This window comes from Novosphingobium sp. PhB55 (assembly GCF_004368805.1).
Classification (GTDB): Bacteria; Pseudomonadota; Alphaproteobacteria; order Sphingomonadales; family Sphingomonadaceae; genus Novosphingobium.
Window position 1 is genome coordinate 518148 of sequence record NZ_SODQ01000002.1, and the last position, 57488, is coordinate 575635.

The 57488-nt window shown below is 65.9% G+C and carries 49 protein-coding genes (2 of these 49 cut by a window edge); 30 read left to right on the forward strand and 19 right to left on the reverse strand.

Annotation, left to right across the window (positions count from 1 at the left end; translation table 11 throughout):
- From EDF57_RS06580 to EDF57_RS06600, 5 genes are all read right to left on the reverse strand, one after another.
- Nucleotides 1-75, reverse strand: the beginning of a protein-coding gene (locus EDF57_RS06580) for a PRC-barrel domain containing protein (RefSeq protein ID WP_134093747.1). The gene continues 459 nt to the left of window position 1, outside the view; the window shows 75 of its 534 coding nt (coding positions 1-75); it begins with the start codon at nucleotides 73-75; the stop codon falls past the left edge of the window.
- 113 nt (nucleotides 76-188) lie between these two features.
- Nucleotides 189-491 (reverse strand): UBP-type zinc finger domain-containing protein, encoded by a 303-nt coding sequence (locus EDF57_RS06585; RefSeq protein ID WP_134093543.1) that lies wholly within the window; start codon nucleotides 489-491, stop codon nucleotides 189-191.
- A gap of 138 nt (nucleotides 492-629) precedes the next feature.
- Nucleotides 630-1856 carry a class I SAM-dependent methyltransferase gene (locus EDF57_RS06590; RefSeq protein ID WP_134093544.1) on the reverse strand — a complete coding sequence of 409 codons (1227 nt, stop codon included), beginning with the start codon at nucleotides 1854-1856 and terminating at the stop codon, nucleotides 630-632.
- A gap of 187 nt (nucleotides 1857-2043) precedes the next feature.
- Nucleotides 2044-3600 (reverse strand): arylsulfatase, encoded by a 1557-nt coding sequence (locus EDF57_RS06595; RefSeq protein WP_134093545.1) that lies wholly within the window; start codon nucleotides 3598-3600, stop codon nucleotides 2044-2046.
- A gap of 499 nt (nucleotides 3601-4099) precedes the next feature.
- Nucleotides 4100-4291 carry a hypothetical protein gene (locus tag EDF57_RS06600; RefSeq protein WP_134093546.1) on the reverse strand — a complete coding sequence of 64 codons (192 nt, stop codon included), beginning with the start codon at nucleotides 4289-4291 and terminating at the stop codon, nucleotides 4100-4102.
- Between the two features lie 42 nt (nucleotides 4292-4333).
- On the opposite strand from EDF57_RS06600, the gene EDF57_RS06605 reads away from it, so the two are divergent.
- Together EDF57_RS06605 and EDF57_RS06610 are read left to right on the forward strand one after the other, a co-directional pair.
- Complete coding sequence (locus EDF57_RS06605; protein WP_134093547.1) at nucleotides 4334-5236, forward strand: sulfotransferase; 903 nt, start codon at nucleotides 4334-4336, stop codon at nucleotides 5234-5236.
- A complete protein-coding gene (locus EDF57_RS06610) occupies nucleotides 5233-6531 on the forward strand; it encodes a polysaccharide pyruvyl transferase family protein (protein ID WP_134093548.1) in 1299 nt (432 codons plus the stop codon). Before EDF57_RS06605 ends, EDF57_RS06610 begins: the two co-directional genes overlap by 4 nt.
- A 134-nt stretch (nucleotides 6532-6665) precedes the next feature.
- Here the strand turns inward: EDF57_RS06610 and EDF57_RS06615 are convergent, their stop codons facing one another.
- Both EDF57_RS06615 and EDF57_RS06620 read right to left on the reverse strand, forming a co-directional pair.
- Nucleotides 6666-7838, reverse strand: a complete 1173-nt coding sequence (locus EDF57_RS06615; RefSeq protein WP_166675191.1) for an amidohydrolase family protein — start codon at nucleotides 7836-7838, stop codon at nucleotides 6666-6668.
- A 232-nt stretch (nucleotides 7839-8070) separates the two neighbouring features.
- On the reverse strand, nucleotides 8071-10182 hold the full coding sequence (locus EDF57_RS06620; RefSeq protein ID WP_243840921.1) for a TonB-dependent siderophore receptor: 2112 nt from the start codon (nucleotides 10180-10182) through the stop codon (nucleotides 8071-8073).
- Nucleotides 10183-10395: 213 nt separating this feature from the next.
- Between EDF57_RS06620 and EDF57_RS06625 the strand changes: the two genes are divergently transcribed.
- The 5 genes from EDF57_RS06625 to EDF57_RS06645 are packed head-to-tail and all read left to right on the forward strand — an operon-like array spanning nucleotide 10396 to nucleotide 17921.
- On the forward strand, nucleotides 10396-11382 hold the full coding sequence (locus EDF57_RS06625) for an efflux RND transporter periplasmic adaptor subunit (protein WP_134093550.1): 987 nt from the start codon (nucleotides 10396-10398) through the stop codon (nucleotides 11380-11382).
- A complete protein-coding gene (locus EDF57_RS06630) occupies nucleotides 11382-14486 on the forward strand; it encodes an efflux RND transporter permease subunit (RefSeq protein ID WP_134093551.1) in 3105 nt (1034 codons plus the stop codon). Before EDF57_RS06625 ends, EDF57_RS06630 begins: the two co-directional genes overlap by 1 nt.
- Nucleotides 14483-15868 carry an efflux transporter outer membrane subunit gene (locus EDF57_RS06635; protein WP_134093552.1) on the forward strand — a complete coding sequence of 462 codons (1386 nt, stop codon included), beginning with the start codon at nucleotides 14483-14485 and terminating at the stop codon, nucleotides 15866-15868. The genes EDF57_RS06630 and EDF57_RS06635 overlap by 4 nt, the downstream gene beginning before the upstream one ends.
- A gap of 8 nt (nucleotides 15869-15876) precedes the next feature.
- Nucleotides 15877-16551: a response regulator transcription factor gene (locus EDF57_RS06640; RefSeq protein ID WP_134093553.1), complete on the forward strand. Its 675-nt coding sequence runs from the start codon at nucleotides 15877-15879 to the stop codon at nucleotides 16549-16551.
- Nucleotides 16551-17921, forward strand: coding sequence for an ATP-binding protein (locus EDF57_RS06645; protein ID WP_134093554.1), 1371 nt, complete (start codon nucleotides 16551-16553; stop codon nucleotides 17919-17921). The genes EDF57_RS06640 and EDF57_RS06645 overlap by 1 nt, the downstream gene beginning before the upstream one ends.
- 7 nt (nucleotides 17922-17928) lie before the next feature.
- On the opposite strand, the gene EDF57_RS06650 is transcribed toward EDF57_RS06645, so the two are convergent.
- Nucleotides 17929-18936: an endonuclease/exonuclease/phosphatase family protein gene (locus tag EDF57_RS06650; RefSeq protein ID WP_134093555.1), complete on the reverse strand. Its 1008-nt coding sequence runs from the start codon at nucleotides 18934-18936 to the stop codon at nucleotides 17929-17931.
- A 158-nt stretch (nucleotides 18937-19094) separates the two neighbouring features.
- Here EDF57_RS06650 and EDF57_RS06655 point away from each other — a divergent pair, with 158 nt between their 5' ends.
- From EDF57_RS06655 to EDF57_RS06695, 9 genes are all read left to right on the forward strand, one after another.
- On the forward strand, nucleotides 19095-19817 hold the full coding sequence (locus EDF57_RS06655; protein WP_134093556.1) for a hypothetical protein: 723 nt from the start codon (nucleotides 19095-19097) through the stop codon (nucleotides 19815-19817).
- 88 nt (nucleotides 19818-19905) lie between these two features.
- Nucleotides 19906-20535: a sigma-70 family RNA polymerase sigma factor gene (locus EDF57_RS06660; RefSeq protein WP_134093557.1), complete on the forward strand. Its 630-nt coding sequence runs from the start codon at nucleotides 19906-19908 to the stop codon at nucleotides 20533-20535.
- Nucleotides 20519-21466 carry a FecR domain-containing protein gene (locus EDF57_RS06665; RefSeq protein ID WP_134093558.1) on the forward strand — a complete coding sequence of 316 codons (948 nt, stop codon included), beginning with the start codon at nucleotides 20519-20521 and terminating at the stop codon, nucleotides 21464-21466. Before EDF57_RS06660 ends, EDF57_RS06665 begins: the two co-directional genes overlap by 17 nt.
- A 49-nt stretch (nucleotides 21467-21515) precedes the next feature.
- On the forward strand, nucleotides 21516-23855 hold the full coding sequence (locus EDF57_RS06670) for a TonB-dependent receptor (RefSeq protein ID WP_243840922.1): 2340 nt from the start codon (nucleotides 21516-21518) through the stop codon (nucleotides 23853-23855).
- Nucleotides 23842-24588 (forward strand): polysaccharide deacetylase family protein, encoded by a 747-nt coding sequence (locus EDF57_RS06675; RefSeq protein WP_134093560.1) that lies wholly within the window; start codon nucleotides 23842-23844, stop codon nucleotides 24586-24588. Before EDF57_RS06670 ends, EDF57_RS06675 begins: the two co-directional genes overlap by 14 nt.
- Before the next feature lie 59 nt (nucleotides 24589-24647).
- Nucleotides 24648-25811, forward strand: a complete 1164-nt coding sequence (locus EDF57_RS06680; protein ID WP_166675192.1) for a glycosyltransferase — start codon at nucleotides 24648-24650, stop codon at nucleotides 25809-25811.
- 51 nt (nucleotides 25812-25862) lie between these two features.
- Entirely contained in the window at nucleotides 25863-26813 is a 951-nt protein-coding gene (locus EDF57_RS06685; protein ID WP_243840923.1) for a hypothetical protein, read from the forward strand.
- Between the two features lie 2 nt (nucleotides 26814-26815).
- Nucleotides 26816-27328: a DUF2141 domain-containing protein gene (locus tag EDF57_RS06690; RefSeq protein WP_134093750.1), complete on the forward strand. Its 513-nt coding sequence runs from the start codon at nucleotides 26816-26818 to the stop codon at nucleotides 27326-27328.
- Between the two features lie 13 nt (nucleotides 27329-27341).
- On the forward strand, nucleotides 27342-28496 hold the full coding sequence (locus EDF57_RS06695) for a glycosyltransferase (protein ID WP_134093562.1): 1155 nt from the start codon (nucleotides 27342-27344) through the stop codon (nucleotides 28494-28496).
- A gap of 36 nt (nucleotides 28497-28532) precedes the next feature.
- On the opposite strand, the gene EDF57_RS06700 is transcribed toward EDF57_RS06695, so the two are convergent.
- The 3 genes from EDF57_RS06700 to EDF57_RS06710 are packed head-to-tail and all read right to left on the reverse strand — an operon-like array spanning nucleotide 28533 to nucleotide 33948.
- A complete protein-coding gene (locus tag EDF57_RS06700; RefSeq protein ID WP_134093563.1) occupies nucleotides 28533-31586 on the reverse strand; it encodes an efflux RND transporter permease subunit in 3054 nt (1017 codons plus the stop codon).
- Nucleotides 31583-32620: an efflux RND transporter periplasmic adaptor subunit gene (locus EDF57_RS06705; RefSeq protein ID WP_134093564.1), complete on the reverse strand. Its 1038-nt coding sequence runs from the start codon at nucleotides 32618-32620 to the stop codon at nucleotides 31583-31585. Before EDF57_RS06705 ends, EDF57_RS06700 begins: the two co-directional genes overlap by 4 nt.
- Entirely contained in the window at nucleotides 32617-33948 is a 1332-nt protein-coding gene (locus EDF57_RS06710; RefSeq protein ID WP_134093565.1) for a TolC family protein, read from the reverse strand. The genes EDF57_RS06705 and EDF57_RS06710 overlap by 4 nt, the downstream gene beginning before the upstream one ends.
- Before the next feature lie 161 nt (nucleotides 33949-34109).
- Between EDF57_RS06710 and EDF57_RS06715 the strand changes: the two genes are divergently transcribed.
- Together EDF57_RS06715 and EDF57_RS06720 are read left to right on the forward strand one after the other, a co-directional pair.
- On the forward strand, nucleotides 34110-34784 hold the full coding sequence (locus EDF57_RS06715; protein WP_134093566.1) for a response regulator transcription factor: 675 nt from the start codon (nucleotides 34110-34112) through the stop codon (nucleotides 34782-34784).
- Nucleotides 34774-36156, forward strand: coding sequence for a HAMP domain-containing sensor histidine kinase (locus EDF57_RS06720; protein WP_134093567.1), 1383 nt, complete (start codon nucleotides 34774-34776; stop codon nucleotides 36154-36156). The genes EDF57_RS06715 and EDF57_RS06720 overlap by 11 nt, the downstream gene beginning before the upstream one ends.
- Nucleotides 36157-36243: 87 nt before the next feature.
- Here EDF57_RS06720 and EDF57_RS06725 read toward each other — a convergent pair whose 3' ends face one another.
- Entirely contained in the window at nucleotides 36244-38736 is a 2493-nt protein-coding gene (locus tag EDF57_RS06725; protein ID WP_243840924.1) for a TonB-dependent receptor, read from the reverse strand.
- 224 nt (nucleotides 38737-38960) lie between these two features.
- On the reverse strand, nucleotides 38961-39695 hold the full coding sequence (locus EDF57_RS06730) for a type IV toxin-antitoxin system AbiEi family antitoxin domain-containing protein (RefSeq protein ID WP_166675193.1): 735 nt from the start codon (nucleotides 39693-39695) through the stop codon (nucleotides 38961-38963).
- Nucleotides 39696-39920: 225 nt separating this feature from the next.
- Between EDF57_RS06730 and EDF57_RS06735 the strand changes: the two genes are divergently transcribed.
- Nucleotides 39921-41288, forward strand: a complete 1368-nt coding sequence (locus EDF57_RS06735; protein WP_134093569.1) for a HAMP domain-containing sensor histidine kinase — start codon at nucleotides 39921-39923, stop codon at nucleotides 41286-41288.
- Between the two features lie 12 nt (nucleotides 41289-41300).
- On the opposite strand, the gene EDF57_RS06740 is transcribed toward EDF57_RS06735, so the two are convergent.
- Complete coding sequence (locus EDF57_RS06740; protein WP_134093570.1) at nucleotides 41301-41960, reverse strand: response regulator transcription factor; 660 nt, start codon at nucleotides 41958-41960, stop codon at nucleotides 41301-41303.
- Nucleotides 41961-42026: 66 nt separating this feature from the next.
- A complete protein-coding gene (locus tag EDF57_RS06745; protein WP_166675194.1) occupies nucleotides 42027-44063 on the reverse strand; it encodes a TonB-dependent siderophore receptor in 2037 nt (678 codons plus the stop codon).
- A gap of 161 nt (nucleotides 44064-44224) precedes the next feature.
- Between EDF57_RS06745 and EDF57_RS06750 the strand changes: the two genes are divergently transcribed.
- From EDF57_RS06750 to EDF57_RS06775, 6 genes are all read left to right on the forward strand, one after another.
- On the forward strand, nucleotides 44225-44377 hold the full coding sequence (locus EDF57_RS06750) for a hypothetical protein (protein WP_166675175.1): 153 nt from the start codon (nucleotides 44225-44227) through the stop codon (nucleotides 44375-44377).
- A 424-nt stretch (nucleotides 44378-44801) separates the two neighbouring features.
- The gene (locus EDF57_RS06755; RefSeq protein ID WP_243840925.1) at nucleotides 44802-46310 is read left to right on the forward strand and encodes an alpha-L-arabinofuranosidase C-terminal domain-containing protein; all 1509 of its coding nucleotides are present in this window, start codon (nucleotides 44802-44804) and stop codon (nucleotides 46308-46310) included.
- 35 nt (nucleotides 46311-46345) lie between these two features.
- Nucleotides 46346-47473, forward strand: a complete 1128-nt coding sequence (locus EDF57_RS06760) for a glycoside hydrolase family 43 protein (RefSeq protein WP_134093574.1) — start codon at nucleotides 46346-46348, stop codon at nucleotides 47471-47473.
- Nucleotides 47473-48231, forward strand: a complete 759-nt coding sequence (locus EDF57_RS06765) for a TetR/AcrR family transcriptional regulator (protein WP_243840926.1) — start codon at nucleotides 47473-47475, stop codon at nucleotides 48229-48231. Before EDF57_RS06760 ends, EDF57_RS06765 begins: the two co-directional genes overlap by 1 nt.
- A gap of 62 nt (nucleotides 48232-48293) precedes the next feature.
- Nucleotides 48294-49265 carry a quinone oxidoreductase gene (locus EDF57_RS06770; protein ID WP_134093575.1) on the forward strand — a complete coding sequence of 324 codons (972 nt, stop codon included), beginning with the start codon at nucleotides 48294-48296 and terminating at the stop codon, nucleotides 49263-49265.
- 34 nt (nucleotides 49266-49299) lie between these two features.
- A complete protein-coding gene (locus tag EDF57_RS06775) occupies nucleotides 49300-50034 on the forward strand; it encodes an SDR family oxidoreductase (protein ID WP_134093576.1) in 735 nt (244 codons plus the stop codon).
- A 112-nt stretch (nucleotides 50035-50146) separates the two neighbouring features.
- Here the strand turns inward: EDF57_RS06775 and EDF57_RS06780 are convergent, their stop codons facing one another.
- Complete coding sequence (locus EDF57_RS06780) at nucleotides 50147-51040, reverse strand: LysR family transcriptional regulator (RefSeq protein WP_134093577.1); 894 nt, start codon at nucleotides 51038-51040, stop codon at nucleotides 50147-50149.
- A gap of 122 nt (nucleotides 51041-51162) precedes the next feature.
- On the opposite strand from EDF57_RS06780, the gene EDF57_RS06785 reads away from it, so the two are divergent.
- Genes EDF57_RS06785 through EDF57_RS06800 form a run of 4 tightly spaced genes read left to right on the forward strand, consistent with a single transcriptional unit; the run spans nucleotide 51163 to nucleotide 54311 of the window.
- Nucleotides 51163-51996 carry an SDR family oxidoreductase gene (locus EDF57_RS06785; RefSeq protein WP_134093578.1) on the forward strand — a complete coding sequence of 278 codons (834 nt, stop codon included), beginning with the start codon at nucleotides 51163-51165 and terminating at the stop codon, nucleotides 51994-51996.
- A gap of 48 nt (nucleotides 51997-52044) precedes the next feature.
- Nucleotides 52045-53034, forward strand: coding sequence for an aldo/keto reductase (locus tag EDF57_RS06790; protein ID WP_134093579.1), 990 nt, complete (start codon nucleotides 52045-52047; stop codon nucleotides 53032-53034).
- A gap of 16 nt (nucleotides 53035-53050) precedes the next feature.
- Complete coding sequence (locus EDF57_RS06795) at nucleotides 53051-54064, forward strand: aldo/keto reductase (protein WP_134093580.1); 1014 nt, start codon at nucleotides 53051-53053, stop codon at nucleotides 54062-54064.
- Between the two features lie 4 nt (nucleotides 54065-54068).
- Nucleotides 54069-54311, forward strand: coding sequence for a hypothetical protein (locus EDF57_RS06800; RefSeq protein WP_208324805.1), 243 nt, complete (start codon nucleotides 54069-54071; stop codon nucleotides 54309-54311).
- 60 nt (nucleotides 54312-54371) lie between these two features.
- On the opposite strand, the gene EDF57_RS06805 is transcribed toward EDF57_RS06800, so the two are convergent.
- From EDF57_RS06805 to EDF57_RS06815, 3 genes are read right to left on the reverse strand one after another with little or no spacing between them, the layout of a single operon-like run.
- Nucleotides 54372-54656 carry a GNAT family N-acetyltransferase gene (locus EDF57_RS06805; RefSeq protein ID WP_134093581.1) on the reverse strand — a complete coding sequence of 95 codons (285 nt, stop codon included), beginning with the start codon at nucleotides 54654-54656 and terminating at the stop codon, nucleotides 54372-54374.
- 45 nt (nucleotides 54657-54701) lie between these two features.
- Nucleotides 54702-55376, reverse strand: a complete 675-nt coding sequence (locus EDF57_RS06810; RefSeq protein WP_134093582.1) for an NAD(P)H-dependent oxidoreductase — start codon at nucleotides 55374-55376, stop codon at nucleotides 54702-54704.
- 3 nt (nucleotides 55377-55379) lie between these two features.
- Complete coding sequence (locus tag EDF57_RS06815) at nucleotides 55380-56849, reverse strand: PLP-dependent aminotransferase family protein (protein WP_134093583.1); 1470 nt, start codon at nucleotides 56847-56849, stop codon at nucleotides 55380-55382.
- Nucleotides 56850-57069: 220 nt separating this feature from the next.
- Here EDF57_RS06815 and EDF57_RS06820 point away from each other — a divergent pair, with 220 nt between their 5' ends.
- Nucleotides 57070-57488, forward strand: the 5' portion of a protein-coding gene (locus EDF57_RS06820; RefSeq protein WP_134093584.1) for a ferritin-like protein. The gene runs 847 nt beyond the window's last position; 419 of the gene's 1266 nt are visible here — the first part of the coding sequence; its start codon is at nucleotides 57070-57072; its stop codon lies off the right edge, out of view.

Here is a 57488-nt window from a genome sequence, read left to right on the forward strand (position 1 = left end):
GAGGGTAAACACGACAAAGCCCCATCCCGTCACGCGGGCGCCGAGGTTGGACGCGGTCATCATGGCCGCGATCATCGTTGCGGCGGGGGCGATCCAACCAGCGGCTTCTTCCAAGGAAGGGCTCCATCATGCAACGACCGGGAGACTGCTCAACGCCCCGCGGCCGCCTTGGTGCCTGCGTTCACGCCCTAGTAGTAGCGCGGAATCGGCCCCAGCTGCGGCGTCTGGTCGGGCAGGTCGATCATTTCCTCGTCGACGTAGCACCAGCCCCAGCCCTCGGGCGGGTCGTATCCCTCGATGATCGGATGGTGCGCCGCGTGGAAGTGCGCGGTGGCGTGGCGGTGCGGCGACTGGTCGCAGCAGCCGACGTGGCCGCAGCTGCGGCAGATGCGCAAGTGCAGCCAGGGGCTCCCGATCTTGAGGCATTCCTCGCAGCCGCGCGCGCTGGGCGTGACCTGATTGATGGTGCTGCTATGGGGGCACGATGTCATGATCTGTCTCCGTCGAGTTCAGCAATCTTCGCGTGGATAGGGGCTATGGCCGGGGACCGCCTGGTGAAGCCGCTCCGAACATCGGCTACCGTAATGGCGTCGATCCCCGCGCCCGGCAAGCGCGCTTTGGCGCCGTCGCTAGCTCCGCGCGGCAGAGGCGTCGACCGTGATCTGGTCGTAGGACCACAGGGCCTCGAAGAAGGCCCGGGCACGATCCTTTGCCGCGCCGCCTGCGATCTCGACGATCCGCCCGATCGTGCGTTCGCCATCGATGGCGTCCAGCATCGCCTTTTCAGCCGGGCCGATCGGCAGGATCAGGTCGTGGAACCAGTGATTGCGGTTGAACAGCATACCGACGGCCCCCGGCGGCAGGCGCTCGGCGACGCAGGCGGTGGATGGCAGGCGGATCGGGACGTAGTTCATCCAGCGCCCATCGTCGAACTGGACAGGGGCGTGGTCGGTCTCGTCATCCGCGCGGATGATGAGGCTATGGGTCGCCATCGCCCCGCGCCACAGTTCCATCGCCGCATATTGCGCGGCCGGATCCAGTGCGGCGATCTTCGCCGCATGCGGTGTTTGCGCCATCGCGCCGCACTGGGGCAGGTAGGGCGCCTGCCGGTACCAGCGGTTGAACGACAGGCCGCTCGCCGCAAGGGCCTCGAACAGCTGTAGTACGTCGTAGGCCCGGTCGCGCGGGTTGAGCAAGGCATCGGCCAGGGCATCGAGGTTTTCGAAATCCCGCGACTGGCCGAGGACCGACATCAGCGGATGCTGCGGGGGAAGGGCCTGGACCGCCGTGACCAACTCGGCGATCTCGCGCCTGGAGGTGCCGATCCCCAGCCGGCGGCAATAGTCCTGCAGCATGTAGATCCCGGTGCGGCCGTAAGGTGCGTAGACCATCAGGTAGATCACGCCGCCGGGCTTCAGCACCGCGCGCAGCGCACGCAGCCCGGCCTCGGGATCGAAGAGGTGGTGCAGGACACCGGTGCAGACGATCAGGTCGAACCGGTCCTGCATGCCGCCCACATCCTCTATGCCGCGCAGTTCGGTGGTGAGGTTGGTGAGATCGTATTGGCGCTGGAGCCGCGCGGTTTCCTTGAGGCTCGTGGCGCTGACATCGATCCCGGTGACGCGGGCCTGCGGGCGGCAGACTGCGTGCTTGGCGGCCTGGAAGGTGCCGCAGCCTGCGACGAGTATGTCGATATCGGCGCGATAGGGCCGGTCGGGCCAGAACAAGTGGAAATCGCCCCGCAGCCGGTTCGGCTCGCTCCACAGGGCGCGGGCGCGATCGAGATTTGCCACCGGCGGAGGATAGGGATGAGCGTTGTAGAAAGCGCGGATCGGATCGTCTGCTTCGCGGTTCAAATCGTCGCATCCTGCTGAAGAATAGACAGGCTAGGCCGAGGGCCGTCGGCAATCAAGCTCGGCAAGCGGGCAAGCGCGGGGCAAGCGCGGGGCCTGGCGGCGGCTGCGCGGAAGTCGCCCGGCGCGAGAAGGGGCCGGTTCCCGTGGATCCGGCCCCTTCGGTTACGCTGGTATCAGCCCGGCGCGATCAGTTGCTGCTGGCGCCCGGATTGTCGAGCATGGCCATCGCCTTTTCGAGCGCGACGTGCACGCTGAGCGAGTCGGCACCCTGGCGCGGGGGATAGGCCTTGATGCTCTTCATATGCTCAGCGATGTAGGGCGTTGCCGCGGTCGGCGCCCAGAGCTTCTTGGCGACGAACTTGCGACCGATGTAGCCCCATTCGTGGCTTTCCGGATCCATCTTCTCCAGGGGATCCATGCGCAAGTTGAAGATGTAGGGCACCGAAGGCCAGTACTTGGCATTCCACCAGCTGCCTTCCTTCTTGATGCCGATATGCATCTTCCAGTTGCCGACGCGCACTGCCGTCAGGTCGGTCTCGTCATAGTAGAAGTATGCGCCGCGCGCCGATTTGACGGTCTTGGCCTTCCACACGTCAAGCTGGTTGAACCCGTCGAGATGCACCTTGTAAGTGATCTCGCTGTCGCCGAGCTTGGTGCCGGTGAGGAGCTTTTCCTTGATGTCGGTCAGCCCGGCGGCCGCTGCCAGCGTGACGAAGACGTCTTCGTGACTTTGCAGGGCGTTGGACTTGCTGCCGGCGGGGATCTGGGCCGGCCAGCGCGCGATCATGGGCACGCGTACGCCGCCTTCCCAGGTGGTGCCCTTCTCGCCGCGGAACGGGGCATAGCCGCCGTCCGGCCACATCATCAGCTCGTTGCCGTTGTCCGTCGAGTAGATGACGATGGTGTCGTCGGCGAGGCCGTTGTCGTCGAGCCACTTGAGCAGGACGCCGATCTGCTCGTCATGCTCCAGCATCTTCGCGCGGACGACATCTTCCTCGGCGCGCCCTTCGTCGACGGCCTGCTGGATGTACTTGTTCTGCGGGTGCGACCAGATGTGGATCGCGGTGGTGTTGAACCAGCAGAAGAACGGGCCTTCCTTGTTGCGGTCGAGCCAGTCGATCGTGTGCCCAAGCACTTCGCCGTCGAACGTCTCCATCCGCTTGCGGGTCAGCGGGCCGGTATTCTCGATCTTCTGCTTGCCGCGCTTGCCGAAGATGCCGTCGTCGGTGTCATCGTCCTCTTCGGTCGCCCAGGCGTGGAACACGCCGCGCGGGCCATACTTCGCCTTGTATTCGGGATCCTTCTGGCCCGGATAGTCGAGCTCCTCCGGCTCTTCCTCGGCATTGAGGTGGTAGAGGTTCCCGAACCATTCGTCGAAGCCATGGACCGTGGGCAGGAATTCGTTGCGATCGCCCAGGTGGTTCTTGCCGAACTGGCCGGTCTTGTACCCGGCAACCTTCAGCACTTCCGCCAGAGTCGGATCCTCCTTCTGAAGGCCGCGCGGCGAACCCGGGATGCCGATCGTGGTCATGCCGGTGCGGACCGGCATCTGGCCGGTGATGAAAGCCGCGCGACCGGCGGTGCAGCTCGGCTGGCCATAATGATCGGTGAAGATCATGCCTTCCTTGGCGATACGATCGATGTTCGGCGTATCTCCCATCATGCCATGGGTATAGGCACCCACGTTCCACATACCGATGTCGTCACCCCAGATGACCAGGATGTTAGGCTTACCGTTGGGCATCGCATTCCTCCTTTGGCAGCGTTGCGCTCGCGGGGGAAAGTGGTAGTTGGGTGCAGCGTATTTGGTATCGGGGTTAACCCGCCATCGGTCTGGCAGATTCTACCAACGCCGTTCCGCAAAGGCCGGAACACACCCGGCGAGGCTTTTTCGTGGGCATGGCCGAAGCCTGCCGGGACAATGGGAGCCGGCAGCCCCGCCATTGTCGCGCACGGCGCTGCAAGCAGGGCCTGCTGAACGCCTATCCGGAGTAAGGGAGAACATCCGAAGCTCCGGCGCGGGTGTCTGACCTGCGGATTCCCGCGAAATGGTCTCCGGCTGGCCCTCCTGACACTGTCTGGCGAACAGGTCGCAAGGCAGAATCATCTTCCATGCGCGTGGCCCTGCTTGCGGAACAACCTTAACGGACGCATTGGGTCTAAGCCAAAAGAACATTTCTTGTTTCGACTGCGCTTCACCTATGTTTTCCAAACGCAATTTGGGAGTTGGTGTGCGCCGCGATTCAGCGATCTTCGGTAAATACATTCGGTGTGCCCGGCAGGACAATCGTGGCCGCTGCCATTATGCCGTGCGCGTCGGCACGGGCCGTTCCAACGCCGAGCGCGACATGGCCGATTGAAACCCCGAGGACAGTGCTTGCCGGAGCCAGCTCACGCAAGCCGGACCGCATTTGCGCGGTATCGTCGAGGTTCACCGCTCCCCGTACCAGCGCATCAACCGGAGGCGCCAGTATCCCATGCAGTTCGATAACATTGACTTCATCATTATCGGCGCCGCAAAATCGGCAACCACCTGGCTTCAGACACAGCTGCAGTCGGATCCGGCGGTTTACATGCCCGATCCGGAGTTGCACTATTTTTCCAGGGAATACGGCCGGGGAGAAGATTGGTATCTGTCGCAGTTCAGCGAGGAAGGGGCCGGCAGGATCGTCGGCGAGAAATCCAACTCCTACCTTTATGTGCCCGAAGCAGCGGCCCGCCTTCACCGCCACCTGCCGCATGTGAAACTGATCGTGCAGCTACGCAATCCGGTCGAGCGGGCCTATTCCGACTACTGCATGCTGTTCCGGCGCGGCGAGGTTGGGGGGGATATAGGAAACTACCTCGATCCCTCGCTGGGCGAGAATTTGCGGTTCCTGGTTGCCGGCAACTTTGCCTCGCATTTGCAGTCCTATATCGAGCTTTATGGGCGTGAGGCCCTTCTTACCCTCTTCTTCGAAGGTGTGGCGGGCGACCCGGAAACGCAGATGTCGCGGGTCCGGGCGCATCTGGGCTTGCCGCCGCGGCCCCTGGCACCGGGCGGGCAGGATAAAGTGAAGGACAAGACGGTGCCGGTCGTGCCCGCAGGATTGCGCAAGCGTCTTGCCTGGATGAAACCGATCGCCCGTCCCTTGCGAGGCACCACCGCATTCCGGACCGTTCGCAATCTTATCGCGCGAGAAACCCAGTATCCGCCGCTAACCGATGAGTTGCGAAAGCGTCTTAACGATTATTATGGTCCCTCGATCGAGGTATTAGAGCAGATGAGTGGCCAATCGCTCAGTCACTGGTACGGACCGGTGGGACGTTCGGAGCAGAACATGACTGGTGCCGACACGTTGAGACGGATCAATTATCAAGGGGCAGGGTCGGCAATATGAAGACGTTCATCATTACCGGCATCCAGATGAGAAACAAAGGCGCGCAGGCCATGTTTCTCTCCCTGAGCTATTCCTTGAAATCGATCTACGGCGAATGCGAGGTAATCGGTTTCGCGAACAAATACGACGATCCGGAACAGTATACCTTCCCGCTGCTGCCATACGACGATTTCACGCGCCCTGCTTTGAGATACGGTTTGTACAAGGTGCCGTTCCTGGTGCCGATAGCGACCGGCATCGTCGGATACCTCAGGAAAAGCGACAAGTGGCGCAACAAGATCACGGACATGAAGAAGGCCCTGCAAAGAGCGGATGCTATCTTCGATGCGAGTGGATACACGCTGGGCTCCGGGTGGCCCAAGCAAAGCGGGCGGATGTTGTTGGACACAATAAGGATCGCTCGCCGGTTCAACAAAAAGATCATCCTCATGCCGCAGAGCTTCGGTCCATTCGACTGGGGTGAGAAAGACGATTCCGACTTCATCGACGAGGTGAAGAAAGAACTGACCTACCCCCTGAAGATATATGCGCGCGAGTGCGAGGGGTATGAATGCCTGACGTCTCTTGGCCTGCAGAATGTCGAATTGTCGGCAGACATGGTGATAAGGGAAAAGATTTTCCCCAGCGCCAGCCAAATCTCCACCAGGCACAGAGACGTAAAAGAATATTATCCGGCGCCAAACTCCGTGGGCTTCATTATAAACAAGAACGTATTCAGGATCGGTGACGCTTCCGCGGTAATCGATCTCTATGCGAAAATGCTCCAGAGATTGCTCGAAAATGGCGAAAACGTCTACATTCTGAACACGTCCACCGCTGACACGGATCTGGTCAAGCAAGTCCTTGGCAAAGTGAGAAATAGCCAGAAGGTTCAGGTAATTTCCGGAGAGTTCTCAAGCCCGGAGCTGATCGACATCCTCGCGCGATTCAAATATGTCGTCGCGTCGCGCTATCACTCGGTGGTGTTCGCTTACAGAAGCGGTGTCCCTGCAGTCGTGCTCGGATGGGCCAGCAAATATACTGACCTTGCGGCACTCTTCCAGCAGCAAGACTACGTCTTCGACATAAGAAGCACCACTGCCGCGGAAATTCTGGATGGCGTCGACAAAATGGGCGCGAGTTACGTGGATGAGGCGAGACGCATAAGGGAGTGTCTGGTAGGCGTCCAAGCCACGTCCGTAGTGCAACAGGCCATAAGTGCCCTGGAGGAACAAGGCATATCGGCGACGGTCACGACCCATCACCAGGTCCCATCCTCACGCGGGAACGGGAAAGCTACCGCGATGACTGTGTGAGCGGTTCAAGGGACTTTGCAGTCGAAGGATAGTTGCCTGCCGTTCCTTTCGTGGTCTCCGGCGCGGCAGTTTTCTCGCGATAGCGCTCGCCGCGACCAGCGGCTCGTGCCGGCAGGTGGATGACGTGCACACCCTTACTCCATCGAGGACAGGATTTCCCCTGCGCGGATCGTCACGGCGACTTTTGCGAAGGCCGCCGTGTCCAGTGCAGGGTCGCCATCGAGCAAGACCATGTCGGCTGCCAATCCCCGCGCGATCCGGCCCCGCTCATGGGATTGACCGAAGCGCCGCGCCGGGGTGGTGGTGAGTGCCGCCAGCACATGGCGCCAGTCCATCGCCTGCGCCATCAGGCGATACTCCGCGCTTGGGTCGAACACGTCCATGAAGCCGGCGTCGGTGCCGAACAGGACCTCGCCGCCGCCCTCGCTCATTGCGCGGACCTGCTGGACGACCGTGGCGACAGGCGTGCTGTCTGCCGGATAGACTTCGAACAGCATCATCGTCGGCACCAGCGCGACATGGGCCGAGACCAAGTTGCGCACTTGCGCCGCATCCCAGGGACCCGCGATCGGCGTGGCGTGGGCGAGCACGTCGACGCCGTTCTCCACCGCCGCGTTCATGCCCTCGCGATTGGTGGGATGCGCGAAGACCGGCAGGCGATGGCGATGCGCTGCGGCCGTCAGCGCGCGGATCTGGTCTGCCGGCATGACCATGACGTCCTCGGCGCCCAGAATGGCGCCGGTGAACAGTTTCACGCCGTCCACACCCGCCTGCGCCTGCCGATCGAGCCGCGCTACGGCCTCTGGCGTCGAGCGTATCTCGGGCACCGCAATATGCTCCGCCTCATAGACCGGACGCGCGTAGACCGGCGTGCCGTTCTTCGGGAAGAAGGGATCACCTACCGTGAGTATCTGCGGCCCGGCAAACCGTCCTTCCCGGATCATGCGCCGTAGCGCGGTCGCACTGGCGGTGCTGGAAGTGAGATCGAACACCGTCGTGAAGCCCCAGCGCGTGAACATGTCACGCAGTTGCCCTGCAAGTTTCGCAGGGTCGGCCGCGTCCGGGTGAAGCAAGTCATGCGTCATCAGATGGACGTGGCTGTTCCAGAAACCCGCGACGAGCGTGCGTCCTGCACCCGGGATGGTCTTCATCCCCTGGGGCACCGATACTTGCGCGCGGGAGCCGACGGCGGCGATCCGGCCGTCGCGGACGATCACGACGCCATTTTCGAGAGCTTTTGCTTGGGGATCGGCATAGATCCGGGCGCCCACTACGGCGAAATCCTCTGCCAGAGCAGGCCCGGTCACGCACCATGCGGCAAGAAATGCCGCCACCATTGCCACGCTTTTCATTCTCGCCCCCCGTCGGCCGTCGCACCGCGGCCAGGAGACAACGAAAGCGCAATGCGCGGCGGAGTGCAAGTTGGCATTCATCCCGGGCCGATGAGCGCGCCGAGGCGCGGCGTTGCGGTCCGTCCGGAAAAACTTCGGAGGCGGGTTCTGCCAGAGCCCGGCCGCATGGGCCGGGCTCTGGCGGCGATCAAAGTGCGAAACGGACCGTGCCGAGGACCGTGCGCGGTGCGCCCGGAAGGTTGAGCAGCGGAGACGTGCCATGCCCGGAGACGATGTAGTTCTTGTCGAACAGGTTGTAGACGTTCATCTGCAACCGGGCCGGACCCACTTGCGTCCAGGCCATGGCGTCTGCGGTGAAGTAGTGCTCCAGCACGGTGGTGTTGGCAGGGTCGGCCCAGCGATTGCCGACGTAGTTGGCGCCCGCGCCGATGCCGAACTTCTCGCCGAAGCTCTTGGTGATGAAGGCATTGGCGGCGTTCTTCGGGGTCAGCGTGGCGCCCTTGTCCACGAAGAGGGGGTTGGCCGAGTCCGTCACTTGCGCGTCGAGGTAGGCGTAGCCCACGATGGCGCGGAAGCCCGAAGGCAGGTCGAGCGCACCGGATACCTCGATGCCGCGGGTGCGCTGGGTGCCGATGGGCACGACGACTTGCGGATTTGCCGGATCGCTGCCCTTGATCCCGGTACGGCGGAGAATGAACGCCGAGACCTGGATATTCAGCCGGCTGTCCAGCAGGGTATACTTGGCGCCGATTTCCTTGTTGGTGGTCTTCTCTGGCGCGATGTCGGTGTTGTTGGCCGCCAGCGCGAAAGTCTCTGCCGAAGGCTGGAAACTGGTGCTCCAGGACGCGTAATAGGACTGGATATCGTCCGGCTGGAACACCAGGCCCGCACGCGGGCTCCATTTCTTGTCGGTGCGCTGCAGCGGCTGCGCACGCGCCGGAATGATCAGGTCCGACTTCTGTCTGAACCAGTCATAGCGGACACCCACGAGCGCCTTGAAGCCCGCGCCCAGTTCGACGAAGTCCTGCGCATAAAGGCCGCGGGTGTCGAACGTGGAGACGGACTTGGCGCTCAGGGCCGTGAAATTGGCGTTGGACAGCGTCGGCAGAACCGGCGCCAGGATCGGCGTGACTGCGACGATGCGCGAAGCAATCGTGTCTGCGTCCTTCACCTGCCGCGCGATCTCCACGCCGTAGAGCATGGTGTGCTTCGTGCCGCCGAGTTCGAACTTGTGCGTCAGTTCCGACTGGTTCGACCAGCCATCCTCGTCGCGCAGGATGCCGCCGTGGGACAGCGTGACCGTGCCGGCCGCCGCATTGACCGCCGTGGTATTCGTGTTGTGGCGGTCCAGGGTATAGCGATAGTGACGGAAGCCGTTGCGGAACGACACCGCGTCCGAGAACCGATGCGCCAGCGTGACCGTCTGCGACAGGACTTCCGAACGGCTCACGTCCGTATCGCGGGCATTTGCGGCGCCGTAGTAGGTGGAGCGCGGAACGTCGACGACTTTGCCGTTGATGGCGGGAATGCCGAAATCGGTCAGGCGGCGGTCCTTGAGATAGTCGGCCTGGATCAGGATGGTGGTGTCCTTGCCTTCGCCGAGCAGCAGCGAGGGCGCCAGGGCCACGCGCTTCACGAACTGCTGGTCGCGGAAGCTGTCGCTGTCTTCCAGCGCGCCGGTGAGGCGGAAGCCGACGCCGGAGGTCGGATCGAACCGGCCGAGGTCGATCTCGCCGCGGGCCGTATCCTTGGAGCCGTAAGTCAGGGTGCCGGCCAGCACGTCGACATTCGGCTTCTTGGTGACGCGGTTGATCAGGCCGCCCGACGAGCCGCGCCCATAGAGCACTGCTGCCGGGCCCTTCACGACCTCGACGCGCTCGACATTGGACAAATCGCGGAAATAAAGGCCGTCGTCGCGGAAGCCATCGACGTATTGGTCGGCGATGGCGGTGAAGCCGCGGATCGTCACCTGGTCGCGCTGGCCATCGCCATGCGAGAACGAAACGCCGGGCACGTTCTTCAGGGCATCCTGCAAGGACAGCGCGCGCTGGTCGCGCAGGACTTCGGACGGCACGACCGCAACCGACTGGGGAAGATCCTTGAGCGGGATCGCGATCTTCGCAGCCCCGGATTCCTGCGCGACATAGCCCTCGTTCTCGCGAACGCCGGTCACGATGATCGAGCCTTCCGGCTCGCCGTCAGCGGCGGCGGCGGGCGCAGGGGCGATGGCCGGCAGGGCCATGGCGGAGGTAGCGAGAAAGCGCACGAAAGCGCCCTTCGAAGCGAAGAGTGAGCGCACCGACAATCTGAGAATCCCTCATGAAAATTTCTGCGACCGCGTATCAATAGCAGTGATGGGTTGCAACAAATTGTTACAACTCGTTACATTGGAGCAGGCAACCTGCGGATTTAACGCGCGGAAATGCCGCAATAATGGCTGGTCACGCGCTACATTGGGATTTGGTAAGGTTGCATCCAGCCTCTCCCAATCTCCACCGGCTAGGCCGGCCTCATGTATCGGTCTGCTCCCATCCTGCTCGTGCTGGTCCTCGCTGCGTGCCAGGATTCGCCTCGGAAATCCTCGTCGCCACCCGCCCATGCGGAGCTGATCGCTCATGAAAGCGAGCTGCTGAAGCTGACCCTGACGCCGCGGGCGCAACAGCGGCTTGGGCTTGTTGTCCAGCCGGCGGGCGGAGGCTCGGCGCGGCAGGTGCGGCAGGTAACCGGCGAAATCGTGGTTCCGCCCACCGCCGCCGGGGGCGTGCCGACCAATTCCTTGACCAATCTGGCTCAAGTGGGATCGCAGCAGGCCGTAGCCGACGGCGAGGTTGCGCGGACGGAAGCGCAGGCGCGACTTGCACGCATCGCCCTGACCCGCGCAGAAGCTCTCGTGCGTGAGGAAGCCGGCAGCATCCGCGCGCGGGACGAAGCGGCGGCGGCTCTTGCGGCCGCGCAGGCGGCGCTCGGCGCGGCGCGGCAGCAGCGGCGGCTGCTTGGCCCTTCGGTCGCGGCACTGGGCGACCAGTCGGTGCTCTGGGTGCGGGCTTCGGTCTTCGCCAGCGACGTGGGGGCCGTCGTGCGCGGAGCGGAGGCCATGGTGCGCCCGCTTGGCGTGCAGGGGCGCGAGCAGGCACGCGGTGTCCGGCCGGTGCAGGCGCCGCCCTCGGCAGACAGCGCGGCGGGAACCGTGGACCTCTATTACGCCCTGGGCAATCGCGACCGTCAGTTCCGGGTCGGCCAGCGCGTTGCCGTGGAGCTGCCGCTGGCGGGCCGGACTGCGGGCCTTTCGGTTCCCTCTTCCGCCATCGTTCGCGATATCTACGGCGGCGAATGGGTCTACCGAATGACCGGCAAGGACACTTTCGTGCGCCAGCGCATCGAGGTCGCTGCTGAAACCGGCGGACAGGCGCTGCTCGCGCGCGGTCTGGAGCCGGGCGCGCAAGTGGTGACGGTGGGTGCGGCCGAACTCTTCGGCACCGAGTTCGGGGCGGCGCACTGATGCTGGCAGGACTGGTCCGTTTCGCGCTCGCCCAGCGCGTCCTCGTGCTCGCGGTGGCGGCGCTTCTGGTGGTGCTCGGCATTCGCGCGGGGCGCGATGTCCCGCTCGATGTCTTCCCCGAATTCGCGCCGCCGATGGTCGAGATCCAGACCGAGGCGCCCGGCCTTTCCACCGAGGAAGTGGAAAGCCTCGTCACCGTTCCCATCGAGACTGCCGTCAATGGCGTGCCCGACCTGGCGACACTGCGTTCCAAGTCGGTGCTCGGCCTTTCGTCGGTGCAGATCCTGTTCGAGCGGGGCACCGATGTGATGCGCGCCCGGCAGATGGTGGGCGAACGCATTGCGCAAGTCCAGCCGCGCCTGCCGCTCGCCGCGCGCCAGCCGGTGCTGATGCCGCCGCTTTCCTCCACCAGCCGTGCCATGAAGATCGGGCTGACCTCCGGGAAGCTGGATCAGATGAAACTGTCCGAACTGGTGCGCTGGACGATCCGGCCCCGGCTCATGGCGGTGCCCGGCGTGGCCAACGTCGCGGTATGGGGCCAGCGTGACCGGCAGCTTCAGGTTCTCGTAGATCCCGACCGCCTGCGCGCCGCCGGCGTCACCCTTGCCGAAGTGCGCGCCGCTGCCGGAGACGCGGTGCTGGTGGGCGGCGGCGGCTTCGTCGACACGCCGAACCAGCGCATTGCGGTACAGCAGGCAGGCGTGGTGCAGGACGCTGCCGGGCTCGGCCAGGCCATCGTGCGCCAATCGGGCAGCGCGCCCATTCGCCTTTCGGACGTCGCTCGCGTGATCGACGGCCACGCTGCGCCGATCGGCAATGCCATCATCGATGACGTGCCCGGCATCATGCTGATCGTCGAGAAGCAGCCGACCGCCAACACCCTGGAACTGACCCGGGCCGTCGAAGCGGCACTGGGCGAACTCAAGCCCGGTCTCAAGGACGTGAAGGTCGACACCACGATCTTCCGCCCGGCCACGTTCATCGAACGCTCGATCGACAACCTGACGCGCGCCCTGCTGATCGGCTGCGGCCTGGTGGCGGCGGTGCTGTTCCTTTTCACCCGCGACTGGCGGCAGGCCATCATCAGCCTCACCGCGATCCCGCTCTCGCTGCTGGGCGCTGGCCTGGTCCTGCTGTGGAGCGGGGCGACGATCAATGTCATGGTGATCGCCGGTCTTGTGGTCGCGCTGGGCGAAGTGGTGGACGATGCCATCATCGACGTCGAGAACATCGCCCGGCGCCTGCGGCTGGAGCGTGAGGCCGCAAACCCGCGCTCCGCCTTTTCAGTCGTGCTGGCCGCCTCGCTGGAGGTCCGCTCGGCGGTGGTCTTCGCCTCGCTGATCGTCATGCTGGTGTTCCTGCCGATCTTCTTCCTCGGCGGCGTGGCGGGCACGTTCTTCCAGCCGCTCGCCATCGCCTATGTGCTTGCCATTGCCACCTCGCTGCTGGTGGCGCTCACCGTAACCCCGGCGCTCTGCCTGCTGCTCCTTCCCGGCGCACCGCTGACCGAGGAACGCGACACCCGCGTGGTGCGCTGGCTGAAGCGGCGCTACGCGGGCGCGCTGCCCCGGTTCGTCGTGCGGCCCCAGATGGCGATCGGCGTGGTGGCGGGCGGATTGCTGCTCTCCGGCCTGGGCTATGCGACGTTCAAGGACCAGTTCCTGCCCGATTTCCGCGAAACCGACTTCCTGATGCACTTCGTCGAGAAGCCGGGGACCTCTATCGAGGCGATGGACCGCATCACCATCCGCGCCTCGAAGGAACTGCGCGCGATCCCCGGCGTGCGCAACTTCGGCGCCCACATCGGCCGTGCCGAGCAGGCGGACGAAGTCGTCGGTCCCAATTTCACCGAGCTATGGATCAGCCTTGACGAAAAGGCCGACTATGATGCCTCCGTCGCCCGCATCAAGTCCGTGGTGGACGGCTATCCCGGCCTGTTCCGCGACGTGCTGACCTATCTGCGCGAACGCATCAAGGAAGTGCTGACCGGCGCGGGGGCCACCGTGGTCGTGCGCATCTACGGCCCCGAACAGGACGAGTTGCGCGCCGCCGGCCAGCGCGTCCGCGATGCGGTTTCCGGGATTGCGGGCGTGAGCGACCTCAAGCTGGAAAGCCAGGTTCTCGTTGCCCAGCTGCGCATCCGCCCGCGTCCCGAAGACCTCGCGCGGCTCGGCCTCACGGCGGGTGAGGTGCGCCGTCAGGCCCAGACGCTCGTGGCCCAGCAGAAAGTGGGCGAAATCTACCGCGAGCAGAAGGCGTTCGACGTGGCGCTCTGGGGTGAACCGGCGGTGCGCGGCAACATCTACGCCTTGCGCGACCTGATGATCCAGTCTCCCACCGGCGCGCCCGTGCGCCTCGCCGATATCGCCGATGTCGAGATCGTGCCCGCTCCCAACGAGGTGAAGCGCGAGAACGGCCAGCGCCGGCTCGACGTGACGCTCAATGTGTCCGGCGCCGATCTGGGCACCGTGGCGCGCGGCGTCGAGGCGGCGGTCGGCAAGGTTCCGTTCGCCACCGGCTATCACCCCGAAGTGCTGGGCGAATATGCCGCGCTCAGGGAGTCGCGCCAGCGCTTGTGGACCACCGGGGCGCTCTGCCTCGTGGGTGTGCTGCTGCTGGTGTGGATCGAGTTCCGCTCGCGCCGGATCACCACGCTGGTCGGGGTGAGCCTGCCCTTCGCGCTCGTCGGCGGCGTCGTTGCCGTGGCGCTGACGGGCGGGGTGCTGTCGCTCGGCTCGCTGGTCGGGTTCGTGACGGTAATCGGCATCGCCGCGCGCAACGGGATCATGCTGCTCTCGCATTATCGCCATCTGGAGCGGGAGGAAGGCATGGCCTTCGGCCGCGACCTCGTACTGCGCGGGGCGGAGGAGCGGCTGGTGCCGATCCTGATGACGGCGGCCTGCGCCGGGCTGGCACTGGTGCCGCTGATCGTGGCCGGCAATGCTCCGGGACACGAGATCGAGCATCCCATGGCGATCGTCATCCTGGGCGGTCTGATCTCCTCGACCGTGCTGAACCTGTTCCTGATGCCCGCACTCTACGCGCGCTACGGGGAGGAGAAACGCACGCCGCCGTCCGCCGAACCCACGGAGGTCTTGGCATGACCCTGCGCCTTTCGCGCTGGAGCGCGCCCTTGATCGCGCTCGCCGTCTCCGCCTGCATGAGCGTACCTACGCCGCCTGAGACGGTGGTGCCGCCCGCCGCTGGGGGGCCGTTCGCCGCGCTGCCGGTCGCCTCGATCGAGGCGGTACCGGACGACTGGTGGCGGCTCTACGACGATCCCCAACTCGACGCGCTGGTGGAGGCGAGCCTTGCCGCCAATGCGGACTTGCGAGTTGCCTACGCCAACCTCGATGGGGCCCGCGCCGCCCTGAAGCAGGCGCAGGCCGCGCGATTGCCGACGACCACGATCGAGAGCGCTCTGACGGTCGACGACCCCAGCAATCAGCCCAGCGCCGCCTCGGTCTCGGCCAGCGACTGGGACATCGGGGCGACTGCCAGTTGGGACATCGACTTGTTCGGGCGCCTGCGCGCCGGGGCATTGGCCGCCCGCGCCGATGCCGAGGCGCAGCAGGCCGCACTGGACGGCGTGCGCGTCGCAGTGGTGGCGGACACCGTGCAGGCCTATGTCGAGTTCTGCGCCGCCACGCGTGCCATGGCCGAGGCTCGGGCCGTCTCCGCCGCGCAGGATCGGTCGGTGGCTCTGGTGCGCGAGCAGTTTTCCGCCGGCGAAGTCTCGCCGCTGGAAGTGTCGCAAGTCGCCGCGCTTGCTGCCTCCACGCGCGCCGGGATCGCGCCGTTCGAGGCGGGGCGCTCGAATGCGCTCTACCGCATAGCCACGCTGCAGGGCCGCCCGCCTGCCGAGGCGCGCACGCTGCCGCTGACCTGCAAGGCCGCGCCGCGTCTCAAGGCTGCCGCGCCCGTGGGCGACGGCACCGCGCTGCTGCTGCGCCGCCCGGACGTGCGCGAGGCGGAGCGCAAGCTGGCCGCCGCCGCCGCCCGCATCGGGGTGGCGCGGGCCGAGTTCTACCCGAGGGTCAATCTCGGCGGAGCGCTTGGCCTGCTCGCGGGCGGGTTCGACGCCGCCGCCTCGCCGCTGATCAGCTGGGCCTTTCCCAACATCGCTCCGGCCCGCGCGAAGATGGCGCAGGCCCGCGCTTCCGAGCAGGCGGCGCTGGCCGGATGGGATGTGGCGATGCTGAAAGCGCTGCGCGAGGTCGAGACCGCGCTGGCGGCTTATGATGCCGAAGCCCGCCGCAACCGGGACTTGGGCGAGGCGGCCCTTCAAGCGCAGGCCTATGCCCGCCGTGCCACGGCACGCGTGCGCTACGGCGATGCGGCGGGCCTGCTCCAGGTCGACGCAGAGCGCACCGTTGCCGCCGCGCGCCTGGCCAAGGTCCAGAGCGATCTGGCCGTGGGGCAGGCGGAAGTCGCCCTGTTCCGCGCGCTCGGAGGCGGCTGGCGCACCGGTGCGCAGGCGCGCTAGGCTGGGCCATGCGAATCCTGATCGTCGAAGATGACGAAGAGACACGGCGCTTCATCGCCAAGGGCCTGGAAGAGGCGGGACATATCGTGGGTTGTGCGCGTGATGGCGCCGACGGCCTGTTCCACGCGACCGACGGCGCGTTCGATGTCATCGTCGTCGATCGCATGCTGCCGGGGCTGGACGGGCTGTCCCTGCTCAAGGCGCTGCGGGCCACCGGAAACGGCACGCCGGTGCTGATGCTGACCGCGCTCGGCGGGATCGCGGACCGGGTGGACGGGCTGGAAGCGGGGGCCGACGACTACCTGGTGAAGCCCTTCGCCTTTTCCGAGTTGAGCGCGCGCATCAATGCCCTGGGCCGCCGCCCGCAAGTGCGCGTCGATGCGAACCGGCTGATCGTGGGCGAGATCGTGCTCGACCTGGACCGCCGGACGGTGGAGCGCGGGGGGCGGCGCGTGACCCTGCAGCCGCGCGAGTTCACGCTGCTGGCCGAACTGATGCGCAACCCGCGCCGGGTCATGACGCGCACGATGCTGCTGGAACGCGTTTGGGACTTCGACTTCGATCCGAAGACCAACATCGTCGAGACGCACATGAGCCGTCTGCGCTCCAAGCTCAACGCCGGGTTCGACGGCGATGCGATCGAGACCGTGCGCGGCGCGGGCTACATGATGCGGGGCGGCTGATGCTGCGCAAGCCCAGAGTATGGCTGCGCCGGCTCTGGCGAACCACGACCGGGCTGGTGGCCATCGTCGGCATCGTCTTCGCGGCGGCCATCCTCGCGATCGGCGCAATATCCTATGAAGTGACGCACGAGGCGCTGGAGCAGCAGCTCGATCACCGCATTGCGGCGGAAACGGCGGGATTGCTGGCCGAGGCCCATCGCCATGGACTGCCCGCAATCGCCGGCGCCATCACCCGCCGCGAGGCTTCGCGGTCCACGGCGAGCCTGGAATACCTGCTGGTCGACCAGGCGGGCAGGCGTCTGGCCGGGAGCCTCCAGGCTGACGTTCCTGCCAAGCCGGGCTTCGAGGAGTTCCTCCATTATCGCAAGCCGGGGCAGGACGAGGTCGCCACCGCGCAGGCGCTCACCACGAAAGTCGCAGGCGGCACGCTGGTGGTCGCAGCCGACCGTTCGGGCCTGGACGAGATCGACCGGACGCTGGCGATCCTCTTTGCCGGGGCGCTGGCGGCAATGCTGGTGGTCGGCGCGCTGGCGGCCGGCATCATCGGCTGGCTGACTCAGCGCCGCCTCAGCCGTATCGACGCGACGGCGCAGGCGATCATCGGCGGAGACTTCACGCGCCGCGTCCCGCGCGATGGATCGGGAAGCGAGTTCGACCGGCTGGCCGGCACGCTCAATGCCATGCTCGACCGTATCGAGGGACTGATGGAGAGCCTGCGGCAGGTGTCCAGCGACGTCGCCCATGACTTGCGTACCCCGCTGACGCGGCTCTGCGGCAGCCTGGACCAGGCCGCCGGGGAGCACGACGAGGCCTTGCGTGCGGAGCGCCTCGACAGCGCCCGTGCGCAGGCGGCGGAACTTCTGGAAATATTCGCCGCCCTGCTGCGCATCGCCGAGATCGAGGGCATGAACGAGCGACTGCCCCGCCAGCGGCTGGACCTCACGGCGCTGCTGGAAAAGATGGCGGAGAGCTACAGGCCCGATTTCGAGGACAGCGGGCACATCCTGAAATGTTGGATCGCGCCGGACTTGTCGGTGCAGGGCGATCACCGGCTTTTGAGCCAGGTCGTGGCCAATCTGCTGGACAATGGCCTCAGTCACACCCCGCCGGGTACGACGGTGGAGCTTTACGCGCGCCCCACGGCAGGCGGCGTCTCGGTGGTCGTCGGGGACGATGGGCCGGGAGCCTCGCAGGCGGGTCGGGAGCGACTGTTCAATCGCTTTGCGCGCGGCGAGCAGGCGCGTTCCACGGCCGGGCATGGCCTGGGCCTCAGCATGGTCAAGGCGATCGCGGAGGCGCATGGCGGCTCGGTGTCGATCCTCGACGTACCGGGCTTCGCCGTGGAACTGCGGCTTCCGCGGAAATCCTGAGCCCGCCTCAGAGCGCGTAGTCGGCCACGTAGCCGAGATGGTCTGAAAGCCCGCTCCCGCCATTGCCGAGGCCGAAGGGGACGTCGAAGGCGCGCAGCGTCAGGCGGCCGTTGGCACCGGCGCGGAAGTATTGCTTGTCCTTGGCGCGGCCGAGGATCGCGGCACGGTCCGGCAGGGTCATGCCCGGCAGGCGGTGCGCAGCGGCAGCCAGGGTCGCCTCGCTGCCGCCCCCGACGATACCGCCGGCGGCGGTCTGGGCTGCGATCCGTGCCTTGTCATGCCCGGTGTTGAAGTCTCCGCCGAAGATCAGGTCGGTGCTGGAAGGGACATTGTCGCGGATGAAGCCGCGCAGGGCGGCAACCTGCCCGAGATAGGCCGCATTCGCCCGTGCGACACCCACGCCCGAGGCCTTGCGCGAGTTGAGGTGAGTGTCGGCAATGGCGATCGGGTCGTCGTGCCCGGGCACTTTCACCCAGGCGAGCAGCACGCCCTTGGCGGCAAGGCAGTCGAACCCGGCGCAGAGATCGGCGGGGAAGGCCATCTTGCGGGTCTGGACGATGGGGTAGTCGGACAGGATCACCAGTCCGCTGTCCACCCACTTGCCGATCCCTTCTCCCCTGAACCACGAGGCGTGCCCGGCAAAGTCGGTGTCGGAGACTTGCGAACCCACATCGGCGATCTGCGGCCCGATGGCGACATGGGTATAGCCGGCGCCCCGGGCTATGGCCTTGGCTTCGGGGATGAACGCCTCCTGCAGCAGCACGACATGGGGTTGGCGCCCGGCGATGCGCAGTTCGCCAAGGCGCTTGCCGATCTCCTCCAGCTTGTCGGCGCGGCCATAGGCGGCGGGGAAGGGCAGGCCCTTGACGTTGTAGGTCATGACCGAAAGTTCGTTTTCGGGAAGCGGCCGGGCGTCGCCGGGCACTTCGGACACCGCGGCAGGCGATGCGAGCGGCAGGTTAAGGGCCGCAATCCCGGCCAGGGCAGCAAGGGTCAACAAGCGCAGGCGCTTCACGCGAGATACTCCCACAGGTTCCGGCAATAGACGCCGCGGGCCCGCGTCACCCGCATGGCGAAAGTGCAGGGAAAATGCATGTGCGGTTCCTTTCGATCGGCGGAGTCTCATGGCTGTCCCGGCCTTTGCCCGGACGGCAACAGAGGGAAGCGGCGCGGATGCGCGGAACCAGAACCCTGAGTTTTATCTGCGTGCTGGCAGCGGCGGCGCCGCTGGGGGCCGAGACGCGGGCGATCAAGGTGCAGGGCGCCAATGCCGTGTCGCTGCTGCCCGGCCAGGTCCACTGGACCGCGCAGGACCGCGCGGCCGTCGACCGGGCAAAAGTGATCGACTTCTCCATGGACAAGGGCGATGCGGGCTGGAGCTTCGACTTTCTGTCGCTGCGCTCGCCCCGGCTCGGCGAAGACGCGTGCTGCGCCGCTGCGCGCCATTTCCATGGAGCGCAGGCCGGCATGGAGGCCTGGCATGCGCTGGGCGGCGGCGATGCGATCCGGCTGCGGGCCGATATGGGCAAGGCCAGTCGGCGCGCGTTTTCGGCCGTCGCCTTTCCGGCCAGGTCCAGGGCTGCTTATGCCGACGCGCACGTGACCTGGGACCACGGCGAGCGGCTGGCCATCTCTACCGGATGGTACCGGCAGGGCGGCTGGGGCCGGCGCCGCATGGACCTGGACGTGACGCGCCTGGGTAATGGCGAGGCTGCCGCCGCCAGCGGCTTGCGCGCGGCCGTGCAGCTTGCGGTTGGCGGTTCCGCCCGGTCGGCGCGATCCTGGATGATGCTGGAAGTCCGCGAAGGCAGCCGCGCGGCGTGCCTCGGCACTTGCAGCGGCGGAACGATGCGCCACGCCAGCGAAGCCGGCCTCACTTTCAATTCGTCGTTCTGAGGAGAAAACCATGACTCCATCGGCGCGATCTCGTAATGATCCGATCCAACTGGGAAGGGAGACTGCATTTGCGGAGGGAGGACGAGCGATGACGTCCCAGGGCCAGGAAGTGCCCGCCGATGCGGGTTTGCGCCAGCTATGCCTGGCGCTCCGCCCCGAACTGCGCCGCTTCCTGCTGGCGCGGCGCTTGAACGAGGCGGATGCCGAAGACCTTCTGCAGGACCTGTTCCTGCGCGTGCAAACCAGCGCGACCGGTCCGGTGCGCTCGCCCAGGGCCTATCTCTACCAGATGCTGAACAACATGGCGCATACCCGCCGCCGCACCGAAGCGCGGCAGCAGGCGCGCGATGCGGACTGGCTGGATGCGCCGGCAAGAACGGGGGCGAGAAAGGGGACGGGAACGGGGTCTGGATCGTCCGGCGCCGAGACGGAAATGCCCGATCTGGCGCCCGACCCCGAAACGACGCTGCTGGCGCGCGACCATCTGGCGCGGGTGGAGGCGCGGCTCGGCCAACTGCCCGAACGGACCGCCCATGTCTTCCGGCAGTACCGGATCGAAGGCGTTTCCCAGAAGCTGATCGCCCGGGATCTGGGCATAAGCCTCAGCGCGGTCGAAAAACATCTCCAGAGGGCATACAGTGCGGTGCTCGACATACGCAGCCGGCTGGATGCGGACGTGGCAGGCCAGACAGGAGGCACCGATGCAAGGGCTCGCTGAGAACACCATGCGCGAGGAAGCGATCGCCTGGCATCTGAAGCTGAACGACGGTTCGGACGCGGACTGGGACGGCTTCGCCAGCTGGCTCGAACGCGATCCCCGCCACAACGACATCTATGAAGCGGTCTGCGATGCCGATCTGGCGCTCGAACCCGCGGTGGCGATCGCCCGCGTGGAGCCCGCGGAAGCGGAAACGGAATCCCTGGCGGAAGTCTTCGAGGTGCATCGTCCGCGCCGCTGGATGTGGCCGGCCGTGGCCGCCTCCGTGGCTTTCGCGGCGCTCGGCAGCTGGGCGGTGATCGGCAGCCTCGGAAGCGCCTATACCGTGCAGACCGCACCGGGCGAGACGCGGACATTCGCGCTGTCTGACGGCACAAGGATCGTGCTCAACGGCGCCACCGAGATCGTACTCGACAAGTCCGATCCGCGCGTGGCCCAGCTCAAGACCGGGGAGGCGCAGTTCACGGTGCATCATGACGCCGCGCGTCCCTTCACGCTGACCGTGGGCGATCAGCGCATCGTCGACGTGGGAACCTTGTTCAACGTGCGCAGCGGCAAGGGCGCGCTGCGCGTCGAAGTGGCGGAAGGCGCGGTGCGGTTCGAGGACGGCATGACCTGGCTCCGGCTCAATGCCGGGGATACGCTGGAGGCGGCGGGCGGGCGTATCGTCGAAGGCGCGAAGCCGGTCGGGGAGATCGGCGGCTGGACGCGGGGCCGGCTGGTCTACCGCGATGTTTCGCTGGTGGACGTGGCGGCGGACATCACGCGGGCCAGGGGCATGTCGATAGAGATCGGTCCCGAGCTTGCGGATCGTCGTTTTTCCGGTGTCATTCAGCTTGATGGGGGCGATGCGGCCCTGCAAAAGCGCATGGAAACCCTGCTGGACGTGAAGGTGACGGCAACTGCCGATGGTTGGTCGATTTCGCGTTGATGGCTTTGGGGGAACCTGTCTTGCAGCTGCGGCGGCCCTTGCCGCCCCGGTGCCTGTGCCGGTCTATGCCCAGGCGCGCGCCGTACAGGCCTTTGCGGTTCCATCGGGACGGTTGTCCGATGCGCTGATCGCGCTGTCGGAGCAGGCCGGAATCTCGATCGCGATTGGCGATCCGCGGCTCGATGCCTTGCCCACGCGCGGGGTCAGGGGACGCTACGAGGTGTCCGAGGCGCTGCGCCGGGTGCTGGAAGGCAGCGGCTACGGATTCGTCTTCGTGAATGCGCGGACCGTGCGGTTGGTGAGACAGGCGCCGGTTCGGCCGCGCCGGTCTGGCGCGGCATCTTCGCCGCCTCTGCGTTCGCCTTCGCGGCCGACACCCCCGCTGGAAGGTTTCGGTCCCGACATCGTCGTCACCGCGACCAAGCAGCGTCTTGGCCTGCTGTCCTACCCGGCAAGCATCTCGGTGGTTCAGCCGGAGCGTAGCGAACTGGCGCGCGCGGGCGGGGAGGGCACCGGTTTCATCCTCGGCAAGTTGCCGCAGCTGTCCTCGACCAACCTCGGGCCGGGGCGTAACAAGGTGTTCATCCGCGGCATTGCCGACAGCAGTTTCAATGGCTCCAGCCAGGCCACGATCAGCCAGTACCTCGGCGAGACGCGCCTGATCTACAGCGCGCCCGACCCCGATCTTGCGCTGTACGACGTCGCGCAGGTGGAAGTGCTGGAAGGGCCGCAGGGCACGCTCTACGGCGCGGGCACGCTGGGCGGGATCATCCGCATCGTGCCCAATGCCCCCGATCCGAAAGCTTGGCGGGTCAATCTGTCGGGCGGGCTGCGCGCGACGCAGGACGGCGCCCCGGGCGGGGATGCCGTGGCCACCGTCAACCTGCCGCTCGTGGAAGGCAAGGTCGCGCTCAGGGCCGTGGTCTACCAGAGTATCGAGGGCGGCTACATCGACGACGCCGAGCGGGGCCTGAAGGACATCAACCGCAACAAGACCTCGGGCTTCCGGGCTGCCTTGCGCTGGCAGCCGGACCAGGCCTGGACGATCGACCTCTCGGCGCTGAGCCAGGACATAGGCTCGCGCGATGGGCAATATACCCTGCGCGGAGAACCCGACCTGATCCGCCGCTCCGCCATCGCCCAGCCGTTCGACAACGACTACCGCCTGGCCGACGTGACGCTGCGGCGCGACTGGGGCGATCTCCAGTTCCTGTCCTCGACCGGATATGCCGATCACTCGATCGATTCCACGTTCGATGCCACACGCTCCGGCGCCGGCAGTCCGGCCGAATTCACCGAGGAGATCAAGGTGCGCCTGCTCTCCCACGAAACCCGGCTCTCCGGGGAATGGGGCGGTTCCGGCACCTGGCTTGGCGGCGTGAGCCTGGTGCACAACGACGACCGCGTGGCGCGCAGGCTGGGCACCCCCGGCGCGCCCGATCTGCTGACCAGCCTTTCGAATACCACGCTCGACCTTGCCGCGTTCGGCGAGGCAGGCGTGCCGGTGATGCGCGATCTGGTGCTGACGGTGGGCGGGCGGCTGAGCTATGTGCGCCAGACCAGCCAGTTCACCGGGCAGATGGCCTCGGAGGACTATGAGCCGGCGCGGACCCAGAGACGTTTCCTGCCGTCCGCGGCGCTTTCGTGGACGGCGCGGCCGGGCCTGCTCGTTTACGGGCGTTTCCAGCAGGGCTATCGGCCCGGCGGACTTCAGGTATCCGGCTCCTCGAACTCGCAGTCGGCCGAGCGTTTCGGTGCGGACCGCATCAGCACGCTCGAAGGGGGGCTGCGTTTCGGCATGGACGAGGGATCGCGCCTGTCGGGCAGCATCGCGGCGTCGCTCGCGCAGTGGCGCGACGTTCAGGCAGACCTCGTGGGCCTGGACGGGCTGCCCTATATCGCCAACATCGGCTCGGGCCGGGTCCGCAACCTGGCATTCTCGCTGGCCTGGCATCCCCGCGACTTCCTTTCTTTCGAAGCGGCCGGGTTCCTCAATTCCAGCGACCTCTCGAAGCCGGCCCCCGACTTCGCCGATGCCACCGACCGCGACTTGCCCAACATCGCCGACGAGGGGTGGCGGCTGGCCGGCAAGTACGACCGGCAGATGGGCCGGGCTCGCCTGACGGTCGACGCCGCCGTGCGCTATGTCGGCCATTCGAAGCTGGCCATCCGCGCGCCTTTCGCGCTGGGGCAGGGGCGCTATTACGATGTCTCCACCGGCGCCCGCCTGGGCTTCGGCAAGTGGGGCATGTCGCTCGATCTCGACAATGTGCTGAACAACCGCGCCAACACATTTGCTTTCGGCAATCCCTTTACCGTTGCGGACGGCCTACAGCAGACTCCGATGCGCCCGCGCTCCATCAGGATCGGAATCGATGCCAGTTTCTGAAAGACGCCTGCTCGTCTCCATCCACGATGTCGCGCCCTGTTTCGAAAGCGAGGTCGACCGCCTGGCGGACCTGATCGATGCGCGGCTGGGACCGGCGCGCTATGCCATGCTGGTCGTGCCGGACCACTGGGGCCGCGCGCCGCTGGCGCAGGCACCGGCGTTCCAGGCGCGGCTCCGCGGCTGGGCGGAGCGAGGCGTGGAGATGTTCGTCCACGGCTGGTTCCACCGCGACGGTTCGCGGCATCAGGGCGCTGCCGGCTTCAAGGCGCGCCACATGACGGCCGGCGAAGGGGAGTTCCTCGGCCTCTCCCATGCCGATGCGCTGCAGCGGATGGCGGACGGCAAGGCGCTGATCGAGGATGTGATCGGCAGGCCCGCGGCGGGTTTCATCGCGCCGGCGTGGCTTTATGGACCCGGCGCCATGCAGGCGCTTGCCGAATGCGGGTTCCCGCTGGCGGAGGACCACTTCCGCGTCTGGCGGCCGGGTCATGAGGACAAGCCGCTGGCGAAAGGGCCGGTGGTGACCTGGGCATCGCGCAGCACGATGCGCACGGCATCCTCGCTGGCCTTCGCCGCTCTGGCCCGGCCCGCGCTCCAGCCGCTGAAGACCCTTCGGCTGGCGGTCCATCCCGGGGACGTGACCAAGCCCTCCATCGTCGGAAGCGTGGATGCCACGCTCCGCGCCTTTTCCCGCCGCCACGTTCCCGGCCGCTACGCCGACCTGATCGAATAAATCCTGTTTTACCGCACCGGGATGGTGCGGGTCTTGCCGGGGCGCGGAGTCCCATGGGCATGACAGTGCCCCTTCGGATCGCAATACCCATCCACAGCTTCGAACCCGGCGGTGTCGAGCGCGTGGCACTGGGCCTGGCTGAGCACTGGCAGCAGACCGGCCATCAGGTGATGATCGTGCTGGGACGGGACGAAGGGCTCGATCGCGGCCGGGCCTCGCCCAGCCTTGCCTACCGGATCCGTTCCAGCCGCGTGCCCACCGCGCGGTTCGAGACGCTCTGGATGATCTGGTGCTTCCTTCTGGCCCTTTCCCGCGAACGGGTGGACGTGATCTTCTGCCCGGGAAACACTTACGCGGTGGTCTGCTTCGCGATGTCGCTGCTGCTGGGTGAGCGCTGCCCGCCGATCGTCTGCAAGATCAGCAACGATCTGGTGCGGCGCGACACGTCGCCGCTGCACCGCGTGCTCTATCGCGGCTGGCTGCGCGCCCAGGGCATGGTCTTCGACCGCTTCGTGGCCCTGGCCGAGCCGATGCATGACGAGATCGTCGACCGGCTGGGCGTGGGCGCGCACCGGGTGGTGACGATCCACGATCCGGCCATGACCCGGCACCGCTTCGATGGCCTCGCCGCGATCCCGCGCCCTGGCAGGAGCCGCCATCGCTACCGGTTCCTGGCCCTGTCCCGGCTCGTTCCCCAAAAGAACCTCGAAGTCATGCTGCGCGCCTTTGCTGCCGGTTTTCGGCCGGGAGACGCGCTGACGATCGTGGGCGACGGGCCGGAACTGGCCCGCCTGCAAACGCTCGCGCGCCGTCTTGCCGTCGAGGATCGGGTTCACTTTCCGGGCCATGTCACAGACCCGGACCCCTATCTCCGCGACGCCGATTGCCTGCTCCTGTCCTCCGATTACGAAGGTGTTCCGGCGGCCGTGCTGGAGGCGATCGCGGCTGGCCTGCAGATCGTGGCGACCGATTGCTCCTCCAGCATGGACCTGCTTGCCGGGCAGGGCACGCGGGCGACTCTCGTGCCGGTGCGGGACATCGACGCGCTGGCACGGGCGATTGCCCAGGCCGATCGCCTGCCCCGGCCCGACCCCGCCCAGCGCCAGTATGCAGCCCGCTTTACCGTGGAGTCCGCCGCCGGTGCCTATGTCGCGGCGATGCGCCGGGCGATCGTCTCGGCGCGGCAGATCCGCATGCTGACGGGCGTTCCCACTCACCGATAGTCGCACTTTGCGCCTCCCGCACATCCCTCTTCATCCCTGAGGAAATACCCAGTGCCACAGCCGGCCTCCCTCCTGTCCGCGGCGCCGACCGGCGACCCCGGTTCCCCGCGCCCGATCGTCACGCTGCGCGCCCAGGATACCTTTTCCTGGAAACGCGGCACGTCGTTGGTGCCGGTGCTGTTCTCGATCCTGATCGCGCTGGGCGTGATCCTGGAACTGCGCGGCATGGATATGGCGAAGATCCTGGCCATGGTGCCGCGCGACGGCGGTTTCTGGTTCGTTTTCGCGGTGAGCTACCTGGCCGGCCCCGCGAGCGAATGGGTGATCTATCGCCGGCTCTGGCAGCTTCCCGTCGAGGGTTTCGCCGCGTTGCTGCGCAAGCTGGTCTGCAACGAATTGCTGCTGGGCTACCTTGGCGAGGCCTATTTCTACACTTGGGCACGGCGGCGCAGCGCCATGACGGCGGCACCTTTCGGGGCGATCAAGGACGTGTCGATCCTCTCGGCGATGGTCGGCAACGGGGTCACGCTGGTGCTGCTGGTCGCGCTGTGGCCCTTCGTCGGGTCCACGAGCATCGGGCTGGAGAACCGCACCGGGCTGCTTTCGCTTTCCGTGGTGCTCGCCACTTCGATCCTGGCGATGGCGTTCCGGCGCCGGATCTTTTCACTGGGGGCCGAGGTGCTGGGCTTCATCACCGTGATGCACCTGCTGCGCATCATCGTGACCACGATCCTCTCGGCGGTGCTCTGGCACATGGTCCTGCCGGGCGTTCCGGTGACCTGGTGGCTGCTGCTGGCCACGCTGCGACTGCTGATCTCCCGCCTGCCGTTCATCCCGAACAAGGACGTGGTCTTCGCCGGGGTGGCGGTCTTCACCCTTGGCCACGAGACGGACATCGCGGCGCTCATGACGATGATGGCCTCGGCGATCCTGCTGGTCCATCTGCTGCTGGGGCTGGGACTGGTGTTATACGACCTGGCGCGCCGGGTGGTCCGCCCGTGAGGATGGGCGCCGCCGTGATCCTGGCAGCACTGACGGCGGCCGCAGCGCCGATGCCTTCCTCGCCGGATCTCGGGAAGAAGGAAGGGCAGTGCCGAGCGGGCGAGCACGGCCCGGCGCTGCTGGTCAGCGTCGCGGGGCTGAAAGACCGCGAGGGGAACCTGAAGCTGGAGGTCTATCCCGCGACTGACGCGGACTTCCTGGCGGATGACAACCTCCTGCTGGCAGCGGGCAAAGTGTTCCGCCGGGTCGAAGTTCCCGTGCCCGGCGCCGGTCCCGTGGAACTGTGCATCCGCCTGCCGGGGCCGGGAACCTATGCCGCTTCCCTGCTTCACGACCGCGACGGCAACCGCAAGTTCGGCTGGAGGGTGGACGGCATCGGCTTCTCGTCCAACCCGAAGCTCGGCTGGAGCAAGCCCAAGGCCGCCAAGGTCGCCTTTGCGGCAGGGGCCGGGCTGACGCGGCTGTCGATCGTGATGAACTACCGCAGCGGCCTGGGTGTCGCGCCTCTCAGGTAAAGGACCGATTTCCTTGAAGATCGTCGACGTTTGCGCTTTCTACAGTCCCCGGGGCGGCGGTGTCCGCACTTATATCGAACAGAAACTGCGGATCGGCCCGCAGCTCGGCCATGAGATCGTCGTGATCGTTCCGGGCGAGACCCGTTCGGTCACCGAGCGCGGCCCCGGCGCACGGATCGTCACCCTGCCTTCACCCCGCTTTCCGCTTGACCGAAAGTACGGCTATTTCGCTGACGAACCGGCGCTGCACGATGCCTTGAGCGCCGAGCATCCCGATGTCGTCGAAGTCTCTTCGCCCTGGCGCAGCCCGGCGATGGTGGCCCGCTGGCGGGGTAGCGCGCGTCGCAGCCTGGTGATGCATGCCGATCCGCTTTCCGCTTATGCCTATCGGTGGTTCGCGCCGGTGCTGTCGCGGCCCTCGATCGATCGCAGCTTCGAACGCTACTGGGAACACCTGCGGTATCTGGGCGGGGCCTTCGACATGACGGTCTGCGCAAACCGGGATCTGGCCCGGCGGCTTGGGGAAGGTGGGGTGGCCGGGGTGCGCGTTCATCCGCTGGGCGTCGAAACCGGCGTATTTTCCCCCGCACACCGCGATTCCGGCCTGCGGGCCAGGCTGCTGAACCTCTGCGGGCTGGGCGCGGATGCTCTCCTGCTGGTGGCGGCGGGGCGCCTGGCCCCCGAAAAGCGCTGGCCGATGGTGATAAACGCCGTCGCCGCCGCCAGCCTGCACCGGCCCGTGGGCCTGGTCCTGCTGGGAGAAGGGCGCGAGAAGCGCGCGATCCGGGCGGCCATCGGCGGCAATCCGCACATCCGCCTGTTCGAGCCCGAGCGCGACCGTACCGCTTTCGCCGCTATCCTGGCGAGCGCCGATGCCGTGGTCCATGGCTGCGAGGCCGAAACCTTCTGCATGGTCGCGGCGGAAGCCAGGGCCAGCGGCACCTTCGTGATCGTTCCCGATGCCGGGGGCGCCGCCGACCACGCGCGCGGCGGCGCCGGACTGACGTACAAGGCGGGCAACATGTTCTCGCTCACCAACGCGATCCGGACTGTCGGCGCGGGGGCCGTCCATCGCCGGAACGCAGGCGATGTCGTGAGCAACGTGGAGCATTTCGAGCGTCTTTTCGCCGACTACGGCCACATGGTTCGCCGTTCGCGGGTAGCCTGAACGCCGGTTACGCAGTCCTCCCGATCCGTGTCGGGATCAGTCCCGCCGGGGAAGCGTGAGCCGGACCAGCACGGGCATCGCCAGCAGGACCAGCGGATACTGGAGCAGCAGGCCGGCGATGATCGCGATCGCCAGCGGCTGCTGGATGCCGGACCCTTGCCCGATCGCGAAAGCGAGCGGCAGCAGGGTGAGGATCGCGGCCAGCGTGGTCATGGTGATCGGGCGCAGGCGGTTGCGGCTGGCCTCCCGCGCCGCCTGTGCGGGCGGCATGCGGCGCGACAGTTCCTCGAACTCCGAGACGTAGAAGATCGCCATCTCCGTGCCGATGCCGATGATCATCGTCATGCCCATCAGCGCCGTGATGTTGAGGTCCACGCCTGCCAGCCACAAGGCGGTGAACACCGCCGTGGTGGAGAGCAGCGAGCAGCCGATGATGATGACGGGAAGCCAGAACCGGCGGTAGAGGACCAGCAGCAGCACCAGTTCCGCCACCAGCGCGGCGGCGAAGACCTTGATGAGGCCGGAGAAGGCGATCTGCTGCTGCTGGTAGAGACCGCCAAGCTCATAGCGCACGCCGGGGCTCAGGGTGCCGGGCCTGTCGAGCGCGGCCTGGACATCGCCCACGGCCGCGCCGATGCCCCGGCCCTGGATGCGGCCGGTGACGGCGATCATCGGTTCGAGGTTCTCGCGCCCGATCTGCGGCTGTCCGGTGACCGGCTGGATCGTCGCCACCCGCGCGAGCGGGAAGATGTGGCCGTCGGTAGCGCGGATCGGCAGCTGGGCGAGGCCGGTCTCGCTGATCGTCGTCGCATCCGGCAGGCGCACCCGCACGTCCACGGCCTTGTTCGGCTGTGCCAGAGTCGTCGCCACGGTGCCGGTCAGCGCGGTGGAGAGCTGCGTTTCCACATCGGCGGGGGCCACGCCCTCGATACCGGCACGAACCGGATCGACGTGGACGTCGAGCGCATCGCCGGCAAGCTGCACGCCGTCGTTCACTTCCACGACGCCGGAAACCTTGCCCACCAGAGCCGCGACTTTCTGGGCTTCGGCTTCCAGGATCGTCGGGTCGGAAGCATAGAGCTTCACTTCGATCGGCTGCGGCACGGCGGTCAGATCGCCGATCAGGTCCTCGACCAATTGCGCGACCTCGATCTGCACGCCGGGCACCTTGCGCGCGATATCGTCGGCAACGGCGGCGGCGATCTCTTCTGTCGGCCGGCTGTGATCGGGTTTGAGGCGCACGAAGTAATCGCCGTGGTAGCTCTGGCCGAGGTCGCCGCCCAGGCCGGTGCCGAGACGCCGGGAGAACGTGAGGACTTCGGGATTGGCATGCAGCATCGCGTCGATCTGGCCGATCTGGCGGCCGCTTTCGTCGAGCGAAGTCCCGGCGGCGGTGTAATAGTCCATGACGAAGCCGCCTTCGTCGACCTTGGGCATGAAGCCGGTGGGAACGTTGGAATATCCGATGTAGCCGATGGCGAGCAAGGGCACGGCGATTGCCGCGAGCAGCCACGGGCGGGCGGTCAGGCGGTCCAGCGTGCGGTCGTGGACGCGGGCGACGGTGCCTTCGCCCGGCCCGTCCGGGTGACTTTCACCGGGGTCGCGCCAGGTGTCGAAGTCGACCAGTCGGCGCACCAGGATCGGCACCACGAACGCGGTCATGGCCCAGGAGATCGCCAGCGCCGCGGCCATCGTCACCGAAAGGGCCTTGGAGAAGGCGCCGGTCACGCCGGTCAGGAAGGACAGTGGCAGGAAGACGATCAGGGTGGCCATGCTCGATCCGGTGAGCGGCGCCAGGAATTCGCGCGCGGCGGGCGTCACAGCCAGGTTCCCCGCGGGTTTTCCGTCCGGGCCGGTAGCCCCGGCACGGCGGGCGATGTGCTCGACCATGACGATGACGTCGTCGATCAGCAGGCCCACGGCGGCCGCGATGCCGCCCAGGGTCATGATGTTGAAGCTCATGCCGAGCATGCTCAGCACCAGCACGGTGGCGGCGAGCGTCGCCGGAACGACGATGACGGCAACCAGCGTCACGCGCCAGCTGCGCAGGAACCACAGCAGTACCAGCCCTGCCAGCACCAGGCCGATCAGCACCGCATCGCGGACGCTGGAGACCGACTGCGTGACGAGCTGGCTCTGGTCGTACCAGTTCACCAGCTTCACGCCCGGCGGCAGCTTGAGGCCCGCAAGCTTCTGTTCGACCTGCTGCGCGATCCTGACCGCGTTGCCGTCGGGCTGCTCGTAGATGTTGAAGAGCACGGCGGGCCGGCCGTCCTCGACGATGCGCTGCCACACCGGAACGGCGCCCTCCTGCACGGTCGCCACGTCGCGGACGCGCACCACGCCCGCACTCGCCGCCTTGACGACGATGTCGCCCACTTGCGCCGCGCTGGCGACGCTGCGATCGGCGATGACGAGCGACAGTCGCCCCCGATCCTGCACCTGACCCACCGCGCTCAGCACGTTGCCGTTGCGGATCGCTGCGGCAAGATCCGTCATCGACAGGCCGTAGCCGGCCAGGCGGTGCGCATCGGCGAGGACCTGCACTTCCGAGGTGTCGCCGCCCTGCACGCCGATGCGCGCGAGACCGGTGATCGAAGAGAGCAGCGGCGTGATCTGATACCGGGCAAAGTCCTGCAGGGCTGCCGGGTCCGCGCTGTCGGACACCAGCGCGTAGGAGATGATGGGGAATACCGTGGGATCCATCCGCCGCACGTCGTACTGCGTGCCGGAAGGAAGCGAGGGAAGGGTGCGGCCCACCGCCGTGTCGACCAGCAGGGTGCTGGCGATCATGTCGCGGCCCCAGCCGAAATCGACCGAGATCTGCGCCGAGCCGCGGCTCGTTTCCGAGCGCACGTTCTGCACGCCGGGGATGGCGCGGATGGCTTCTTCGACCGGACGCGTGACGGTCAGGGCGGTCTGGTCTGCCGGGCGGCTTCCGGAATCGAGGTCGACGACCACGCGGGGGAACGAGACTTGCGGAAACAGCCCGATCGACAGCGACAGGGCCGCAACGATCCCGGCAAGCGCCATCGCCAGCGCGACGAGGATGATGGCGCGCGACTGGGTGCGCAGCAGTTTCTCGATCATCGGTTGTTCCGGCGCACGGCGTCGCCATCGCTGATCTGGTAGGCGCCCTCGACGATCACGGGCTTGCCGCTATCGAGCGCGCCCTGGACCACGTCGCCTTCATCGGACGCGAGCGTGATCTGCACCGGCACCGCCTTGGCCTTGCCGCCCGCGATCTGGAAAACACGCGCGGGCCCGCCCGCCGTGACGACTGCCTTGTGCGGCACGACCCAGCCATGGACTGCGCCGGTCTCTATCGCGACCTGCATGGACTCGCCGGGCAGCAGACTGCCAGCGGGAAAGCCGAGGTCGACATCGACGAGCCGGCTTACCGGGTTCAGCGCGCTGTCTACGCGGACGACCTTGCCGCGCACCGGACCTCCGCCCGAGAGGCGCCTGAGACTGGCGGCCTGCCCTGCCGCGATGCCTGCGCGCTGGGCCGGGTCCACGCCGACGGTGACGACGATGTCGCCCGCTTTAGCGAGGGTGAGGATCGCCGCACCTGCCTGGGTGCGATCGCCCTGGGTAACGGCGACGGCGGTGACGATGCCGTCGAACGGCGAGACCACCGCATGGATGGGCTTGCCCGCACCGTCCGCCTGCAATGCTGCCAGCGCGGTCTGCGCGTCGGTGACGGCCTTGGTCGCCTGGGTCAGCTGGTCCTGCGTCGCGAGCTGCTGCGACAGGAGCTGCGCGGTGGAAGCCTCCTGCTTGCGCGCGGCGGCGAGCGCGCTGGCCGCCTGGAGATAGCTGCTGCGCGATGCCGGCGCGGTGACGAAAGTCGCGAGGTTCTGCCCCGCGCGCACCGCCATGCCCGGAGCCACGGCCAGCGCGGTCACCTGTCCCGGCTGTGCTTCGCTCAAGGTCACGGTGCCATCAAGCGCGGGGCTGACGGTACCGTAAGCCACGACGGTTGCGGGCAGAGCGCCCTGCCGGGCAGCCACGACGCTCACGAGCGCACTTGCCGCGGGCTGGGAACTGGAATCGGGGTTGGTCGCGGTTGAACCGCAACCGGCCAGGAGCGCCGCAAAAGGCCATGCGAGCAGGGCCCTCATCGGGCACCTGCCGGGGCGTCCTGCAAGGGGGCAAGCCCCGGCAATCCGGATCCGACGAGCGTCTGGATCGCGATCTGGCGATCGAGCAGGCCCAGCTCCAGCGTCATGATTTCCTGTTCCTTGGCAAAGCGGTTCGTGACGAGATCGAGATAGCTGCGCTCGTCGAGGTTGGAGGCGCCGAACGCGGCCTGCGCGCGGTCCGCGGAAAGGCGGACGGCGGGCAGATCGCGCCGTGCCCTCGCCAGTTGGGCGCAGAGCTGCTCGTACTGGCGAAGCAGGGCGCTCAGGGTGCCGACGGCTGCGGCCAGCCGGGCGTCGTAGTCTGCGTGCAATTGCTCCCGCGTCGCCCCGGCGACGGCGATGGCGCCCTGGCCGCGGTCGAAGAACGGCAGGCCGATCTGGATGTCGGGACCGCCATTGATGACTTTGGCGTTGTCGCTGGACAGGCTGCCGCCAAGGATGAGGTCGGGGAACTGGGACTGGATGGCCTGGCGCACTTGCTCGTCCGCAGCGGCATAGCCCATGCGCAGCGCCGCGAGATCCGGCCGCCGGTCGGGCAGAGTGGCGATCTGGCCGCGCACTTCCTCCGGATCGAAAGGCGGCAGGTCGGGCTGCCGGGCGAGCGGCACGATCACGTCGGGCGCGAGGCCGAGCAGCGCGTCGAGCTGGTGCATGAGGGCAAGTTGCTGCTGGTCGAGCGCATCGAGGGCAGACCGCGCCGCTTGCAGCGCGACGCGGTCCGGCGCGACCGTGAGCAAGGTGACGCGGTGCGCGGCCAGCGCACCTTCCAGCTTCGCGCCGCGGTCGGCAAGGAGCTGGTACGCGGCCAGGTAGCTCTGCCGGCTGCGCGCGCCGACGATGAGGTCGGTGGCGATCTGCCGCGCCTGCCCGGCGACCTGCCACTCCTGCCAGACCACGCCGGCATCGACCTGCCGCTCGCTGGCGAGCGCGGCGCGTTTGCGCGACTTGTAAGTGAGGATGCTCTTGATGTCCTGCGCAATGCCCAGGTTCCAGGCCGGGACGCTGCCCGCGCCCGAGAGCAGCGGCAAGAGGGCGCCGCTCAGCGAAGGGTTGGCGAGAAGGCCTGCCTGCGTGGTCTGTCCGCCAGCGATGCCGCGCTGGAGCCGCAGCGCCTTGAGATCGGGATTATGAGCGAGCGCCAGCGTCACCACCTGCTCCACGGAAAGCGGTGCCTGCTGGTCTGCGGTGTCGAGAGTCGCGGCGAGGGGGGCGGCCGTCGAGAGCGGCAAGGGCGTATAATGCGCGCAGCCCGAGAGAGCGACGGCGAGCGAGATAGCCGCAAAATGACGGGAACGGTTTCTTGCCATGCCTGGAGGCTGTCTTTCCAAGATCGCAGGGAGGGCCGGCAGATCTGTTCCGCCGGGTCCCGATCCGAGGACGATAGGCGCGGCAACCTTCGCCGAAGATGATCCGAACATTGATTTTTGCCAACTTGCGGACGCAGCGGATGTCGAGGCAAAAGGGCTTGATGAAGATCCTGCTGCTTGAGGATGACGAGGCCACCAGAACGCATCTCGAACGCGTGCTGGGTGCGGCCGGGCATGTGGTGGATACGTGCACCAGCGGCCAGGACGCGATCTTCCTGGCTTCCACCGGCGACCACGGCGTGCTCATCCTGGACCGGATGGTGCCGGGGCTGGACGGTCTGGGAGCGCTGAAGGCCCTTCGCGCCATGGGTGTGCGGACGCCGGCGCTGTTCCTGACGGCGATGAACGGCGTGGAGGACCGGGTGGAGGGCCTTGAAGGCGGCGCGGACGACTATCTGGCCAAGCCCTTCGCCGCCAGCGAGCTGCTGGCGCGGGTCAATGCTCTCGCCCGGCGGCCGCCTATCGTCGAGACGCAGACCGTACTGACCATCGAGGATCTGCAGCTGGACCGCATCAGGCGCACCGTGACGCGCGGGGGCATGCGTATCGATATGCAGGCGCAGGAACTGAAGCTGCTGGAATATCTGATGCTTCACGCCGGAGAAGTCGTGACCCGCACGATGCTTCTCGAAAACGTCTGGTCGTTCCATTTCGACCCCAGGACCAATGTCATCGAAAGCCACATGAGTCGGCTGCGGGGCAAAGTCGATCGCGGGTTCGGCAAGGAGTTGATCCAGACGGTGCGCGGGGCGGGATACCGTATCGATGGCGGGTGACACCGCGCGATCGGGGGCCACACGCAGCGCCGCGTTCCGCTTCGCCCTGCTGCTGGCAGCCGTCTTCGCCATCGGCTCGGCGGCTTTGCTGGTGATCGTGCAGCAGCAGATCGGCCGATACGCGGTAGAGGCGACGAACGGTGGGATCGGCGCGGAGATGACCGTGCTGAAAGGCGAATATCTCCAGCTCGGCCGATCGGGACTGACCGATGCGATGGCGCGCCACGCCGGTGTCCGGCCCGAGGCGCCCTATCGCTATCTGCTGCTGGGCGCCGATGGTCGCCGGCTGTTCGGCGACCTTCCCATGTCTGCCGCGCGCAAGGGCTGGGGCATGGTGGAAGTGACCGAGCCGGCGCCCGGCGGCCGGGGGCTCCGAAAGGAGAGCATGACGACGCTGGGCGCGCCGCTGTCCGATGGACTGACGCTGATCGTGGCGAGCGACAATTACGACGTGCAGATGCTGCGCCGGCGGCTGGGCCGCTTCACCTTCCTCAGCGGGCTGGGCATCACGCTGTTCGCCCTGCTGGGCGGGTACCTGACCGGGCGGTTGTTTCTGCGGCGTCTCGCCCGGGTGAACCGCGCGGTGGATCGGATCATCGAAGGCGATCGTGCCGAGCGCCTGCCGATGATCGGCCTGGCTCCCGAATTCGACGAACTGACGCACAACCTCAATCGCATGCTGGAGCGCAACGCCGCCGCCATGGAGGCGCTGCGGCAGGTCTCCACCGACATCGCGCACGACTTGCGCACACCCCTCAGCCGCCTGCACCAGCGCCTCGAACAGATGCAGGACAGTCCCGCGGTCGAACCGGCGATGATCGACGATGCGCTCGCCCAGACGAGCGGCATTCTCGCGACGTTTCAGGCGCTGCTGCGGATCGGGTCGTTGGAAGGAGGGGTGGGGCGCAGGCGCTTTGCCCAAGTCGACCTCAGCGAGTTGATGGACCGTATCCACCAGGCCTATGCGCCGGTCGCGGAAGATGCGGGCCAGACCTTTCACGCGGACCATGCGCCCGGCGTGATGGTGGAGGGCGACAGCGAGCTGCTCGCGCAGCTTTTCACCAACCTGATCGAGAACGCGATCGTCCATGCCGGTGCCGGATCGATCATCCGATCGCGCGTGGCGATCGTCGATGGACGCGCCGTGGCCGCGATCAGCGACAATGGCGCCGGGATTCCAGCGGAGGAGCGGGAAAACGTCTTTCGCCGTTTCTACAGGCTCGATGCCAGCCGGCACACACCGGGATCGGGACTGGGCCTCGCGCTGGTTTCCGCGATTGCGGGATTGCACGGGGCGGACCACGCCATTCCCGACACGGACATCGGCCTCACCGTGCGGATCGCATTCCGGAAAACACCCACGGAAAGCTAGGCCAGCGCCGCGCGGCCGCCTCGCCTGACAGCACATCGGCCTGCTTTCGGTTGAAAGCAGGCCGATGCCGTGACGATGACGGTGAGGTCAGTACTTCACGTTGAGCGTCAGGATGGCCGTGCGACCGGCTGCCTGGCTGGCGTAATGCGCGGTATAGGCCTTGTCGTAATAGAGCTTGTTGAAGACATTCTGCACGTTGACCTGGACCTGCGCCATCTCGTTGATCTTGAACGAGGCATTGGCATCGAAGCGCCAGTAGCTGGGGACCATGCGGGCCAGCGTGCGCGGCAGGACGAGCTGGCCATTGGTGATGGTGCGCGCGCCGACTTCCTGGATGCCGCCATAGACCTTGCTCATATAGATGGCGCCGCCGCCTACGGTGAACTGCGAGGTCAGGTTGTAGTTGGTGAAGGCGGTGAAGCTGTGCTTCGGCGTGTTCGGGAACGGCGTGCCGGTGTTGACCGAGGGCCCGAAGATCGTGACGCTCTGGCCGGTGACGGTGTCGATGGCCGTCGTGGTGGTGATACCGCCGTCGACGATCTTCGCGTCCATGTAGGTATAGCCGCCGAAGACGTTCCACTGCGGCGTGATGTTGCCGTTGAAGCCGAATTCGATGCCGCGGATGCGGCGATCGCCGATGAACGCCACGGTGCCGTTTTCACCGGTGGTGCGGGCATTCTTGGTGCGGGTCTGGAAGGCGGCCAAGGTCAGCGCCAGGGTGTCATCGAAGAGATTCCACTTGGTGCCGACTTCGTAGGACTTGGTCTTTTCCACCTTGAGGGCATTCGTCAGATCCTGCGCGGTCGTGTTCAGCGCATTGCCTTCGCTGCCTTGCGCCAGGAACGAGCCGGGAGGCGTCGCCGAGCTGGAGGTGGAGATGTAGATGCTGCTGTCGGCCGTCGGCTTGAAGACGAGGCCCGCCTGGTAGTTCCACAAGTCGTCAGTGCGGCTCACCCAGGTGCGGTTGGCCGTGGACGTCGCGGTCAGGCCGGGGCTGACTTCGGTCTTGTAGTGGTCGTAGCGGCCGCCCAGGTTCAGCAGGAGGTTGTCGGCGATCGTGATCGTGTCGAACAGCGAGGCGCCCCAGCTGTCGACGCGCGAGAGCGTCCAGGTCTTGGGCAGGCTGCGCTCGATCGTCGCCAGCGCCGAGGACGTGTCGCTGGCGTAGCTGACCCAGGGATCGCTCGGGTTCGGATTGTCGACCGAGGTGCAGTTATAGCGCGCCAGCATGTCGGTGTTGCAGCGCGGGCTCTGCGTCGATCCGGTGGCGATTGCGGCGCCGGTCGCGGCATTGGAGACGTATGTGCCGTTCGCGGCCTTCTCGCGCGCCCATTCGAAGCTGGCGGCGAACGTGTTCTTGAGGCCGAAGGGGGTGACTTCGCCGAACAGGTCGGTCTGGTTGATCAGGCCTTCCGAGTAGCTGTAGCGGGTATTGGCGCGGCGCCATACCTGGCCGCCGGGCGCGGTGATCCTGCCCGTTGCGGCATTGCGAACGCCGTAGACGTTACCCTGCTGGTCATCAGGCTGGGTCCAGACATAGCGCTGGTCGCTGCGGCCATAGCGCGAGGTGTTGCGCAGGGTGATGCCGTTGTCGAATTCGTGCTGCGCGCGGACCGTGAAGTTGTCGACATTGGTCTTGCGGAAGTCGCGGTCCTCCAGTCCGTAGAAAGCACCGCGCGGACGGTCGACGTCGACGCCGCTGATCGTGGTGTAGCGGTCTGCCGGGCCGGTTTCGGTGATGCCCGCCGGGACGTTGGCCGAAGTATAGAGGTAGGGAATGCCCGAATCCGGCAGTTCGTCGGTTTCGAGGTGATAGTAGCTGACCGTCAGGCTGGTCGGACCGTTCAGGCCGAGCTTGATCGACGGTGCCACGCCCCAGCGCTTGGACCAGATCGCATCGCGTCCGGCCACGTCCTGATCGTGCCACATCGCCGCGACGCGCAGGCCGACGAAGTCGTTAAGCGGCTGGTTCACGTCGAGCGTGGCGCGCTTGTATTCGTCGGTGCCCAGGCTGCCGCTCGCCGCGATGAAGCGGTCGCCGGTGGGGAGCTTCGAGACCAGGTTGAGGCTGCCGCCGGCACTGCCCCGGCCGCCCATCGAGCTGTCCGAGCCCTTGACGACTTCGATCTGCTCCACCGCGAAGACTTCACGGCTTTGGGCGCCCACGTCGCGCACGCCATCCAGATACGTGCTGGTCTGGCTGTCGAAGCCGCGGATGAAGGGACGGTCGCCGAGCGGGTTGCCGCCTTCGCCGGCGCCCAGCGTGATGCCGGGAACGGTCCGCAGCGCTTCGGTCAGGGAAGCCGAACCGGTGTCCTTGATCACTTGCGCCGGAATGACGGTGATGGAGCGCGGCGTATCGACGAGCGGCGCCGTGTACTTAGGCGAATCGACCTTGTCGGTCTTGTAGCTTTCCTCGTCGATAGCGGTGTCGCTGACGGTGACGCCGCCCAGTCGCGGCGAAGCGGTCTGGCCTTCTTCCTGTGCGATTGCCGGTGTTGCTGGCAGGCCCAGGCAGCTCATCGCCAGATAGGCGGGCGCGACGGCGGCGGACTTGGATCGTAGGCGTGAAAGAGACACGAAAACCCCCTGATGTTGCTATTGCATGTCAACTGGAGGCGCTAATGAGAATGATTTGCGATTCTGGCAAGGATGAATTTTCACGAATTGTAATTATCGTGAAGTAATTAGTTCTACATTCCAAAATAAACAACGAGAAAATCGCCGAATGACGGATGTCATCGGCGTTTATGTAGGGATGATATTGTTGATTAAGGCTTGATGTGCCTAATCTATATTATTTTTCAGCTTTGATCGTTGCTCCTGTCCAGCCTTTTCGGGAAGCGGTAGATGCCGTGGCCGGTTCGCTCGACCCAACCGTCCTTGTGCAGCGTGCTGAGATATTGATGCGTGATGCCCGCCGCCAGGAACTGGGCGGTGGAGGCGGTGGGATGGCGGCGCACGATCTCCAGGGCCCTTGCGCGAAGCGAGCCGGGCGGCGGTTCGGACTTGCCGTCCCATAGCTTGCCGCGCCGGCGGAAGGGTTTGTCGTGAGCGGCAGGGCCTGAGCGCGGCTTGCCGATATATTCGATCCGCAGCGCGGGATTTTGCGAGCTATCGCGCTCCAGCAGCATGGCGCGCGCAGGAAGGCGGCGGACATCGCTTGCCAGCGCGACCGCACAGGCCTTCATCGCCCGCTGCAAGGCATTGGCGAGATGCCAGTTGCCCGACAGCGACGGCCGTTGCAGCGCCGCGATGCGGTGAATGATAGTGTTCTCGTCGCGGCTGATGAAAGGCGCGCCCGATGGAAATACCACGATGTCGTTGGCTTTCGCTTCGCGCGCCAGCCATTCGAAGCTGTCGAGTATGGCGCCCGGGAGGTTCGCCAGAATCCGGCTGTCCACCGGGGCCGCTTTCTGCGGATGGAACAGGCGGCGCAATATCGTCACCAGGCGGCGCTCGCGAAATGCCAGCGATCCCAGAGATACCAATGCACTGGCGGCGGCCTGGTCGGCTACTTCGGCCGGAACATCTTCCAACGCCGGGGCATCGACGGAACTCCTGGACAGGAGCCGCGGCCGTACATTGTAACGAAGCATTCGCATCGCGCGGGTCTATCGCAGGGCGTCCAGACCGAACGTGAACTGAACCGTTCATGTTCGGTTTAAGGTGCGCGCCACCCTGCGGGGGCTTCGGCCCGGATCCCTTTGACAAGAGCCGCCGCGCGTCGCAATCGACCCGGGTCTCTTACGGAAAAGTTCCTCATGTCGATCCCTTACCGATGGCTCTCGATGCCATCTTCGCTGGCCAGGTTGTCCATCCGGTCCAGGCTGCTTCTGATCGGGACGGTCCTGACCATCGCCGCCCTGATCGCGGCCAGCCTCTCGGTCGAGACGGTGCTCGACACATATGTCCGCCGCAGCCTCAACCAGAGCCTGGACGGCCAGATCGGGCTGCTGTCCCGCAGCGTGCGGCCGGACGGTTCGGTGGACCGGGACATGCTGGTGGAGATCGGGCCGTTCACGCAGTATCGGCGCGGATGGGCCTGGCGGATCGAGACCCCGCGCGAGGTGGTAAGCTCCACGGAACAGATCGGCGCGCTGGACTTCCGGGAAGAGGGGCCGCGCGGGCGGGAAGGGCATTTCCGCGCACCGCCGGAACTGCTGCGCACCGGGCGCTCCGGCGATCTCTACGTTCGCCTGCTGGAGAAGCAGACCCCCGGCGGCCCCGTCCGGATCGTCGCGACGGCGCCTCATGCCGTCTACGAGCGGCTGCGCCTCGCGGCCGTGCGCCCGGTCCTGCTCGTCCTCGGCGGTCTGAGCGTCATCCTGCTGGCAACGTCGATCTTCCAGTTGCAGGTCGGCCTGCTGCCGCTCGGCCGCCTGAAGCGCTCCTTCGAGCACGTGCGCAGCGGCCGGATCGCGCGCCTGCCGGCAGATCAGCCCGCCGAATTGCGCCCGCTCGTGCAGGAGGCGAACAATCTGCTGGACGAGAACGAAGCCTCGCTGGCCCGGGCGCGTTCACACGTCGCGAACCTGGCGCATAGTCTGAAGACGCCGCTGGCCACGCTCAGCATCAAGCTGAGGGATCCAGCGCGCGATCCGGACGGGGAGCTTCTGGAACTGGCCGGCCAGATCGACCGCGCCATAAGGCACCATCTCGGCCGCGCCCGTGCTGCCTCCCCCGGCGCGCCGGGGCGGCCATCCCTGCTGCTTGCCCCTGCCGTGGCCGACATCGTGGATGCCCTCCAGCGGATATATGTGGAGCGCGGCATCGCATTCGCGCCGGTCATTCCCCCGGACATGCTGGTGAAATGCGATCCCCAGGATCTGAGCGAAATGCTGGGCAACCTGCTGGACAACGCCGCGAAGTGGGGCCGGACCACCGTGCGCATCGCCGCGACCGAGCAGGAAAGGGCGATTGCCATCGCCGTGGAAGACGATGGTCCGGGACTGAGCGGCGCGGCACTGAAGCAGGCGCTGCTTCCCGGCCAAAGGCTGGACGAGCGGGGCGACGGCCATGGCTTCGGCCTGTCCATCACCCGCGAACTCGCGGAACTCCACGGGGGTGCGCTGGGATTGACGCGATCGACGATGGGCGGGCTCTGCGCGGTGCTCACCCTGCCGCGCTGAGAGGCGTCATGGTCAGCCCGGCCTCAGGCGATAGCCACGGCCGCGCACGGTCTCGATCATATCCGCGCCGATCTTGCGCCGCAGCCGGCCGATGATCACGTCCAGCGAATTGGAATCGGAGTCCACGTCGTACTCGTAGGCCCGCTCCAGCAGCTCGCGGCGGTCCACCACCACGCCCTTGCGCAGCACGAGCGCAGAGAGGACGCGCCATTCGAACGCCGTGACGCGCAGCGCTATGCCGTCGAGTTCGAAGTGGCCCAGCTGCGCGTCGTAGGCGAGCCGTCCGCAGACCAGCCGCGTTGCCGCATGGCCGTTGGCGCGGCGGATCAGCGCGCGCAGGCGCATCGTCAGTTCCTGGGGCAGGAACGGCTTGGTCATGTAGTCGTCCGCCCCGGCGCGGAAACCCGCCACTTTGTCGGCCCAGGAATCCCGCGCGGTCAGGATCAGGACGGGCAGCGTCAGGCCCTTGTCGCGGCAGTCCTGCAGCAGGGAGATGCCGTCCATCCGCGCCAGGCCCAGATCGAGTACGAGCGCATCGTACCCTTCCGTCGTGGCCAGGTGCAGGCCTTCCTCGCCGTTGTCCGCAAGGTCGACGGCAAAGTTTTCGCTCCGCAGCGTGCGCGCCACTTCAGCCGCGAGGGCGTGATCGTCTTCCACGACAAGAATACGCATCGTCTGTTCGCTTCAATTCCCTTTGCAGCGCCCTTTCAGGGGCGACGTTCGCCGTAAGTCTGCGGATCAGAACCGTGTGGAGATGCTCATCTTGACGCTGGCAGGCAAGCCCTGCGCCAGCAGACTCGACCCCGTCGAGGCCCAATAGCGCTTGCCGGTGACGTTTTCGCCGTAAAGACGCACGGTCGCGGCGCTGCCGGCCAGGTCGAAGCTGTAGCTGGCGCCGAGGTCGAAGGTCTCGTAGCCCGGTACGAAGGCTTGATTGAGCGCGTTCACCGCGCGGCGGCCGACATGGAACATGCCCGCCGAAACGCGCAGGCCCTCGACCGCCGCCACACGGTATTCGGCGAAGATCGAGCCGGAGAATTTCGAGACGTTCTCGATCATCTTGCCGACGACGGCAGCGTTTCCGGATTTCTGCGCGGCATCGAGCGTGAGCGCGCTTGCCGAAAGCGAAAGCCGTGGCAGAACTTCGCCCACGATGCTGAATTCCGCGCCTTCGTAGACGGCTTCGGCATCCTGCACGAACAGGTTTGCGCTGTTCAGATAGGCCGATGGGCGCTTGATGTGGAAATAGGCCGCCGTCATCAACACGCCGCGGATCGGCTCGATCTTGATACCGGCCTCCTTCTGCTTGCTGACGGCGGCGGGAAGGATTTCACCCGCGTTGCTGGCGATCTGCTGCGCGATCGGGCCCGGCTCCAGGCCCTCGATATAGTTCGCGTAGAGGTTCGCCCAGGACACCGGCTTCACCATCAGGCCATAGGACCAGGTGCCCGGCTTGATCTTGTAGTTCGAGGTGCGGCTGACGTCGCTGTAGTCGGTCTTGCGGTAGCCGACGGTCGCCTGCAGCCACTCGCCCAGCGATGCGCGGTCCAGGATGTAGATGCCCAGGTCTTCCGCGCGCGAAGGGTTGGCAATGATGCGCGGCGGGGCGGGCTGCTGGGGAATGTCCACCGGGTCGTAGAGGTTCTGCGCGAAGCTGTAGCGCACCGCGGTGGGCACGTTGCTGTCGCGGGTATAGTAGGAAATGCCGATCAGGATATTGTGCCTGATCGGCCCGGTTTCGAACGAACCCGAGATGTCGCCGCGATAGATGACGTTCTTGTAGTCGTTGCCGCGCGTCATCGCCACCGTGACGCGGCCGTCGCCGGTATCGAGATTGTAGCCGCCGAACGAGGAATAGGCGCGGCTGCGCGTCAGGTAGGATTGTCCCGCAGCCAGGGAAACGCGCCAGTTCGGCGTGAAGTCGTAGTTCAGGCGGGCCAGCAGGTTGGTTTCCCATCCGCGGCCCTGCATCCAGGACGCGCCCAGATTCTTGGACGCGGGCTGCAGGGGAGGAAGGGCGATCGTGCCGTTCACGGCGGCAGGCAGGCTGAACTCGGTGGGCTCGGTCACGGTCTTGAAGTTGTATTCCGCGTCGAGAAGCACCTCCAGTCCATCGAGCGGGCGCCAGTCGAACGCGCCTGAAACAAAGCGCCGCGAACCGGAGCTACGCTTGATCCCGGTCTCCACCGTCGAGGCGCCGCCATTGACGCGCAGACCGGCGGTGCCGAAATTCCGGGCGACATCGAAATTGGCGCCCAGCGATCCGTTGCTGTCTCCCTGGAAGTCGATGCGGTTGACGGGCACGGCCTGGGGGCGCTCGGTCACCAGGTTGATGATGCCGGACGGCGTGGCAAAGCCGTAATAGAGCCCGGCCGCGCCCTTGAGCACTTCGATGCGATCCTTGCTCTCGATCGGCTGCTCGACGAGGTTGACGATCGGCAGGACGCCGTTCCAGCGCACATTCGTGAAGTTGCTGAGCGTGATCCCGCGGATGGCGAGGTTGCTGTAGATCGCGCTGTTGATCTGGGCCTGGGTGACGCCGGGGGTGTTGCGAACCGCGTCGATCACCGAGCGGGCCTGCTGCGCCTCCAGCAGGTCTTTCGTCAGGACGGCAATGGTAAGCGGCGTATCGCGCAGGCGAGCGTCCCGGAACGTACCGGCCTGCACGAAGTCGGCGCTGAAGCTGTCACGCCGGTCCGCAGTGACGACGATGTCCTCGGCACGCGTCGCCTCTGGTTGTTCCGCTGTCTGAGCGAGAGCGATTCCCGGCAGCATCCCCACCACCGCAACACCGCAAAGCGCCGCGCACCGCAATTTCCCATGTCCCCGCATGTCGCACCCTCAATGAATTTTGCGAGCGTGTTGCGTAAATGCGAAGCATTTGCAACTGGCGTGTGGAGGACTTTTCAGCTTTTCGACCGAAGCCGTTTCTTCAAATGGCTTTCGAAGACGAGGCTGCGGAAGGCGAAATCGCCTTCAAGATGGACTTCGAGACCCATGAAACTCGCACTCGCGGCCTGAGCCGCACCTGGGATGCCAGCGCTGCGAATGCGCACGATGATGCAAGGCTCCCGATGCAAGGGAGCTGAATGCGTGGAATATTCTAAAGCGTATTTCCGGGAACCTCTCGCCTTACTTATGTCAGAGCGCATCAATTACCGGGCAGTCGAAGACCCCGCCTTGAGCATGAGAGTCCGGCACAACTGGCTGATAGTAGTCGCCAAGCCGGACGCTTCCCGAAGGGTCAGGCTGAACGGATGAAGGCGCTTGCAGGGGCAAGCTCTGGCATCTCGATCTTCCTCGGCCCTCTATGTGGACTAGTGTTCCGCTTAGCAATTGACCTCAGCCAGTTTATGGCATTAATACTCCGACAATTGGGAGGAGAGGATGTTTCGAACATTCAGACGGTGGCCGGGACGGGTCACGATGGTTTTCGCTGCAGGCAGTCTTTGCGTTTCCGCGAGCGGAAACGCTCAGGACTCGGAGAAGGCGGCGAAGACGTTGCGCTCGGAGGTGTCTATTTCGGTAGACAGCGGCGGCCCGACGATCGATCCCAACATCTACGGCCAATTTGTCGAGCATCTCGGGCGAGGCGTGTACGAGGGGATCTGGGTCGGCCCAGATTCCGCCATCCCGAATGTGCGTGGCATTCGCTCGGACGTGGTCACCGCCTTGCGCCGCATCAAGGTTCCGAACATCCGTTGGCCGGGCGGCTGTTTTGCGGACGGCTATCATTGGCGGGATGGCATCGGTCCCGCCGACAAGCGGCCGCGGGGGATCAATGCCGCCTGGGACAAGTCTCCGGAAACCAATGCCTTCGGCACGCATGAGTTCATGGATTTCCTGGACCAGATCGGCGCCAGGCCGTTCGTTTCGGTAAACCTCGGCAGCGGCAGCGTTCGGGAGGCCGACGACTGGCTTCGCTACATGACCGCCCCGCAGGACAGTGCGCCGGGGCAGGAGCGGGCGGCGAACGGGCATGCGGCACCCTGGGAAGTGCCTTTCATCGGCGTCGGCAATGAGAGCTGGGGTTGCGGCGGCAATATGACCGCGGACACTTATGCCGCGGCCTTCCGGCATTATGCCGCTTTCCTGCGCACGTACTCCGGCGAGCGGGCGAAACTCATCGCCGTGGGCGCAGATACCGACGATTATGCGTGGACGGACCGCGTGATGGCGCAGGCGATGAAGTGGCGCCCGCAGCCGACCCCCTTGTCGCTGACGACGGACCGGCCGCTGCTCTGGGGCCTGTCGCTGCACTTCTACACTTTCGCCGGCAACGACTGGCATGCCAAGGGACGGAACGTGGGCTTCGACGAGGCCGGCTGGGCGGCGGCTCTGGCGCGTGCCGACCTTACCGACGACCTGATCCGCCGCCATTCGGAGGTCATGGATCGCTACGATCCCGAAAAGCGCGTCGCGCTCGCGGTGGACGAATGGGGTGCCTGGTTCCAGAGCGAGAAGAACGCCCCTTCGCAGCTCTATCTGGAAAGCACCCTGCGTGATGCGCTGATCGCAGCGAAGAGCCTCAATATCTTCAACCGCCATGCCGACCGGGTGAGAATGGCGAACCTGGCGCAGATGGTGAACGTCATCCAGTCGCTGGTGCTGACGCAAGGCTCGAAGATGGTGGTCACCCCGACGTACCACGTCTTCGAGATGTACCAGGTCCATCAGGGGGCGCAGGCCTTGCCCGCCACGGTGCGGACGCCGGATTACGTGCAGGGCGACGTTCGCTTGCCCTCCATCGACGTTTCGGCATCGCGCGATGCGAGCGGCAAGCTGCATGTGACGATCGCCAATCTCGATCCGGCGCGCGCCAACCGGCTGAACATCCGCCTGGATGGCGGCCGCTGGCACCGCGCGAACGCCCGGGTGCTCACCGCCGACCGGATCGATACCCGCATCACGTTCGACAAGGCGGACCCGTTCGTCCCGCGGCCGTTGCCGGCCCGCCTCGCCGGCGGCGGCGTGGACCTCGAACTGCCGGCCAAGTCGGTAACGGTGCTGGAAGTGGAATGAGATGCGCCGACGGGCGATCGAGGGGAGTCAGGAAAATGAAGGTGAAGTTTGCCTGTCTGGCAGCAATCGGGCTTGCTGCCCTCGGCGCTTCCGCCACGTTTGGCATGGCGCAGCCCGGCAGCGGCGTGCCGGAAAAGCAGCTTGAGATCGTGCAGAGCCTTGCCGATCAAAAAGCCTCGCCGGTTCCTTCGGCTTCTGCGCTTACCGCTTATCTGTTGGTCTACTTCAAGGACGAGACCCATTCCCTGCACATCGCGGTCTCGCGCGACGGCTATTCCTTCACGGACGTCAACGGCGGCAAACCGGTGCTGGAGGGCCGCGACATCGCCGAACAGAAGGGCATTCGCGATCCCCATATCATGCGCGGCCCCGATGGCGCCTTCTACCTCAGCATGACCGATCTTCACATCTACGCGCAGCGGGAGGGACTGAGGAAAACGGAATGGGAACGGCCGAAGGAAACACATGGCTGGGGCAACAACCGCTCGCTGATATTCATGAAGTCCCGCGATCTCATCCACTGGACTCATGCCATCGTCCCGGTCGACAAGCTCTTTCCCGAAACTTCTCGCCTCGGCGCGGCCTGGGCGCCAGAGACGCTCTACGATCCCAAGGCCCGCAAGCTGATGGTCTATTACACCACGCGCGACGGAGCCGGGACGGAGCACATGGTCTATTCCTATGCCGATGACGCGTTCACGACGCTTATTCAGCCACCGCGTCCGCTGTTCACGTATCCCAAGGCCAATGTCGGCTCGATCGATGGAGACATCACCCGCGTCGGAAAACAGTATCACCTGTTCTACGTCGCGCACGAGAAGCCCGGCCATCTTCGCCAGGCCGTCTCCGACAGGATCGACGGCGGCTATCGTTTCGATCCCAAACCCGTCGATCCCGAGACCGTGGGAACCGAGGCACCCAATCTCTGGCGCCGGGCCGGAACGAACACCTATGTGCTGATGTACGACGTGTTCGGAGCCAGGCCGAACAACATGGGCTTCTCCGAAACGAGCGACTTCAAGCACTTCCGCAACCTCGGCCGGTTCAACGACCCCGGCTCGCCGATGAAGGCCACCAACTTCGCCGGTCCGAAGCACGGCGCGGTAATGCCGATCACGCCCGGCGAAGCCGCGCGCCTCGAGCGGCATTTTGCAGGGGGGTGATGGATAGAAGCAAGGTCGGCTCGCGGTATCTTTCCCAAGGTCCTGTCAAGTCGGCAGCTTATTCAGGGTCCGATTTTTTGCTCCACGCGCGGACCGGCTGCCTTGGCTTCCTGAAAGGCGAGGACTGCCGCAAGCCGGCATCCATTCATCAATACTTGACTGATCGTTCCATAACGCCTATCTGGCACATCATGGCAAGACCAAGGGAATTCGATCAGGACAAAGCGCTGAACGCAGCCATGGCGGTATTCCGCGAACATGGCTTCGAGGGCACGTCGGCCGGAATGCTGGTCGATGCCATGGGCATTGGGCGGCAGAGTCTTTACAACACCTTTGGCGACAAATGGCAGCTCTACCAGATGGCGCTGCGCCGTTATGCCGCCGACGAAACCGGCGAGCATATCGCCATGCTGCAAAGCAAGCCGCGCGCCATCGACGGTATCCAGACGATGGTCGACCGGGTGGTCGACAATGCCCGGGATGCCTGTCTCGGCGTCGGCTCGATCTGCGAATTCGGCCGTAGCCGGCCGGAACTGGTCGCCATCCGCGACGCTGCCGACTCTGCCATGCGGGCAATCCTGACCGATACGATAGCGCGTGCGCAGGCCGAGGGGGATGTTGCCCAGGATGTTTCTGCCGATACGATCGCTTCGTTCATCGTGATGAGCTTTTCCGGTTTGCGGATTGCCGCGCGGGCCGGTGCGGGAGACGAGGACTTGCGTGCTCTTGGCGATCTGGCCCTACGCGCTTTGCGATAGGCGCCGGGCGTCTTTTTATTTGCCTCATTATGGAACGATCATTCAATAAAAGGATACGATAAATGAAAGCCATCGTGATGACCGGAGTGGGCGGGGCGGACGTGCTCGACCTGGCTGACGTTCCCGAGCCGCCTGCCACACCCGGAGCTGGCGAGGTTCTCGTCGAGATTACCGCTGCCGGCGTCAATTTCATGGACATCGGCGTTCGCCAGGGCATGGCCTGGGCGGAAATGCCCAATCCCAAGGTCCTGGGTGTGGAAGGTGCAGGCCGGATCGTCGCGGCGGGCGCGGGTGTTGCCATGGCTATCGGCCAGCGCGTCACCTGGGTCTACGCCCCGGGCAGCTATGCCGGGAAGATCATGCTGCCGGCAGAATCGCTCGTGGCCATTCCCGATGGGCTGGATGACAGAACCGCAGCCGCGATCATGATGCAGGGCCTTACGGCCAGCCATTTCGCCACGGATTTCCACCCTGTCCAGGCAGGCGAGATTGCCCTCGTTCATGCGGCGGCGGGCGGACTGGGACTGCTGCTGACCCAGATCGTCAAACTGCGGGGAGGGACCGTTATCGGCCGCGTGTCGAGCGCGGACAAAGTGGCCGCCGCCAGGGAAGCGGGCGCTGACCATGTCATCGTCGATGCCAAGGGGGATTTTGCCTCGCAAGTGCTGGCGCTGACCGGCGGTGAAGGCGTGCATGTGGTTTATGACGGCTCCGGGCCTACGACATTTCAGGGATCGATCGCTTCTCTCCGGCGGAGCGGGACCTTCTGCTGGTACGGCCCCGTTCTGGGCGGCCCTGGCCCGATCGATCTCCTGAGCCTGCCCCGCAGCATCAAGCTCGGCTACGCAGTCTTCTCCGATCATATCCATAGCCCCGAACGGTTTCGGCAGCACGCCGCGCGCCTGTTCGATTGGGTCCTGAAGGGCGATCTCAAGGTGCGGCTCGGCGGCGTCTACCCGTTGGCCGATGCGGCGGAGGCGCACCGCGACATGGAAAGCCGCGCGACCACCGGCAAGCTGCTGCTGATCCCCTGATTTTCCCCACCATCATTCTCAAGAAGGACTTGCCATGAATATCGAACCCGCGACCAGGACTGCGCTCGTCTTCGGCGGATCACGCGGCATTGGCGCTGCCGCCGTCAAACGACTGGCGCAGGACGGCTATTCCGTTGGCTTTACTTACGTCAACAGCGAAGAACAGGCCGGCGCACTGGCCGAAACCATCGCCGAGCAAGGCGGAGAGGCCCTGGCAATTCGGGCCGATAGCCAAGACCCTGCCGCGATCACCGCAGCCGTTGCCCGCTTCGTCGATCGCTTCGGAAAGATCGACCTCGTCCTCGTCAACGCCGGCCTGTTCCGCATGAACAGGATCGAGGCGGTCGCGCTCGATGAACTGGACGGCATGCTGGCCGTGAACGTCCGCGGCGTTTACCTGTCGATACAGGCGGCGGCGCCGCACATCGTCGACGGCGGACGCATCGTCACGATCGGCAGCAATGTCGCGATCCGCACCGGATTTGCCGGATCGAGCGTCTACCAGATGACGAAAGGGGCGGTCGCGGCCATGGTCAAGGGCGTCGCCCTGGACCTGGCGCCGCGCAGGATCACCGTCAACAACATCCAGCCGGGGCCGACCGACACCGACATCAACGCGGGTTCCATCGACATGCTCTCCCAGATGAGTCCGTTGAAGCGCGTGGCAAAGCCTGAGGAAATCGCCGGTTTGGTGTCCTATCTGGCCCGCGAGGAAGCGGGATATATCACGGGGGCGAGCCTCACCATCGATGGTGGTTTCACTTTATAGGCGCCGGTCCTCCACTGCTTCCTGCACTAGCGGCCGTTCACCCGGCCGCTAGTGCCCGGCGCATGCTGGTCGAGGCCGGAGTTACACTTTGCGAGCCGAAATGCCGTTCGCCTCAACCTCGAAAGCGAAGCGCCTCGATGAGGATCGAGAATGCGGGAGGCAATTGGCGACGGTCCGGATAATAGAGGTGATAGCCGGAGAAGGGCGGGCACCAGTCCTCCAGAACCCGCACGAGCTTGCCTGCCTTCAGCAACGCCTCTGCCTGGTCCTCCATGACGCAAGCGAGTCCGATACCCTCGGCCGCTGCTGCCAGGATCATGGGTACGTCGTTGAGGATCAGCGGGCCTTCGACGCGGACATTGAGATCACGGCCATCGCGGCCGAATTCCCATGTGTAGAGCCCGCCTTTGGTCTGCATACGGATATTGATGCAGGCGTGGTCGGTCAGGTCATGGGGCGTCCGCGGGCTGCCGTGCGATTGGAAGTAGGATGGCGCACCGACCACGGCCATGCGCAGTTCAGGGCCGATGCGCACCGCGATCATGTCCTTGGCGACCTGTTCGCCAAGCCGTATGCCGGCATCGAAGCGCTCGGCGATGATGTCGGTCAGGTGACTGTCGATGGAGATCTCGACCGTTACCTCGGGATAGTCCTTCAGCAGCTTTCCGACTGCCGGCCAGAGAATCGTCTCGGCGGCATGACGGCTCGACGTGATCCGGACCTTTCCGGCCGGGCGTTCGCGCAGGGCACTGAGTGCCGAAAGCCGGGCGTCGATCTCGTCGAACGCCGGACGAAGGGTGGCGATCAGTTGCTCGCCTGCATCGGTCGGTGCGACGTTCCGCGTGTTACGGGTGAGGAGCTTCACGCCCATTCCGGCTTCGAGGCGGCGCACGATCTGGCTGATCGCCGACTGTGACGTGCCGAGCGTTGCGGCAGCCCGGGTGAAGCTGCGTGCTTCGGCAACGGCGAGAAAGACGGCAAGATCGCTCAGTTCCTCCCGTTTCATTGATAAGCTCCAGATATAAGAACATGCAGAACTTAGCGTCTAATAGCTGAAAGAGCTACGGCCTATATGGATCTCCGTTGACGGCGGAGGCGCGCGGCGCCCGCCCATTTCGGAGACGGACCGTGACCAAAGACGTGATTGTAGTGATCGGAGCCGGCGGCATCGGCCAGGCCATCGCACGGCGGCAGGGGTGCGGCAGGGCGATCCTGCTGGCCGACTGGAACGAGGATACGCTCGCGCACGCCGCGTCCGAGCTGGCCGCCGCCAGCTACGATGTGACCACGCAACAGGTCGATGTGTCCTCACGCGCTTCGGTCAAGGCGCTCGCAGCAGTCGCCGCGGCGATGGGTCCGGTCATGCAGGTCGTCAACACCGCCGGCCTTTCGCCCAACATGGCGCCTGTCGAGAAGATTCTGGAAGTGGACCTCTATGGGTCGGCGGTCGTGTTCGAGGAGTTCGGCAAGGTGATCGCCAGCGGCGGGGCGGGTCTGGTCGTCTCCAGCATGGCGGGCCACATGATGCGCCAGCTTCCCGAGGACGATGAAAAGCAGCTGGCCCATGCTCCGGCCGATGAACTGCTGGCGCTTCCGTGCCTGCAGGCCGACGCGATCCCCGACACGCTGGTGGCCTATATGGTCGCCAAGCGTGCCAATATCCTGCGGGTGCAGGCCGAAGCGGTTCGCTGGGGCGAGCGCGGCGCCCGCGTCAACGCCATCAGTCCCGGCATCGTCATGACGCCGCTCGGGCGCCACGAGCTGAACTCCGAGATTGGCCACATCTTTCGGGCGATGGTGGACGCCTCGGCCGCGAAACGGATGGCGCCCCCCGAAGAAATCGCGATTGCCGCGAGCTTTCTTCTGGGTCCTGACGCCGGCTTCATCACCGGCAGTGACTTGCTGATCGACGGCGGTGTCATCGCGGCGATGCGCGCCGGCAAGCTGCCGCCCCCCGGCTGATCGCCGCTTGCGGCAAACCCTGTACACTCTCTCGAAGGACCATTTTCCATGAAGCAACGCAATCTGGGGAGTCTGGCCGTCAGCGAAATCGGCTTCGGCACGATGAGCTTCGCCTCTACTTATGGCGCATCCCCCGACCATGCCGAAGCGATCCGCGTCATTCGCGGTGCGCATGATATTGGCGTGACCTTCTTCGACACGGCGGAAGCCTATGGCCCCTGGACCAATGAGGAACTGGTCGGCGAAGCGCTGCGCCCGATCCGCGACGAGGTTGTGATCGCCACCAAATTCGGCTTCGATATCGACCCGCGCACCGGCGAACGCGGCGCGGGGGTCAACAGCCGTCCGGATCATGTGCGGCAGGTCGTCGATGCGAGCCTCAGGCGTCTCGGTATCGAGACCATCGACTTGCTCTACCAGCACCGGGTCGATCCGGCCGTGCCGATCGAGGACGTGGCGGGCACGGTCAAGGATCTGATCGCTGCCGGCAAGGTCAGGCACTTCGGTCTTTCCGAAGCGGCCGCCGGCACCATTCGCCGGGCTCATGCCGTGCAGCCCGTCACCGCCATCCAGAGCGAATATTCGCTGTGGACGCGCGATCCCGAGCCGGACGTCCTGCCGCTCTGCGCAGAACTGGGCATCGGCTTCGTACCCTGGAGCCCCTTGGGTGCCGGCTATCTCACGGGCAAGATCGATCCCTCGACCCCGATCGGCAGCAGCGACTTCCGGGCTGGATCGCCGCGTTTCACGAAAGAGGCGCGCACGGCCAACCAGGCGTTGGTCGATCTCCTTTCCGGAATCGCGGCCGGGAAGCAGGCGACGCCGGCACAGGTTGCGCTGGCCTGGCTGCTCGCCCGTGCGCCGTTCATCGTACCGATCCCCGGAACGCGCCGCCTTGACCGCGTGCAGGAAAATATAGGCGCCGCCGATGTCGTCCTGACCAGCGACGATCTTGAAGAGATCGAGCGCGCGGTAGCGGCGATCGAAATTCAGGGCGAGCGCCTTCCCGCCGCCGTCCTCGAACTCTCTTACCGCTAATCGGAAGGAACACGCCATGAAGATGCGCAAACTCGGCCGGGATGGCCTCACCGTATCCGCCCTTGGCTTCGGCTGCATGGGCCTGGACTTCAGCTATGGCCATCGCCTCACCCGTGAGGAGGGCATCACCCTGATCCGCCAGGCGGCCGATCGCGGCGTCACCTTCTTCGACACCGCCGAGATCTATGGCCCCTTCACCAATGAGGACATGGTGGGCGAAGCCCTGCGCCCGATCCGCGACCAGGTGGTGATCGCCAGCAAGTTCGGCTTCGACATCGATCCGGAGACATCCGAAAACCGCGGCGTATCGAGCCGCCCGGAGAACATCCGTGGCCATGTCGAGCGCTCGCTCAAGCGGCTTGGGGTCGAGACGGTCGATCTCATCTACCAGCACCGTGTCGATCCGGCCGTGCCGATCGAGGATGTCGCGGGTGTCGTCCGCGACCTGATCGTCGAGGGCAAGGCGAAGGCCTTCGGTCTCTCGGAGCCGGGCGTGCGGACGCTGCGTCGCGCCCATGCCGTGCAGCCGGTCAGCGCCGTCCAGAACGAATATTCGCTGTGGTGGCGTGCCCCTGAAACCAATGGCATCCTCGATGCCTGTGATGAGCTTGGGATCGGCTTCGTACCCTACAGCCCGCTCGGCAAAGGCTTCCTCACCGGCGCGATGAGTGCGGGAACCAAGCTGGAGAAAGGCGACTTCCGTGCCACTATTCCGCGTTTTCAGCCGGAAGCTCTGGCCAAGAATGAGGCCTTCGTCGACCTGCTCAAGCAGATCGCGGCGGACAAGGGCGCGACGCCTGCGCAGATCGCGCTCGCATGGCTGCTCGCGCAGCGCGACTATATCGTGCCCATTCCCGGCACGACCAAGCTGCACCGGCTCGAAGAAAACCTCGGCGCTGCAACGGTGGAACTGACCGAAGCGGATCGCGACCGGATCAAGACGGCGCTTGCCGGTCTTGAAGTGGAAGGCGAGCGCTACACGCCCGCCGCCAACGCCATGGCGGGTATCGACGCCCCCGAGAAGGAGTAAGGGCATGCGCGGAGTCGTCGTCGTTGTCGGATCTGGATCTATTTGCCAAGCCATTGCCCGGCGCGTCGGCGTGGGCAAGACCGTGCTGCTGGCCGATCTGCGGCCCGAAAATGCCGAGACTGCCGCCAAAGTGCTGAGCGATGCGGGCTACGATGCCCGCACCGCCAGCTTTCCAAGCGGGGCAACGGCTTGCGCGTGCAGGCGGAAGCGGTCCGCTGGGGGCGTCGCGGTGCCCGCATCAATGTGATCAGCCCCGGCATCGTCATCACGCCGCTCGCCAATGACGAACTCAAGGGGCCGCTCCTGCTCAGCCGGCGACGATGCCGGCGTATTCGGGATGGTTGCGGAAGAACATCTGGAGGAAAGGGCAGCGGAGAATGGCCTGTCGGCAGGTCTCGCCGATGATTTCGAAAGTTCCCTGGGCAAGGTGAGACCCTATGCCGCGGCCTGAAAATTCCGCGGGAACTTCGGTATGGAGAAGGACGAGGCGGCCGGCCTCGTCGATGCGGTAATTGATGATCGCCATGGCTTGATTGGGAAGCGAAAGCTCGAACCGAAGCTTGCGAATGTTTTCATGTACTTTACCGGGCATCGCTCTTCTCCGCTTTTTCCGTGCCCCAGCATAAAAGCGGGCCGGCTAGCCGACAGGACCAAGGCTCGGCGAAACCGCTGTACCGTCGATCGAAACGGCCCAGCGCGTCGCCAAATCGGATAACGCCTTTCGGGCGGAGGCAAGCGCTGCGGACCGTTCAGCGGCAGCGGCAAACTGCAAAGGCTGCGCATCCACGAAATGAGGCGCAGCGATGCCGATGAAGCCGAAAGCCGCTCGCAGCGCTGGGGTGAGGGCGTCCATGCCTTGAAATGGCGAGCCGGGTCGCAGATCGACGCCTCGGGTCGTCAGGAACAGCGTGGGCTTGTCGGACAGCAGGCCCTCGAAGCCGCCATCGTCCCGGGTCCGGTACGTGAGCCCGGCCCTGACGATATTGTCGATGAAAGCCTTGAAGGTGGAAGGCATGGACCAGTTGTGCATGGGCATGGCGAAAAGCAGGGCATCGGCGCCCAGCAGCCGGGCGCACAAGCGATCGGAACTGGCCAGTTCGGCGGCCATCTCACGCGTGCGCTCATGCTGGGGCATGTAAGTCGCTGCCGCAAAGAGTGCGGTGGGGTGCGGCGGCGTCTCCTTCGAAAGATCCAGATGGTCGGCCGACAGCGTTGGGAGGTGCGAGCGAAGCTGGTCCACAAAATATCGGCTTAACTCGCGGGAATCGGAGCGGTCACCCTTGGGGCTGGCGTCGACGTGCAGCAGTTTCATGGTTCATGCCTCGACGAGAGTGGACAGGCTCGTGTCTGGAGGTGCGAGCCCGGCGATCAGCCGTTCCAGCGTGTCGCAGGCGCGATCCAGGACATTTCCGCGCAGGTTGGTCACGCAGAGGAGCAGGCCGGGATCGGCCTTGCTGCGGTCGTGGCGCCAGACGGAAAGCGGCGCGGGCGCAATGCCGTGGCGGACAGCCTCACGGCTGAGCGCGACATCGTCCACACCCTTCGGTAGCCGTAGCACCATTGCCAGGCCGGCGAACGATTCCGGTGCGTCGTGCCCGGCCAACCGATCCCGAAGACCATCGCGCCGCGCTTTGTAGAGCGCCTTCATCTGCCGCAAGTGGCGCAGGAAATGACCGTCCGCGATAAAGTCGGCAACGGCGAGCTGGGTCGTCAGGTTGGGGGCGGGATTGAGGCATGCCGCCACTTCTCCAAAGCGCTCGGCCAGGGATAATGGCGCCACGACGAAGCCAAGTCCCAGGGCAGGGCTGAGCGTCTTGCCGAAGGTTCCGACGTGGATCACCCGCTCGGACCTGTCGCCCGCCATCAGGGCCGGTGCGGCGCGTCCGCCGAGTTGCAGTTCGCTGAGATAGTCGTCCTCGACGATCCACCCGCCATGCCGCTCGGCCCAGGCGATCAGTTCCTTGCGGCGGCGGTTCGACATGGTCACGCCCGTTGGCGCCTGCTGGCCGGGGGTGACGATGGCAACGGCGGCATCGGGAGCCAGCGCCATGCCGCTGGCGATATCGAGCCCCTCGCCGTCCACCGGAACGGGGACGATATCCAGACCCGCGAATTCCAGTGCCATGCGCGCAATCGGATAGCCGGGGTCTTCTACCCATGCCCGGCGGCCCTGCAATTGCAGGACGAGCAAGGTCAGGCAGAGGCCGTTCTTGTAGCCGCTGGTCAGGATCACCTGATCGGGATGGCAATGGATGCCGCGGGTGATCGCGAGATTGGCCGCGATCTGGGCGCGCAGTTCCGGGCGGCCGCGCGGATCGGGAACGCCGACCGGAGCGCCGGCGTCCTCTCTGACCGCTCGGGTTCTGAGCCGGGCCCAAAGCTTGGCGGGAAAGGCATCCTGTGCCGGCACACCCATCTGGAACGGCAGCGGGCGCTGGAAGAAGCCGTGTTCGATTTCGCTGAGCGGCGGCGCGATCCGAATGGGTTCGGGGGCCGGCGCGGCCGATGCGTTGGAAGCACGGAGCTGCGCAACGCGGGTGCCGGCAGCGCCGGAGGGCACCACGAGAAATTCGTCTTCCAGGCTTTCATACGCCGCTTTTACGGTCCCTCGCGAAACGCCCAGTTGCGCCGCAAGGTCGAGCCAGGAGGGAAGCCGCGCGCCGGGCTCAAGCTGGCCATCGAGAATGGCCGTGCGCAAAGTGGCGGTGATCTGTGTCGTCAGGGGTACGGGCCGTGCCCGGTCGATGGCGAACGCAAGCGTCGCCGGATGGGTTAGTGCATCCACGTCATCACCTCATGGTGCTGGTTTATCTTGGAACAGGCTTTGCAGGCTATGTGTACAATTGTGCACTGTCGAGCCGAGCATGCCCTATCCCAAGGTCTAGGCTGTGCTGGCCTCGGGATGGCTTGGTACAGGTGGATTGTCGGATCTCGCGCCTGCATTTGCCTCCGTCGCGGCCGTTACCCTTCATGCTCCCATTCGGCAGCATCGGCATCGAACAGACATGCAGGACATCCAGAGCGCCCCACCGGCGAGCCGCGAAAAGCTCATGCACGCCCTCTATGAGGCGGCCGAGCTGGAGCAGAACCTTATGTGCACTTACCTCTACGCGGCGTTCAGCCTGAAGGACGGCGAAGGGGAAGGCCTTTCCGCGCAGGAAGCCGAGGCCGTCGCGCGCTGGCGGCGCGTCATTCTCGACGTCGCGATCGACGAGATGAACCATCTGGTCGCGGTCTGGAATATTACCGCAGCGCTCGGCGGGGCACCGCAGTTTGGCCGCACGAACTTCCCCTTGTCACCGGGCTATCTGCCGGCGGGCATTTCCGTAAAACTGGCGCCTTTCGGTGACGAGGTCATCCAGCATTTCATCCATCTCGAACGGCCGCAAAGTTCCGACGAACCGGATGGCGCGGGCTTCGAGAC

Bases quoted from the DNA above. Each gene is read 5' to 3' on its own strand.
- EDF57_RS06720 (WP_134093567.1), top strand. From the start codon at position 34,774: ATGGCGGGTGACACCGCGCGATCGGGGGCCACACGCAGCGCCGCGTTC.
- EDF57_RS06805 (WP_134093581.1), bottom strand. From the start codon at position 54,656: ATGCCCGGTAAAGTACATGAAAACATTCGCAAGCTTCGGTTCGAGCTT.
- EDF57_RS06760 (WP_134093574.1), top strand. From the start codon at position 46,346: ATGAAGGTGAAGTTTGCCTGTCTGGCAGCAATCGGGCTTGCTGCCCTC.
- EDF57_RS06665 (WP_134093558.1), top strand. From the start codon at position 20,519: ATGCAAGGGCTCGCTGAGAACACCATGCGCGAGGAAGCGATCGCCTGG.
- EDF57_RS06740 (WP_134093570.1), bottom strand. From the start codon at position 41,960: ATGCGTATTCTTGTCGTGGAAGACGATCACGCCCTCGCGGCTGAAGTG.
- EDF57_RS06775 (WP_134093576.1), top strand. From the start codon at position 49,300: ATGAATATCGAACCCGCGACCAGGACTGCGCTCGTCTTCGGCGGATCA.
- EDF57_RS06770 (WP_134093575.1), top strand. From the start codon at position 48,294: ATGAAAGCCATCGTGATGACCGGAGTGGGCGGGGCGGACGTGCTCGAC.
- EDF57_RS06640 (WP_134093553.1), top strand. From the start codon at position 15,877: ATGCGAATCCTGATCGTCGAAGATGACGAAGAGACACGGCGCTTCATC.
- EDF57_RS06705 (WP_134093564.1), bottom strand. From the start codon at position 32,620: ATGAGGGCCCTGCTCGCATGGCCTTTTGCGGCGCTCCTGGCCGGTTGC.
- EDF57_RS06795 (WP_134093580.1), top strand. From the start codon at position 53,051: ATGAAGATGCGCAAACTCGGCCGGGATGGCCTCACCGTATCCGCCCTT.
- EDF57_RS06645 (WP_134093554.1), top strand. From the start codon at position 16,551: ATGCTGCGCAAGCCCAGAGTATGGCTGCGCCGGCTCTGGCGAACCACG.
- EDF57_RS06745 (WP_166675194.1), bottom strand. From the start codon at position 44,063: ATGCTGCCGGGAATCGCTCTCGCTCAGACAGCGGAACAACCAGAGGCG.
- EDF57_RS06630 (WP_134093551.1), top strand. From the start codon at position 11,382: ATGCTGGCAGGACTGGTCCGTTTCGCGCTCGCCCAGCGCGTCCTCGTG.
- EDF57_RS06790 (WP_134093579.1), top strand. From the start codon at position 52,045: ATGAAGCAACGCAATCTGGGGAGTCTGGCCGTCAGCGAAATCGGCTTC.
- EDF57_RS06585 (WP_134093543.1), bottom strand. From the start codon at position 491: ATGACATCGTGCCCCCATAGCAGCACCATCAATCAGGTCACGCCCAGC.
- EDF57_RS06810 (WP_134093582.1), bottom strand. From the start codon at position 55,376: ATGAAACTGCTGCACGTCGACGCCAGCCCCAAGGGTGACCGCTCCGAT.
- EDF57_RS06595 (WP_134093545.1), bottom strand. From the start codon at position 3,600: ATGCCCAACGGTAAGCCTAACATCCTGGTCATCTGGGGTGACGACATC.
- EDF57_RS06655 (WP_134093556.1), top strand. From the start codon at position 19,095: ATGCGCGGAACCAGAACCCTGAGTTTTATCTGCGTGCTGGCAGCGGCG.
- EDF57_RS06765 (WP_243840926.1), top strand. From the start codon at position 47,473: ATGGATAGAAGCAAGGTCGGCTCGCGGTATCTTTCCCAAGGTCCTGTC.
- EDF57_RS06625 (WP_134093550.1), top strand. From the start codon at position 10,396: ATGTATCGGTCTGCTCCCATCCTGCTCGTGCTGGTCCTCGCTGCGTGC.
- EDF57_RS06680 (WP_166675192.1), top strand. From the start codon at position 24,648: ATGACAGTGCCCCTTCGGATCGCAATACCCATCCACAGCTTCGAACCC.
- EDF57_RS06780 (WP_134093577.1), bottom strand. From the start codon at position 51,040: ATGAAACGGGAGGAACTGAGCGATCTTGCCGTCTTTCTCGCCGTTGCC.
- EDF57_RS06690 (WP_134093750.1), top strand. From the start codon at position 26,816: ATGGGCGCCGCCGTGATCCTGGCAGCACTGACGGCGGCCGCAGCGCCG.
- EDF57_RS06660 (WP_134093557.1), top strand. From the start codon at position 19,906: ATGACGTCCCAGGGCCAGGAAGTGCCCGCCGATGCGGGTTTGCGCCAG.
- EDF57_RS06700 (WP_134093563.1), bottom strand. From the start codon at position 31,586: ATGATCGAGAAACTGCTGCGCACCCAGTCGCGCGCCATCATCCTCGTC.
- EDF57_RS06635 (WP_134093552.1), top strand. From the start codon at position 14,483: ATGACCCTGCGCCTTTCGCGCTGGAGCGCGCCCTTGATCGCGCTCGCC.
- EDF57_RS06605 (WP_134093547.1), top strand. From the start codon at position 4,334: ATGCAGTTCGATAACATTGACTTCATCATTATCGGCGCCGCAAAATCG.
- EDF57_RS06710 (WP_134093565.1), bottom strand. From the start codon at position 33,948: ATGGCAAGAAACCGTTCCCGTCATTTTGCGGCTATCTCGCTCGCCGTC.
- EDF57_RS06735 (WP_134093569.1), top strand. From the start codon at position 39,921: ATGTCGATCCCTTACCGATGGCTCTCGATGCCATCTTCGCTGGCCAGG.
- EDF57_RS06675 (WP_134093560.1), top strand. From the start codon at position 23,842: ATGCCAGTTTCTGAAAGACGCCTGCTCGTCTCCATCCACGATGTCGCG.
- EDF57_RS06800 (WP_208324805.1), top strand. From the start codon at position 54,069: ATGCGCGGAGTCGTCGTCGTTGTCGGATCTGGATCTATTTGCCAAGCC.
- EDF57_RS06715 (WP_134093566.1), top strand. From the start codon at position 34,110: ATGAAGATCCTGCTGCTTGAGGATGACGAGGCCACCAGAACGCATCTC.
- EDF57_RS06610 (WP_134093548.1), top strand. From the start codon at position 5,233: ATGAAGACGTTCATCATTACCGGCATCCAGATGAGAAACAAAGGCGCG.
- EDF57_RS06750 (WP_166675175.1), top strand. From the start codon at position 44,225: ATGGCTTTCGAAGACGAGGCTGCGGAAGGCGAAATCGCCTTCAAGATG.